The sequence below is a fragment of the Niabella aquatica genome (genome assembly GCF_054779315.1).
This window is the reverse complement of the sequence record NZ_BAAGYM010000038.1, coordinates 488,669-535,562: the sequence shown is the minus strand read 5'-3', so window position 1 is coordinate 535,562 and position 46,894 is coordinate 488,669. Positions and strand designations below refer to the sequence as shown.

Sequence of the window (46,894 nt, the reverse complement as noted above, 5' to 3'; positions counted from 1 at the left end):
AAAAACGCTGCTCTAATAAGCACGGATAATCGAAAAGAAGTACTTTTGACATAGAATATAAGAATAAGAATGCCTCACTTAAAGCAATTTTTGCTCCAAATGAGACATTTTTTATATTCTTTTGCTAATAAAATACAAGCCTACACTGCATTACATATTTTCAGGAAGACCCTCAGTACCTTTCAGAAAACCGAAAACAAAACCCTGGCAGGGAAAAGCAGGAAGAACATGATTATATATATTTTCTCTTAGTTTATCCCTATCCGGTCCAGGATAATATTGCCCGCAGGTTGTTTATCAAAAATAAACCTGATCTGCTGTATTTGCTTCGGATCGAAACGAGAATCCGCCTTTTTGAAAACCTCAAAAGGCAGCTGTACAAACTGTAAAACCCTTTCAACAGGCATGTCTTTTTTTAATTCGGGAAGGTAGTTCCATTTCGCCAGTTGTGTTTTTAGTAAGGGAGCCATTGTATAAAAATCGTTGAAACTTTTCGTAACCACACAGGATCGCGTTTTTATCTGTACGGAAAAACTGACCGCATCTATATTATCGCTGTTGTTTGCGATAAAGAAAAACAGTTTTCCGGTAGCATCCGGAGAAAGATGATGCAACGCAGTATCTGAAACATTGATAGCATAATAGGGAGCAGGCTGTTTTGCTGCTGTATGTTCCCATTCAAGAAAAGCACCGGTATTCTCCTGTCCCCACTCCTCCCCGTTTCTAAGCGGCAAAGTTTTTTCCATCCAGTTTTTTAAACCCGATGTTTCTATAGAGCAGCCAGCCAAGGTAGCAGTTGAAAGATCCTGGTCTTCTTCGAAATCTGCAATGTATTTAAAAGAGCGATCATCGTACTGATTGATATAATAATCTTCTGGCAGGAAGCCAAAACCATTGCGGCAGTCTTTTAATAACGGCAGATATTGCTTTTGTCCTTGCAGCGTGGCATGCAAAAAAGCAGCAATATAACTTTTTGCAATTTTCCTTTGTTCATCCCCGTTCAAAAGTGTTCCGGTGCTTACAAAAAACTGGTTCGGATACCGATTATCGTTCAGCCCCCATGCCGTATTAAATTGCCCGTGATTGGCCTTGTATATGTATAACATCGCTTTCAGATAATTTTGTGCCGAATCAAATGTTATCCGGTTATACATCTTAATGCCTCCAAAGGAATAAATATCCTGATCATGACTTCCGTGAAGCAATAAGTAATTAACATTTTTTATGTTTAGGGGAAAGTTTATTTCGTTTTCCGGCTTTCCTACAGGTGCAATCTGTACCATACTTTTTATGGCAAAACCAAAATTAAACCGTACATTTCCTTCAAAGGGATAACGATCGAGCTTATTCAAAGCAAAAGCCACGGCCACTGCATCTGCTCCCCTGGAGTGCCCTACCAGGCAAATATTATCCATATCTATTTTGCCAAAGAACGGGTTCCCTTCTGTACTATTCCATTTACGCCAGTATTCAAGATGTTTCAAAATAAGCCAGGCGCGGGCGTTTGTTTCACTAAACCAATAATCATCATACCAGCTTTCATTTAAGAAGTTCTCGTCGATAGATACTACAATAAACCCCCTGGCGGCCAACAGTGCTCCCATATATTCATACCCCTCTTCAGAGTAGTCGGTCATTAAATGATTGCCATGCACAAATACCACCAAAGGGAAATTGCCCTCCTGCTTCGGATACCAAACCCTGGCATTCAACGGTAACGCATTTATATCAAATCCCCAATACGATTTACGCAGATACGATTTAATTGAGGATAACGGTTGTAGAAAAGGAGTGCCGTCCACCGGATTTGTTTTCAGAGAAATTTTTTTACTGTATTCGGCACGCCGCTTATCAGTGCCGCTTCCATAAAACAGGCTTCCTACGCTGTACGCCTTTGTTTGTGTAGGATCTTCTACGGCTTCGGGAACCGGTACATTTTGTTTCCAGTATTGCTCCGATACAGGAACTACATGATTATTTCCTTTGCTGAACAGCCACGCGCACACGGCAATATTAATAACAACGGCCAGAAGAATAAGCACCGTTCTTTTCTTCCTGTTACTGTTTTTATTTAAGGCAATACCCACTAAAATTCCTAAAAACAGCTCCAGGAAAATAAAAGGACGATTAAATGCAGCATCAGGCAGAAAGGCCGTCAGCAAAACAGCCCCTATTATCGCAACAATGATAAACCGGTTAACTTTACGGATAAACTCGTACAGGTAAAACGAAAATCCAAAAACCAGCAATAGTAATAATAGTGAAACTACTACTACTAAAATCATATCTATTACCACCGGTAAGCCGGTACGTACAATGCTGCCCGGGTAAAGCACACAAATCAGCCCTGCAATCATACTGCCCGCCAAAGCTCCTACAGATGATTTATTTAAAATCTTTACAAAGTTATCGGCACACACCTTTAACCTCAATTTGGCTTTATGTAGCATAAGCGCTGTTTTGGGTTATATTAATTCCTGAATATGATTGTATATGAACTGTAAAATTAATTGCTCCGGCTGATTTCTAAAGCATTTACGATCAATATATTTAAAAAGTCTGGTTCCCGGGAGACTTTCCTTTTTTCTGCCGGCGCCTTTATTATCCTGGATTTTTCCCTGGCTTTCAGGCAACAGTCCCTGTAAAACTCAGCTTTCTTTTGTTTCTTTGCCGCCATGACCTTTTACAAAAAATCAGTGCTCTTCGCTGCCCTCTTAACGGGTTCGGTTGTTCATGCCCAGGATACAACAAAAGACAGCCTTGTTAAAGAAGCAACGACTGTATCATTCAATGATAAAGGCCTGCAATTCAGGAATGGAGATAAATTTCTGATGACCTTTCGTTTCAGAACCCAGCTAAGAGCGGCTTATTTAAGCCGGTTAGACGACGAGGACGCCGCAGGCTTTGAAGCGCAGGTACGGCGGATGAGGCTGCGTTTTGAAGGCTATTTAATTTCTCCTAAGCTTGAATATAAGCTGCAGCTGGGCTTTGCCAACAGGGATATGGACCTGGAAAGTGGTGCTCCGCAAATTGTAAGAGATGCCGTTTTTTATTACAAGCCAGGCAAACAGTGGTCTTTTGGCTTCGGGCAAACCAAGCTTCCGGGCAACAGGGAGCGCGTTAACTCCTCCGGCGAACTGCAAATGCCTGATCGCTCCATTGCCAATAACCGTTTTACGGTAGATCGTGATTTTGGTGTTTTTATAGATAAAGACTTTGAAATCAAAGATCATATTATACAATTAAGGACGGCAGTATCATCGGGCGATGGACGCGGGCAGCTGGCCACCATTAAAGGGCTGGCCTATACAGGCCGTATAGAATATATGCCTTTGGGATATTTCAAAAACAAAGGCGATTATTTTGAAGGAGATCTTGACTTTGAAGAAACACCAAAACTATCTTTTGGATTTACCTATACCAAGAATTTTAAAGCCAATCGTACCGGGGGACAATTAGGCAAACCTATGGTAAGCGCTTATAATAAAAAGGAAGAGCTGCTGGCGAACATCCGGACCATTATGGCAGATGCCGTTCTGAAATACCGGGGATGGGCCTTTTTGAGCGAGTATTACGACCGTAAGGTAGATGCATTTTCGGTTGCCGATTTCAGTACACGGCCCGATGACCGGATGATCTTCCTGAAAATGCCGGCCGGCGTGGCCGTTAACCTGCAGGGCAGTAAGCTGCTTACCAGGAAAGATGAAATCAGCGTCAGGTACACGCATATTACTCCTCACGCAGGCCTTTTGCCTTACCAGTACAAATTCAGGACAAAAGCCATTGGCTACTCGCATTATTTTAATAAACATAAATTTAAACTGCAGGGATATATAGGCCTGGACGACCGTACCGGGGATTCGGAAGAGCTGGACGACCCGTATGAAAATCGTTTAACGGGCATGTTCCAGGTTGAAATCGGGATTTAAACAGAAGTAAGCGGGTAGAAGCATATCATATTATAATAGGGGAACGCTTTTTTCTCGTACACCGTTACAATAGTACCGCGATATTCTATGTCCATCAAACTTTTAAGCGTGTAAATTGTTAATTCCACATATGAAACTCGACATACTTGCAATAGGCGTTCACCCCGATGATGTAGAACTGGGCTGCGCCGGCACTTTACTGAAGGAGATACGGAATGGTAAAAAAGCCGGGATCATTGATTTGACCCAGGGAGAACTTGGCACCCGCGGCACCGTAGCAACCCGGTATGCCGAAGCCGCCGACGCCGCACGGATTCTGGGCGTATCCGTACGTGAAAACCTGAAAATGAGGGACGGGTTCTTTAAAAATGATGAAGCGCATCAGTTGTTGCTTATCAGAACTATACGCAAATACCGGCCCGATATTATCCTGGGAAACGTGCTTATAGACCGCCATCCTGATCACGGGCGGGCCGGGAATCTTATTAATGACGCCTGTTTTCTTTCGGGGCTGGCCAAAATAGAAACAAAGGACGAGCAGGGCAACCCCCAGGAAAAATGGCGCCCGCGTTATTTTTTGCAATACCTGCAGGATTGGTACCACGAACCACAGCTATTGATCGATGTAAGCGATGTGGTTGATATTAAATTAAAAGCGGTTAATGCTTATAGCACCCAGTTCCATACCAGCGAAAGTGAAGCCGGGGGGCCTCAAACCTATATTTCTACCCCCGAATTTAAGGAAAGTCTTTTGGCAAGAATGAGAATGATGGGCAAACGTATAGGTGTAAAATATGCAGAGGCTTATCTTACGCAGAAACATATCGGGCTCAATAATCTTGACGCGCTTATTTTACAGGAAACCTGAGTATGTGCAATTTTGCATTTTTTTACCTTATACACAGCTATAAAACAATTACCTTTGCACACTTTATATCACTAAGAAACAATTTTTTCATTAATGTCAATTCCTAAGTTTGCCACACCACCACCTCCCTCTTTTCACACGGTTTTAAAAACACGTGTTAATGATTATTTCAAAAAACAGGGCAGGCCAAGCACTGGCAATATAAGACTTTATTCAAAAGCGCTGTTTCTGGCAGTGGGCTTTACAGCATTATATATACATCTCGTTTTCTTTACGCCTCCTGCGGGCTGGGCTATTTTGGAATGCCTGATCCTGAGCCTGTTTACATCGGCCATAGGCTTTAATATCATGCACGATGGCGCTCATGGAAGCTTTAGCAGCAAGCCCTGGGTAAACAGCATAGCTGCCTCCTCTCTCAACTTTTTAGGAGCTAATACCTTTATGTGGAAAATGAAGCATAATGTAATACATCATGCTTATACCAATATTGATGGCGTTGATGACGACCTGGATGCCAAACCTTTTTTAAGACTGTGCGAAACACAGAAATATTATAAATTTCACAGATATCAGCATTTTTACTTCTGGATTACCTATTCGCTCCTGTATCTTTTCTGGATATTCTATTCTGATTACAGGAAATACTTTACCGGTAAAGTGGGGGATATTCCTTTAAAGAAAATGACCGTTAAGGACCATTTGGTGTTCTGGGGATTTAAAATTCTGCATATTGTACTGTTTGTGGTGATTCCTATCATAACTGTTGGTGTTGGCCCATGGGCCATCGGTTTTTTGGTATATGCACTGTTTGCAGGTTTTGTGCTGAGCATTGTATTTCAGCTAGCGCACACAGTTGAGGATACTCATTTTCCTGTTCCTAATGAGCAAACCAATAAAATTGACGATGAGTGGGCTATTCATCAGCTAAAGACCACCGCCAATTTTGCTACCAGAAGCCGGCTGGCCTGCTGGTTCATGGGTGGCCTGAACTTCCAGGTAGAGCATCATCTCTTTCCTAAAATCTCCCATATTCATTATCCCCGCATCAACAAAATTATCAAATCTACGTGTCAGGAATTTGGAGTAGGGTATATAGAGTATAGGAGGGTGAAAGATGCGGTAGCGTCGCATGTTTCGCATCTGAAACAACTGAGCCACCCTGCTTACAGCCACTAATACGGGGCAGGTTAAAGCCAGGCAGTTTCTCGAAAGCCCAACTAAAAAGTATTAAGCCGTCAGAGCGTAATAAATGAATGTATTGTTGGGTTCTTTTATTGTATGAATTGAATGCAGTTACGTAACAAGCGGTTATACCAAGATAGGTTACCCGATTATGACGGGCAGTAGGATTGTAACCTGGTGGGCTGAGAAATCTTGCCACCTACGTTTGAAACAGCCATTCCTGTTGCAGCAGGCACAGACCATTACCTAGGGTCTTCCTGAAAATTCGAGGGCGTTGAGAATTGCATATTTCAAAACACATCGAACCGATATTGGGAATTTTTAATTCTCCAGCCACTTAAAAAACACTTTTCGTTGTTTTTTAAGGTCTAACCATCAATTAGTTGAAAATCAATGTTGCCTCAAAATAGCCGTTTTTACGGGAAAAGGCTCATTTTACGACCATCAAAACCTCTTGAAACTTAATGCTGGCGCGCGTTTCCCATTTTCAGGTAAACCGTACCTAGCCAAGCACAGAAACAGCCGCAGCGCCGGTAATGAGGGAGTTAAACAGGATGCCAGCTACCACGCTAAACAAAACCATATAGATTACCCAGCTCACCAGCACATACACTATAATATAAATCACTTTCTGGTCATCGGGCGTCTTTTTCAAAGGGCCTACCCCCAGGTAAAACAGGTAAATACTATATACAGCGCCGGCTAATGATAACAGGCCGCCTAATACGGGAATAAAAGAAAAGATACCTGCCACATATCCTGCCGTACCGGAGTATGCCACCAGTTGTGCCGATCTGCTGATATCTTTCTCTGATTTAAAACTGGTTGCCAGGGCATCAATTACATAAACGGCAATAACAAATACCAGCACTGTAACAACAACTGCAAATACGGTATACGCCAGGGCATAAACGATTCCGAAAACAGGAGAAAATACAAAAAACTTTAAAAAAGTGGCGATGGCTGATAACAGTGAAAGCGGTATAACGTAGGAAGTTAATAACCCCTTTAATGTAGCAGGCTCTTCTTTAATTACCTCCCACTCGGCTTTGGGATTGGTCAGTATATTTTTTACGCGATCTATTAAAGATGTCATAATAAACAGTGTTTAAAGTTGAAGGACTAAATACCGTATAAATTTAACCAGTTTCTGGCATCGGCGCTAATAATCTTTAAAACAGGCTTTTTTGTTATTCATCCGGCAGCTCTGACCAAACAAAGTTGTATGGAAATTCTATACGTACAGGAATTGGCCTGATTTCCTTTTAATCGGGCTTGGCAGAATTAAAATATAATATAGTTGTGCAGGTGCCCGATTGGCCTGCGCTACTTCATCTTTTTAAGGTACCATACATGGTGCGCAAGCACATACTGGCCATTCATAGAATAGCCACTCATTTAACTTATTCCATGAACCTGCCAGGTGAGCTCATCTCCTGCCACATCAAGCGTAACCGTGCTGCCAGGCGCCAATTCCCCGGCTATTATTTTTTTGGAAAGCGGCCTGCGTATTTGCGAGCGGATGGCGCCATGCAACGGGCGTGCACCATACTCCGGCGTAAAGCCTAAAACCGCAATTTTGCTTTTAGCCTCCGGTGTTATAGTAAGCGCGATCTGCTGTTTTTCTAAGGCAGCATACAGGTCTTTCAGGTTGATCTCTAAAATACGTTCTACCATTTGCTGCGTCATCGGGGCAAAAGGAACGATCTCGGTAAGGCGGCCTAAAAACTCGGGGCGGAAATGATTGCCCATTACCTGTAACAGTTGCGAATGATTCGGGATTTCACCTTTATTAAAAGCATCCACCACATATTTACTGCCGATATTTGAAGTGAAAATGATCAGGGAATTGGAGAAGTCGCCCTCTTTACCCAGCTTATCATGCAGCTTACCCTCATCCAGGATCTGGAGAAAAAGGTCAAACACCGACGGGTGCGCTTTTTCGATCTCATCAAACAAAACAACAGCATAAGGTTGCTGCCGGATCTTATTTACCAGCAATCCTCCTTCCTCATAACCTACATAGCCGGGAGGGGCACCATACAAAAGCGCAGCCGAATGCTCTTCTTTAAATTCGCTCATATCAAAACGAATGATATTATTTGCATCCTGGAAAAGAAAATCTGCCAGCGACTTTGCCAGTTCTGTTTTGCCCGTACCCGTAGGTCCCAGGAAAAAGAACGAGCCGATAGGCTGGCCTGCTTTGCCCAGCCCTGAGCGCGATTCCAAAATAGATTCGCTGATCACTTTCACTGCATGATCCTGCCCTACCACACGCTGCGACAAAATATCCCCGATGTTCAGCAACCTTTCTTTTTCCTGCGCCTGTATCTTCCCCAGGGGTATCCCGGTTTTATCGGCAACAATTGACATTACATCGTGCTTATCCAATGCCGTACGTTTTTCTTCTGCCAGAGGTTCCAGTACCTGATATACCTCATCTAAAAAAGCTGTTATCGTTGCGGTCTCCTTCATTTGCAACGGATCGTCCGACACAGGTACAGCACTCCATACAATCGGGCTCATGCCACTCTTTAACTGCTGGTAATGCCACTGGTATTCGGTAATATCTATACCATCACTTTCTTTCAGGCTACTGAATGCTGTTTTCTGAGCTGCCAAAGCAGTAGCGCCGGTGTCTGTAGCAAGCCGCAGGGCAGCCATAGAACGGTCTGCCAGGTCGATAGCCGCATCCGGCAGGCGCCGGTCCTTTATATACCGCTTTGCCAGCCTTATGGATTCGTGCAGGGTTTCATCTGCCACTGCAATCTTATGGTGCTGCTCGTATAAAGGCATTACAGTCTTCATCATACGGAAGGCTACAGCAGGGGAAGGCTCCTCTACATTCAGCACCTCGAACCGGCGGGCAAAAGCTTCATCTCTTTCAATATGTTTCCTGTATTCATCGACAGTTGTAGCGCCAATGATAGTAATAGTACCCCTTGCCAGCTCCGGCTTAAGTAAATTGGCAGCACCCGCAAAGGGGCCGCTTTTATCCAGCAATACATGTATCTCGTCAATGAACAACACCGCCTTATCAAATTCCTTAATCTCTGTAATGACCGATTTTAGCCTTTCTTCCGTTTCCCCTTTGTAAGAAGCCCCGGCGGCCATTGCACCATTGTTCAGTTCAAAAACCTTTGCATTCTTTAAAAACTCAGGTATTTTTCCAGCGGCTATGGCAAGTGCAAAGCCATCCACCAGCGCAGTTTTGCCCACCCCCGGCTCGCCCGTTAATATTACATTGGGCTTGCTCCTGCGACATAAAATCTCTGCCATCATTCTTATTTCCTGCTCACGCCCGATAATAGGGTCCAGCCTGCCGTCCATCGCAAGCTTCGTTTTATCTATACAAAATTTCTGAAGGGATTTTTTGGTTGAAAGATCATTGTTTTTTTTGCCATCCGCATTACTGTTGTTAATATCGCTGAGCAATTGCGCTCCCGCATTTCCCACACCGGCAAGCTTTATTATATCTTCTCTTTTTACAGGAAAAGTTTTGAGCTGGTCGAAAGAAAAAACAATACCGGGTGTACTTATAGATGCCAGTACATGCAAAGGCAGCACTTCTTCTCCGTTTGTTTTAAGGCGGATATTATCTGCATCTTCCAAAATAGTCTCAATGGCATCACCGGCAGGGATTTCGGCTTTAGGTGATCCGCTTTTAGGCAGTGACTCTATCCTCACATCGGCCCAGTCTGCCAGGTAATACATGTCAATATCGGCCTTCATCAATAACGGGTCGAGCTCCACATCATGATGCAGCAATGCTTTTAATAAATGAGGCGCGGCATAGGTGCCGTTCATATTTTCTTTGGCATACGCTTTGGCAATGTTGATTGCCTTTTTAAGATTCTCTGATAATTGCATGGTTAAAAGCAGGAACGCTGTTAAAAGATTTTTTATTGTCCGGCCATATTTTACTCGATGTTGTCATCAAAAAAGCGCATTTTATGATAAGGCACCAATAACCGCAAGTCTATTTTTTGATGGCAAGTATCATAATAGATTGTAAATGGTATTGTTCATTATCGTCATTTCGACTAAAGGATTGTAAAGTCAAGAGACGATGACATGTTTTATCGTCATCTCTCCCGAAATTCGAGTGACCTCTCCCTGCGGTCGAGGTGACGACTGATAATCAAATGTTGTAAACATGCCATTGACACTTCAGAAGTTCCTCTTCCCTCCTGCCTGGGCAGGATCTAATCGGAATGACGATACTTATTTGTCATTTTAAAGAACTTGATTTTTCTATTATTTGTAACTCGGCAAAACAGCTTATATAGTTGTTGCTTTCCAATAATGTGATATATCATTGGCACGAAAAACGAATATGCCTGATGCTTAAACTATACGGCCCACTCGTTCACATGGCTGGCGTTACCCATGGTGATTTCCTTGGCACTGATGGTAAAAATTTCTGTGATCGGGTTTTCTCCCGCAGCATTGAAGTTTTCTTTATAAGATACCAGGTAACCTTCTTTAAAGCTCAGCTCTTTCATAGTGGCATCAGAATCTCTTTTTGTAAAAGTGATCTTACCGTCCTTTCTTTCAAAATTGTTGCACATCCATTCAAAGAACTTGGTATCGCCTGTTGATTCTACGGTAATGGTAATCTGGCCACCGCGCGTAACTGATGATGGGCGCCCGGTAGCATCTGTTTCCTGCTTTAAAGTGTAAGTAAGGTCGAGAATATTATTTTTGGCACCTGCCACATCTAATTGAGCTTTAAAAGACATAATTGTACATTTTGATGTTAATAAATAAGTATAAAAAATTAATAAGGGCTATTATCCATCGTTGGCTCCTGCCTGAAACCACAGGCGCTCCTCACAGATCAGGCATACGGCGGTCCGGGATAGAAGTGAGCATCAATACAAGCGACAGTTATCGTGTTAATCCTGCTCGTATTTCGACATCCATTCTATTCCATCTGCATCATCGCCTTTTTGCCCGTCAAGCTTAATCATAAAAGTTTTGGCCGGGAAATAGGGTTTTAAATGAATATCAAGAAATACCCTGTCTTTCTGGTGCGGGTCCTGCTCAAATCTTTTAATGGTAAAATTTTCAATCAGCTTGTTGGGACCGGTAATACTATCCAGGAACTTAACGATTTGCCCGTTAAGTTCTTTTCTTGTGTTAGCGTTGAAATTTTCAAAAGCCCTCCTGTTCAAAAAGTCCATCATTACCTTGGCAACATAATCAAACACCCGAACTACGGAGTAGGTTTGTAAACCGATGTTATCGCCATTAAATAATGTTTTGGCTGAAAACGCCATTACTTTACCATACTCTTTAGCCATAGGAACAAGACCCAGCTTTTCAAGGCTGGCTATTTCACTCTTTTTCAGATCGAACCGCACTCCATCTACCTCGTTCATGCTGCCATGTTTTTTTCCGGCCGTAACCTGAGACATTAAGGTATAGTAAATCTTACCGGCGAGGGAAGAAGAGGGCGGCACAAACAAATGGTCTTCCTCTCCTACCTCATCATCTTTGTCGCGCCCTACCAGCCAGTTACAGGCCATTACTACGTTAGAACGATAGGCATCGCCCCCTGTGAGGTTGGCGGCTTCAAAAAGCTCCATAACATCGTCCGGTGTGTCAAGATTCTCAAAATCAGTAACCAGCATCACCTTATTATCATATGCAATTTTTGCCCACTTTTCTACTACTTTATTCGATCCCAGATATCCTGGCAGCACCAGGATGCCGTAATTATTACGCAGGTCGAGCCTGTCGTAATTATTGACCAGTTCGGCCTGTATATAATCTATGAACCTGGTATTATCCAAATCCTTAAGCTGGTCTGGCTCGGCATTAAGAAAAGAAACATTTTTAACTTTCTGGCTCTCGGTATTCTTAAAGAATAATGCCACAGAGCGATAAGAACGTTCCAGCTCCTGCGTCCTTTCCAATGCCTTTCGTACATTGTTTTTTAACGTTCTGTCGGCAGTTTCTGCAAGCTTATTACTGTTTTCCACCATTTCCGCAATATCCTCGGTTGACTCCAGGATGTCGATCCAGCAGCTTAATACATTTTTAAGGTCTTCGCGCTCTTTTTTCTTACTGGACTCTTCTAAAAAAATTTTTTTACGGGCTTTTCTTTCAGGATTGAGATTCTGAATATTATCAATAGCAGACTCCAGCAAATCGAAGCCACCCAGCTTTACCAAAGGCTGAAGATGAGATTCGAGTGAGCCCAGTTCTGTCTTTTCGGGCTGTTTGAACTCTTTAGATATACTTTGTTCTTCCGGAGAAAGTTGATTTTGAGATGTAGACATACTTTTAAATAGGATTAAGATGAGTTATTTTGTTTTACCACCAAGTTCCTGTACGAGCACTTTTAGCGCCGCTACTAAATTTTCTTTTGTAGTGCTGTCAGATAGCGCCTGCTTCAGCAGCTTATTGGTTTTTAGCTGCTTCACTATTTTCTGGTATTGTGCTCGCTTCATGTCTAAATCGCTCAGATACTGGCTTTGCCGGGTAATTCCTTTAGGACCAAAATCTTCGAGTCCCCTGAAATTCAGCTCTTCACTCCTGGTTGACCCGTCTTCAGTTTCAAATTCCATATCAACCGATGGGGCAAAATGATTAAAGACAGCACTAATGTCGGTTAAGCCATGTACTACTTCCGGCCTTACAGGAGGCAGGTCAGTAAGCTTTTCTGCTAACAAAGCACGGTTTTGAGGAATATCAGCAAAAGCTTCGAAGGCATCATTTTTTACTTCGGTTCCGCCGATTCCATAAGGTTCTAAAGGCATAAAATTATTTTTGTAGTTTTAAATATAATCGTTCGGTTCTATGATGTAACTGAATGGGACATCGTAAAGGTAAAAACGTTTTCCAATTGCAGGCATAGCTAAATATAGTGATGCGGAATGTAGTCCCGAAGTCGGAGGTCCGGATGCTATGTTAGCGGTTAGTCAGAAAGTCCGTGTAAGTCCGGAAGCCGGGAAGATTATATTAGCAGTTACTGGTTGCTGGTTAGTGTGGCACATCAGCAAAGAGTGTAGAAATTTTTATCCTACACAGTTGATCGTCCATCATCGCCCGTGTTGCAAACCTTACATATGTTCATGGTAAGTTACTGGTTACTGGTTACTGGCCGTACATCTTGCCGGATACTGGCTGCTGGTTGCAGTTACGGTATAACGTATAAGTACTATTGTCTAAATAATAAGTACTGAAATCAGACTTCTGTCATCCGTCAACTAAACAATATATACTTCATCTTTATCGCTGTTCTCTTCCCAGCGTACCAGCACTTTCTGGTTTTCAAAGCTATCTATAGCACGGCCGGCATAATCGGCCTGTATAGGAAATTCACGGCTAAAGCGGCGGTCGATCAGCACACACAATTCTACCCTGGCAGGGCGACCAAAATCAAGCAATGCATCCAATGCCGCACGAATGGTACGCCCGGTGTATAATACATCATCAATCAATATCACGTTCTTATCCTGGATGCTGAACGGGATGTCTGTTTCATTGGCTTTATGAAGCGTATTGCGTACATCATCCCTGTAAAAAGTTATATCCAGCTTACCATACCGGGTACCTGCATCATTCACCAATTGTTTTACTTCTTTATAAATCCTGTCAGATAAATAAATACCGCGGGGCTGTAAACCAATAAGTATGATATCGGCCCCGTTAACCTGGTTTTCTACAATTTGTTGTGCCAGCCTCTTAATAGTAATGGCTATATCGCGGGCATTGAGTATAGATTTCAAGCGATAAAAATTAAAAGTTTGATATTTTGCCACACACACATATCCGTCTCAAAGATAAATGCAATGCAAGATATCAAACCGTGAAATTCAGATTAATTCTTTTCCTGATCCTGCTGCAGGAACGGGTACCGGTAATCTACAGGCGGGTTAAAAGTTTCTTTAATGGTTCTTGCGCTCAGCCAGCGATACAAATTAAGCATAGAGCCTGCTTTGTCATTGGTACCGCTGGCACGGGCACCGCCAAATGGCTGCTGACCTACCACTGCGCCGGTAGGCTTGTCATTGATATAAAAATTACCGGCAGCATTCACCAGCTTGCGGGTAGCCAGCTCCACCGCGCTGCGATCTGTTGCAATAACAGCTCCCGTTAATGCATAAGGCGAGGTGTTGTCAACCAGCTCCAGGGTTTTCTCAAACTGGCCGGCAGGATATACGTAAAGGGTAAGCACCGGCCCAAAGATCTCTTCGCACATGGTCACATACTGGGGGTTGGTAGTTTCAATAACAGTAGGCTGGATAAAATATCCTTCTTTCTTGTTACACTCACCTCCAGCTATAATTGTTGCATCTTTGTTTTTTTTAGCTTTGTCTATATAACTTTTGATCTTATCAAAGCTCTTTTCATCAATTACAGCATTTATAAAATTGGTAAAATCTTCTACAGTGCCCATTTTAAGTGTTGCCAGGTCTTCTGTTAATTTTTTCCTGACAGCTTTGGCTATATTGGAAGGGATATAGGCGCGGGAAGCTGCTGAACATTTTTGTCCCTGGTATTCAAAAGCACCGCGCAGCAGCGCCGTTGCCACCACGGCCGGATCAGCACTTTTGTGAGCGATTACAAAATCCTTACCACCGGTTTCACCCACTATGCGCGGGTAAGACCTGTATTTACCCATATTGCGGCCAATGATTTCCCACATACTGTTAAACACGCCGGTAGAGCCTGTAAAATGAACGCCGGCAAAATCCCTGTGATTAAAACAAACATCACCTAATACAGGCCCGTCAACATATATGAGGTTGATCACACCATCAGGCAGGCCTGCCTCTTTAAGAATGCGCATGAACATTTGTGCAGCATATACCTGTGTATGGGCAGGCTTCCATACCACAACGTTGCCGCACATGGCGGCTGAGGCCGGAAGATTACCGCCAATAGCCGTAAAATTGAAAGGAGTTACGGCCAGTACAAACCCTTCCAGGGGCCTCCACTCCAGCCGGTTATGGGTACCTGGGGCGCTTACAGGCTGCTGGCTGTATATCTCATTCAGGTAGTGCACATTGAACCTCAGAAAATCTATTATTTCACAGGCACTGTCTATCTCGGCCTGGTACACATTTTTGCTTTGCCCCAGCATGGTGGTGCCGTTCATATAGCTGCGATATTTGGTAGCTATAAGATCTGCAGCTTTTAAAAAAATGCCGGCCCGGTTTTCCCAGCTAAGAGCAGCCCAGCTTTCTCTGGCTTTTAATGCAGCATCAATGGCTTGCTGCACATGCGTTTTATTCCCTTCATGAAAATAACCTAACACATGTTTGTGCTCATGGGGAGGACGTATCGCTGTTTTTTTACCGGTTGTTACTTCTTCCCCGCCAATGTACATAGGCACATCGATCACCTCAGATTTCAGATCAGCAAGGGTGTTTTGTAATATACGCCTTTCGGGGCTGCCGGGTGCATAATTCAGCACAGGCTCGTTAGGTGGCAATGGATAAGAAAAATTTCCTGTAGTCATAACCTGGAATATGTTTTTAAATCTTTCTGATTTTTTGTACAGTGAAAGGATTTACTGCTATATTCACAAAAGTATACGAACCCGCAAATAAAACAGTAAAAAATATTAAACCGTTGCTTTTTACATTTGAACGCGTCTGGCTAAGAAATTATTAAATAATCCGCTTCAGCAATGAGAATATACTACAGGGTGATATCACTGCTTTATCTGTTCAGCATCAGCTTTAATATACAGGCCCAGAAAAAGCTGCTTCACAGCGGCTGGCAGTTCAGAAAAGTGCAAACCGGTAAATGGTATGCGGCTACTGTTCCGGGAACGGTTCATACAGATCTGCTGGCCAACAGGCTTATTGCAGATCCTTATTACCGCGATAATGAAAAAAAGCTGCAATGGATCGGAACTACGGATTGGGAATATAAAACCAGCTTTGCCGCAGGTATGCAAATGATGAAAAAGAAACATGTAGCGCTGATATTTGACGGGCTGGACACTTATGCCGATGTGTATCTGAATAGCCAGCTCATTCTGTCTGCAAACAATATGTTCCGCCAATGGAGCGTGGATGTAAAAGCACTGTTAAAGCCTGTTAATACTTTGCATATTGTATTTCATTCAGCAAAAAACAAAGCCGATTCAATGGCAAAAGCGGCGCTGCCACTGGTTTTACCAGACAATCCCAGGGCATACGTACGCAAGGCCCAGTATCATTTTGGGTGGGACTGGGGACCTGTATTCATTACCAGCGGGATATGGAAGGATGTTTATATAAAAAGCTACGACACAAAGCCTGCGGAAAAGATCTACACACCACCACATAAAGTAGAATTAGTACAGGAAGCAGACAGCATCGGCCGTTCTTTTTATTTTAAAATTGATGGTAAGCCCGTGTATATGAAAGGGGCCAATTATATACCTTCAGAAGTTTTTTTACCGAGGCTGAAAAAAGAAGATTACAGGAAAATTATACTGGCCGCAAAAAATGCCAATATGAATATGCTGCGTATATGGGGCGGCGGTATTTATGAAGATGATGCGTTTTATGATCTATGTGATGAATATGGCATTTATGTATGGCAGGATTTTATGTTTGCGGGGGCGATGGTTCCCGGCGACGAAGATTTCATCAACAATGTACATGAGGAAGTAAAATACCAGATTGGCAGGCTACGCCACCATCCATGTATTGTAGCCTGGTGCGGCAATAACGAGATTGATGAGGCCTGGCACAACTGGGGCTGGCAAAAGCAGTTCCATTTATACGGGAAAGATTCAGCAAAAGTATGGCAGGATTACACGAGGCTGTTCCGGGATAGTATTGCAACCTGGGTAAGCCGTTATGATGGAGCAAGGCCTTATATCAGCACATCGCCGCTTAATGGCTGGGGACGTGCCCAAAGCTTTACTGAAGGCGATAGTCATTACTGGGGCGTATGGTGGGGATTGCAGGATATAGAAGTATTTGAAACCAAAACCGGGCGTTTCGTAAGCGAATATGGGATGCAGGCTATGCCCAATTACAGCACCCTGCAAAAGGTTACCAAACCTGAAGACCGCTTTTTATTCTCTGATATTATTAATGCCCACCAAAAAGCTAACGGCGGTTTTATGAAACTTAATACATATATACACAATTATTTTATGGACTCTACAAAAGCTAAAAAGCTTTCTGTAGCAGATTATACTTACATCAGCCAGTGTATGCAGTATTATGCTTTTAAAAATGCGATTGCCATACACAGAAGCAAAGCCCCGGTAAACATGGGCACCTTATTATGGCAGCTTAACGACTGCTGGCCTGTAAGCAGCTGGAGCATTACCGATTATAGCCGCAAGCCCAAAGCAGCCTGGTATGCAGTAAAGCAGGCATACCGCGATGATATGCTTCCAGAAAGAGATACGGTAAGGCCCATTCACCTGGAGCTGAAGCAACCTAAGCTTCTGCTTAAGTTTTTAGATAACAAACGTATCCGCATTACCAGCAATACAGACGCCTATTATGTGTACCTCTATTCGGAGGGCAAAGATTACTATTGGGATGATAATTATTTTAACCTGAAGGCAGGAGAAGAAAAGATCGTCACTTTACAGGAAGGCAGCTTTACCTCTAAAGAAAGAACAACCCTGAAGGTAAAATCGCTCGCGGATGTAAATTGAGAAGTCCGAAAGTCATAAAGTCCGGAAGTCCAAAGGTATAAGCTCCTATAAGCTTTTCAACCTTTAAACTCTCAAACTTATCAACTTTTAAACTTGTCCCTCCTTATCCGCCATCAGGTAGGCTTTGATAAAACCATCCAGCTCTCCGTCCATAACCGGCTGCACATTGCCTACTTCATAATCGGTACGGTGATCTTTGATCATTTTATACGGATGGAAAACGTAGCTACGTATCTGGCTTCCCCATTCTATCTTTTTCTTGTTTGCATTGGTAGCGTTCTTCAGCTCTTCGCGCTTGCGCAGCTCTTCTTCGTATAAACGGCTTTTCAGCATCTGCATGGCCTTTTCCCGGTTACCAAGCTGTGTGCGTTCGGTCTGGCAAATTACCACAATGCCTGTCGGTATATGTGTAAGCATTACTTTGGTTTCCACCTTATTTACGTTCTGTCCGCCGGCACCGCCGCTACGCGCTGTTTCCATTTTTACTTCGCTATCTTTTATTTCTATTTCGATAGTGTCGTCTATTAACGGGTATACAAATACCGACGCAAAAGAGGTATGTCTGCGGGCATTGCTGTCAAAAGGAGAAATACGCACCAGGCGGTGTACCCCGCTTTCAGCCTTTAAAAAGCCGTATGCAAAAGCCCCGTCAAACTGAAGGGTGGCTGTTTTAATACCGGCGCCATCTCCCCATTGCCAATCGAGCTCTGTAACTTTCCAGCCCTGCCTTTCACCATACATGCGGTACATGCGCGCTATCATTTCGGCCCAGTCCTGGCTTTCGGTGCCTCCTGCTCCTGAATTAATTTGCAGTACGGCAGGCAGCTCATCTTCCGGCTCATTCAATGTGCTTTTGAACTCTGCCTCATCCAACACCTGCAAAGCCTTATCATACGCTTCCTGCGTTTCCGCTTCAGTAGCATCCCCCTCTTTCCAAAACTCGAATAAAACAGCAAAATCCTCCACCGTAGTTACTGCCTCCTGGTACAGATGTACCCAGTACTCATTCACTTTTAATGTTTTAAGAATTTCAGTGGCACGCTTATTATCGTCCCAGAAACCGGGGCTTAAAGACAGCTGCTTATCCTGTTGTATTTTTTGCGTTCGGTTCTCAACGTCAAAGAAACCTCCTTATCCCGAGAACGCGGGACCGCATATCCTGTAATTTTTCCTGTGTCATAGGTGCAAATATAGAAGGATTATGATAAGATTTGGATAATGCGCCTATATTTGTTGCCGTATCAGCTGTCTGTACATTTATGAGATTCAATAGTCTATTATTTTTGGTATGTGTTGTTAAGTATCCTATTGTTATTATTGTATGAGCGCTACAGTACCCGATCATCAAAATATTTTAAGTAAATCTCCATTACTTATTAGCATTTTGGCTGCCATAGCCTTTTTTGTTACGTCCGTACTAATCATTGAACAGCGCAGGAACATCATCATCACCCACACCCGGCTGAAACTTTCTGCTGAAATGAAAAAGGTGAATGAGGAACTGAACCTGTTCTTTGGTGATATGTACAGCGGGCTCGCTGCCATTGGACGAATTATTGATAATAACGGGGAGGTGCGTGATTTTGAAGAAACAGCAAAAGAGGTGCTGAAGAATAATCCCAGGCTCTACAGCATATCGCTTATCCCCGGGGGCGTTATAAAATACACTTACCCTGAACATAATGAGGCTGCTTTAAATAAAAGTATTCTTCATACACGAGGTAAGGAAGAAATTTCCGGCGCGCTTGCAGCTTACCGTTCAAAAAAAATAAAAATTGCCGGGCCTTTTAAAAACTTCGCGAATGTGGAATGTATTGCAGCCAGGCTGCCCGTTTTTATAAATGGTAAATTCTGGGGGTTTTCTAGCGCAGTGATCAAACTTGAGGACCTGCTAAAAGCCACTGGCATTTCAGATTCGGTACCACTGAAATACCATTATAGCTTATCCTATATCAGCCACTTTAATCAAAAAGAGGTCTTTTTCCTGGGTAAAAAACCGGGCAAAAGGAACATAACTGTCGACGAAGACGTGCCCTACATTAACTGGCGGTTTTATGTTTTCATGAAAGAATCAGGGATATGGGTCATTCTGTTACCTGTCATTCTTTCCCTGCTGGGGTCGGTTATTACAGCCATTATACTCAAGAAAAAATTAGAAAAAACGCTGAGGCTGAAAATTCTTGTTTCCCAGAAAGACCGGCAGATTGCTGATGCTGAAAAAGAGTTTAAAGCCATTTTTGACAATGCCCCTGTTGGCTTTGCCATCATCGACGGTGAGACCCAAATTTTATCCAGTGCCAACAGTAAGTTCTTCAGCTTCTTTGGTTTGGAAGCCAATGCTTCGCAGGCGCCCGAAATGAATGAGCCCGTGAAAAATATGCTGGATACCATCATGCATCACGGACCGCACACTTCCGGCGGAGCTGTTGTTCCCCTGTCAGGCCAATATAAGTACACCAATAAAAAAGGAAAAGAGCTGTGGATATATTATAACCTTTTCACCCTCCCCTCAACTGCTGAAGAAAAAGAAAAATATGTTGTGATAGCAGAAGATGTTACAGAAAAACTGACGGCAGAACAAAAGCTAAAGGAATCCGAAAAAAAATACAGGTATTTATTTAATGAATCGCCCGTTGGTTTATGGGAAGAGGATTTCTCTGAAGTAGTAAAACTGCTTTCAGAAAACGGTATGATGGGTAAAACAGAGGAAGAAGTTGTTGAACATTTTACCAGGTTCCCCCACCTGATTCCCCGGTATGCCGGGTTAATAAAAATAAGATCCATCAATGATGAGTGCTTCAAGCAGTATAAATTAAATAACAAAGAAGAGTTATTACAGAATTTTGCCCGGTATATATTTCAGAAGAGATCGCTTCATGTGCTTAAGCATATTCTAGCGGCAATTTGCACCGGCAAGCATCAGTTCAGGTCTGAAACCAGATTTTACAATGCCGAAGGAACACTACAGGACTCTTACATTTCCTGGCAGGTGATTCCCGGCCATGAAAAGCATTACGATCAGGTTATTTTAACTACCGTAGATGTTACAGATCTGAAAAAATCGAAGGAAGATCTGAAAAAGTCTATGGAGATACTTGACTTCCAGAATAAAAGGCTTCTTGATTTTTCTTATATGGTATCACATAACTTAAGATCTCATACCAGCAACATCCAATCGTTAAGCGATCTTATATTATCTGCTCAATCGGAAGAAGAGAAAACCGAACTTCTATCACACCTGCATAAAGTTGTAAATATTTTGAGCAGTACCATTGAAGGATTGAATGACGTGGTAAATATCCATTCGGGCCTGAACCTGACACGGCAGGATATTATCTTAAAAGCGGTTGCAGACAGAATAATCAATATACTCAATGATAAAATAAAACAGAAAGATGCTATTATACTCAATAACATACCGAAAAACGTAACTATTTCTTATAATAAGGTATATATAGAAAGTATTTTACTAAATTTGATATCCAATAGCCTTAAATATTCTAAACCCGGCGTTTGCCCTTTAATAAGTATCACTTACAGCGAAAATGAATCTCGAAAACTACTTGCCATCAGTGATAATGGAATTGGTATTGATCTCGAAAAAAATGGTCATAAATTATTTGGGCTTTTTAAAACTTTTACACATGATCCCGACGCTAAAGGGGTTGGTCTTTATATCACAAAAAGGCAGATAGAGGCTATGGGAGGAAAAATCACAGTGGAAAGCACTGTGAATATAGGAACCACTTTTAAAATTTATTTTAATGATAAATAAGAAAAATGTGCTAGTAGTAGATGACGATCCTGTTTTTAAACTGATAGCGAGAAAATTGTTTGAAAGAAGTGGGGACGTATTTAATGTAAAGTTTGCAGATAACGGCCTGGACGCCCTTCAGCAGCTCAAAAACAGAATAGATAATAATGAAGCACCGATGCCTGATATCATTCTTTTAGATATTGAAATGCCAATAATGAACGGCTGGGGCTTTATGGATGAATTTATACAATTGCCTGCTGAAAAAACAAAAGACATTGTAGTGTACACGGTAAGCTCTTCCATAGCACAGGAAGACAAGAACAAAACCGCATCCTACCCCCAGATCAAAGCATATATTACAAAGCCCCTCACTCTTGATATTATCAAAAATATTGCAGAAGCATCATAATTGCGCTTTTTCAGTCCGCCTTAATAAGGCGGCAAACATAGTATCTGCTTTCTTGTGGTATCCCTTTAAAGCTTTCTGCAGCACCAGCAGCATACCCATTGCCTGTAGTGCTTCTACCTGCAGTTCATTTTCTTTTTTAAATACAGAACAGGTAATGTAAAGCAGATAACCTCCCGGTTTTAAATACCGGATGGCATTAGTTGTAATCGCTGTCTGCAGCGCGGCGTATTCATCTATACGGGTTTCTTTAAAAAAAGAAAGCTGCTCCGGAGTACGGGCCCACGTACCGCTGCCGCTGCATGGCACATCGGCAATAATCAGATCAAAACAGCCGTTGGGCGAAGCTGTTGCCGTATCTGCAACAAAAGCATTATAATTTTTTATGCCGGCCTCTGCAAAACGCTTTTTTAAATTAAAAATGATGGAAGGCCGGACATCGGATACCGTTAGTAAGATATGCGGGTAAATATCTTTAACCAGTATAGATTTTCCGCCACTTGCTGCACAACAATCCCAAACAGCCATTGCTGAGGGGAAATCAGGGGCGCCGGTCCCGCCCTTTTCTAAAAACATTCCCGTTTCCTGTGAACTCAGGTCCTGTACCACCGCCTCTTTATTCAGTGTTATGATATGGTTTATCCTGGTGCTGTTAGGCATACGAACCGTTTTACCGGTTATTTCAACATCAATATTTGCCGATAAAAGCTTAACTTTTACCACTTGCTCATAGCCGGGCCTTATACGCAAAAAAAGATCAGGCTGAATAAGATGGGAGCGTTCAAATGCGGCCCTGTCAATACCTGTACTTACATCACTTTTGAAAGGGAATATGGCTTCGGGCTCTTCTACCGGTAAATCACAGGCAGTAAAAAAGTCTGCCCACTCCTCCGGCCATGATTCTTTTGAAAGCTGGTAACCTTTAATCACTTTTTGTTCTGTAGAAAGCCGGGGGTATGATTTTCCCAGCCGGAAGAAACAATAGCACAATGCTGTTATTTCCCGGCGGTCTTTACTCCCGAACTTTTTGTGAGCAGAAAAATATTTTTTAATAAAATGAGCAAACGGAGGTTCTCCTTTATACAGCTCAATAATTGAAAGAGCCGTATTAAGATGAGATCGGAAACGGTTGATATAAGGTATTGAAAAGCGAAGATGCTGCATCCTGATATTGTTATAAAAAATGGCCCGTGCAAAACACGAACCAATATAAAAAATCTGATGATACTTATATTGCAGTACAAAAACCCCGCAATGCCTGCAAAGTTGTTGATCGCCGCACTAAAGCAGTTTACAAATTATAGCTCCAGTAGTGTTTTTACAGGATCCTTTTGAACCAGCAGGAGCGCAGGATTTTCCAGCAATTCCTTTACACGTACCAGGAAGCTAACCGATTCGCGGCCATCAACAATGCGGTGATCATAGCTTAAAGCCACGTACATCATAGGGCGAATAACCACCTGGCCGTTGACAGCCACAGGACGCTGGATAATATTGTGCATACCCAATATAGCACTTTGAGGTATATTGATGATGGGTGTGCTTAACATGGAGCCAAATATACCCCCGTTTGTAATGGTGAATGTTCCCCCGGTAAGATCATCAGCTGTAAGCTTACTATTCTTGGCTTTAGTAGCCAGCTCCACCACTGCTTTTTCGATTTCAGCCATACCAAGGCTTTCTACATTGCGGATCACGGGTACGGTAAGGCCGCGCGGAGTACTCACAGCGATACTTATATCCGCATAATCATGATACAGTATCTGATCTCCGTCGATATAGGCATTTACACTCGGCCATTCGCTTAATGCAATGGCGCAGGCTTTAGCAAAGAAACTCATAAAGCCCAGCCCCACACCATGCACTTCCTTAAACTTATCTTTATATTTAGCCCTTATATCCATTACAGGCTGCATATCTACTTCGTTAAAAGTAGTAAGCATCGCCGTTGTATTTTTAGCTTCTACCAGCCTGCGGCTGATGGTTTTGCGCAGGTTGGTCATTTTTTCCGGACGCTGGTTGCGGGTAAACAGCTCACCGCCATCAAACGCTTTTTTACCAGGGCTGGCCAAAGCCGCCAGTACATCGTCTTTTATAATCTTTCCAGAAAAGCCCGACGGTGTAACAGTTTTAGGGTCTACTTTTTTATCGGCGATTATTGCGGAAGCAACCGGGGTGGCTTTAACATCGGCAGTTGCGGGTTTTGAAGTCACTATTTTCTCTGCGGGTGCTTCGGGAGCTGCTGTTTCAGCCACAGGTTTGGAAGGCTTACCCGTAGTTTCTTTTATAACAGCAATAGTATCACCTATTTTCAGGGTATCGCCTTCGGCAACAGCCGTTTCTAATATACCCGCTACTTCTGCATTTACTTCAAAAGTAGCTTTTTCGCTCTCCAGCTCTGCTACTACTTCATCACGCTCCACGTATTCTCCTGATTTTTTCCCCCATTTCAGCAAGGTAACCTCGCCAATAGATTCTCCTACGGCAGGTATGGTTACCAGCACTTCTTTACCCGTAGGCTTTAAGGGTTCCTTATCCGGTGCAGGAGCGCTGACCGTTACAGGTGCCGCGGCTTCTTTTATATCATTTGTACCTGAGCCAGTGGCGCTTGCCGGCCTGGTGGCAGTATCGTCTATTTGGGCTATTACATCTCCTATATTTATAGAATCACCTTCATTTACACTTGTAGAAAGCACGCCTGCTTTTTCTGCATTTACTTCAAAAGTAGCTTTTTCGCTTTCCAGCTCTGCAATCACTTCATCCCGCTCAACGTAATCTCCTGTTTTCTTCACCCATTTCAATAAGGTTACTTCACTTATCGATTCTCCAACTGCAGGCACTTTGATATCAACAGACATAAATAATATGATTTTGTAGTATAGACGGCAAATTACGTAAAAAATGACAAAACAGAGATAACAGAATATCAAACTTACTTCCTGCTTTTAATCTCTTCAAGCAATGCAACCAGCTCTTTGGCGTTGGCAGGATAGCGCGCCGCAAGATTGTTTTCCCTGAAGGGTCTTTCAAGATCATACAGCTATGCATGGGAATATTTAAACCGTATACCATTTGCTGCCAGGGGCGTTTGATTTTTGATATCATGTACCAGTTAAGGCCACCATATCCCCGCCTCGGCCTTAGTAAGGCAGCCTCTTTGATTTTATGACACGAGGCAGGAAAAAACCTCCGAACAGGAGTAATGTAACTATTGAAATTCTTTTCATCAGCTACGTAAAATAGTAATAATTTTGGTAAATAGTTTATGAGATGTTTTTGCCGGTTCAGCACGTTGACGATGCCTGTATCAATACTATACCACAAATTAGGGATTAGTTACTACTTATCCTTCAATTACCTTTGGTTACAAGATGAGTAGTCTGCCAATTAAAATTATTGTTTTTGATGATAATGCCTACCGTAGAGAAAGCCTCTGTATGCTTATCAATTCCTCCCCTAAAATGACTTGTGCAGGGACTTTTTTTGATTGCAGCAATGTAATTGCCGATGTCAGGAAAACAGCACCCGATGTGGTATTGATGGATATTGATATGCCCAATGTAAATGGTATTGAAGGAGTAAAACTGATACGCCTGAATTTTCCGAAAGTGCAGGTATTGATGCAAACTGTTTTTGAAGATGATGATAAAATATTTGCCTCCATCTGCGCCGGAGCCTCGGGCTATATTTTAAAAAAATCAACACCGGCACAACTGCTGCAGGCGGTAGAAGATGTTTACAACGGGGATGCTGCAATGACAGCCTCTATTGCGCGGAAAGTACTGACGGCTTTTCAGAAAAACGTGTTTTACGAAAACAACCAGGAGATATCTTTAACGCCCCGCGAAAAAGAAGTTTTAGGTTTCCTGGTAAAAGGATATAGCCATAAAATGGTAGCATCGGCCTGCAGCCTCAGCATTCATACCATTAATACACATATCAAAAAGATATACGAAAAATTACAGGTAAACTCGGTGGCAGAAGCAGTGGTAAAAGCATTGAATCAAAAGCTGATATAAATATCTCATGTTTAGTTTTGAATATAAGAGGGCGGAATTTCTATTCCGCCCGATTGTTAAGCTTCCATATACTGTATGTAATATCTGTATTAAATCGTGAATGCTGTATTTACAATTTCTTCCTGTTCTGCTTTATGCACTTTCATAAATCCGGATGCCGTAGAGGCGCTGGGCCTGCGGCTGATGATGCCATAATTGATATGCTTCAGGTTCATTTGCAGGAACGAAGCGGCTCCCATATTCAGCGGTTCTTCCTGCACCCAGTACCAGACTGCATTTTTATATTTGCTGTACAGCGCCTCAAGCTGTTTGCCGGGCAGCGGGTATATTTGCTCTAATCTAACAACAGCCACATCTTTACGGCTTTCCTTTTGCTGCCTTTCTAACAGGTCGTAGTATACTTTTCCGCTGCAGAACAATACCTTTTTAACATCTGCTGCACTAACATAAGCATCATCAATCACTTCTTTAAATGAACCTGTTAAAAACTCACTTTTTGCAGAATAAGTACCCGGATGACGCAAATTAGCCTTAGGAGCAAAGTTAACCAGCGGCTTTCTGAAGGGCCATGCAAGCTGCCTTCTTAACGCATGAAAATAGTTGGAAGCTGTAGTGATATTGGTTACCACAATATTCAGCTCGGCACAGGCAACCAGGAATCTTTCCATGCGGGCACTGCTGTGCTCCGGCCCCTGCCCTTCATAACCATGCGGCAGCAGCATTACCAACCCATTCATCCTGTTCCATTTTTGCTCGGCCCCGGTTATAAACTGGTCAATGATCGTTTGGGCACCATTAACAAAGTCTCCAAACTGCGCTTCCCACAGCACCAAAGCATTAGGGGTAGCCAAGGCGTACCCGTATTCAAAACCCAACACAGCGTTTTCGCTGAGCAAAGAATTGAACATCCTTATCTTACCCTCAGCCCCGGGTACATTCGCTAAACGATTATGGGGCGTATCGTTTATCTCATCTCTGAGAATACAATGGCGGGAGCTGAAAGTACCCCGGCCAACATCCTGACCACTCATTCTTACATCAGCGCCATCCAGCATAACGGACCCAAATGCCATTAATTCGGCAGTGGCCCAATCTATTTTACCTTCTTCATTAAATAATTTCACCTTATCCTTTAAAAGCTTATCCACTTTTTTCAGGGGAGTAAATCCTTCGGGGATGGCCATTATGGCGTTGAAAACAGTATTAAAGCTTTCTTCTGTAACTGCTGTAACGGGACTTTTATCAAAATCTTCGGGGATCGCTTTTCTTAATTTCTTCCATAAAAGCTCGGGAGCCTGGTATTTGTAGGGGAGTGGTTTCTGCTTTACTTCGTCCAGCCTGTCCTGTAAGTCTGCCCAAAACTTCGTTTCCATTTCTTTAGCCAGTTCCTTGGCATCTTCTTCTCCATTATCCAGCAAATATTTTACATAAACCTCGCGTGGATTAGGATGCTTATCTATCAGTGCGTACATAGCCGGCTGGGTAAACTTGGGATCGTCACCTTCGTTATGGCCATGCCTGCGGTAACATACCATATCTATAAATACGTCATCGTGAAAAGTACTCCTGTAACGTGCCGCTATTTCAGCGCATTTCACTACTGCTTCCGGATCATCACCATTTACGTGAAATACCGGGCTTTGAGTCATTGCTGCAAGCGAGGTGCAATAGTTGGCACTGCGCGCGTCAGAAAAGTCAGTAGTGAACCCGATCTGGTTATTAATAATGAAATGAATAGTTCCGCCTACCATATATCCCGGTAGCTTCGACATCTGCAACAGCTCATATACAATACCCTGCCCGGCTATAGCCGCATCGCCATGTATTAATACAGGCAATACTTTATCATACCGCTCATCATGGATATTATTAGCGCTGCTCCTTGCAAAACCTAGCACAACGGGATCTACTGCTTCCAGGTGCGACGGGTTGGGCATTAATTTTAAATGCACGGCGTTGCCACCAGCTGTTTCTACTTCGCTGCCAAAACCCAGGTGATACTTTACATCACCGCTGCCCATTGTCTGGTTAATTTCACCGGTGCCCTCAAATTCGCTAAAGATCTGCTCATATGTTTTGCCAAGGATATTGGCCAGGATATTCAACCGCCCCCGGTGTGCCATGCCAATCACTACTTCCTTTACATCCAGCTCGGCAGATTTATTTATTATGGCATCCAGCGCTGCAATAGTGGTTTCCCCACCTTCCAGTGAGAACCTTTTCTGCCCTACATATTTTGTATGCAGGAACTTTTCAAATATTACGCCCTGGTTCAGTTTCTCCAGTATCCGTTTTTGTTGCGCCAAAGGCAGCGGACCGGAAAAATTTTTCTCAATCTCGTTGGTGATCCAGTCGACCCTTTTCTGATCGCTGATATATTTAAACTCAACACCGATATGACCGGCGTACCATTTTTGGAGGTGTGTGAAAATATTTCTAAGCGTTGTAGTTCCTAACCCTATAAGGCTGCCCGCTTCAAATTCAGTATCCAGGTCTGCTTCGCTAAGCCCATAAAAAGAAAGCTCTACATTGGCGCCCCGGTCTTTACGTTTTTTGATCGGGTTGGTATTGGCCAGCAAATGCCCTTTATTTCTGTAACCCAAAATAAGCCGGTATACTGCAAGCTCTTTTTTCCAGTTATTGACCTTACCTGCAGATGCCTGTGCCATAACCCCATTCGCGGGTGCTGCGGTTCCGTTTTTTGCGCCCAGCCCGCTTCCGACAGCAAAATCAAAACCCTCAAAAAATTTTCGGAATTCCTGGTCTACGTTTTCGGGGTTGGTTACAAACTCGTGATACATACTTTCAATAAATTCAGGAGACGAGCTTGTGATATAGGAAAAATCTTTCATTATAAATGAATCGTTAATATATAAAAAATATCTTTAATCTTAAAGGCAGAAAGGTAACAAAGAGATAAGTTTTCATTACAACCTGCGAAATTAAGATATAATTTGAATCAGGCACAATAAAGATGCCATATAAAGCGTTAAAACACAAAGAATTTAAACACTGCCCGGTTGGTGCTCACAAAAAAATAAAAAAGTTCTGTATTATAGAACGAAATTCAAAAAAAACACTTACCTTTGCCGTCCTAAAATCAGAAACAGATGGCCAATCATAAAGCTACAAAGAAAGATGCACGTCAGGCTGCAAAACGTCGTGACAGGAACAGGTATTATGGTAAAACTACACGTAATGCAATCAGGGACCTGAGGGCTGCCAGTAGTACGGAAGCATCTGAAAAATTATCTTCTGTTGAAAGCATGATTGATAAATTAGCCAAACGTGGTGTTATTCATCGTAATAAAGCCGCTAACTTAAAAAGCAAGCTCGCTAAAAAGATCAACGCGGAGACTGCTAAATAATCAATTCAACTACAATATTCTTTTACAAAGGAAGGCTTTTGCCTTCCTTTGTGCGTTATGCAGTATCAGTATTTATACAGAAGCTGCTTCAATAGCTAATTTTACACTACCTTTTTCCAGTAACAGCTGTCTGGCTTTATCGTAATCGGTTATACCGGTACGTTCCATTATCATCCTGGTGCCCCGGTCTATTAATTTATCGTTCGTAAGCTGCATATTGACCATACGGTTGCCTTCTACCCTGCCCAGCTGTATCATCACAGTGGTGGAGATCATGTTCAGCACCAGCTTTTGAGCAGTACCGCTTTTCATTCGGGTGCTGCCTGTAACAAATTCCGGCCCAACAATTACTTCTACCGGATGCTCCGACACGCTGCTGATGTCAGCATGAGGGTTACAGGAGATACTGCCGGTTGTGATACCGTTTTCGCTGCAATGCTTTAGTGCGCCAATTACATAAGGAGTAGTGCCGCTGGCCGCTACGCCTACCACTACATCTTTTTCATTAATATCATGTTGCTTTAAGTCGAGCCACCCCTGCTCTTCATCATCTTCGGCATTTTCGACAGGCGTGGTAATAGCTTTGTTTCCCCCGGCGATGACTCCAATCACAACACCGGCGGGCATCCCGTACGTTGGCGGAATTTCGCTGGCATCTAAAATACCTAAACGCCCGCTCGTACCGGCACCTATATAAAACAACCGCCCGCCCGAAAGCATTCTTTCTACTATCGCATCCACCAGGTTTTCGATCTGAGGCAGTACGGCGGCCACTGCAACAGGCACTGTTTGATCTTCTTTATTTATAGAGACCAGGAGCTCTTTTATGCTCATTTTATCCAGATCGTTGTACCGGCTGGGTTGTTCAGTTACTTTTTCAATCATACTAAGAATGGTTTTTTAGACTTATTTAGCAGCAATGCTGTTATCTGTTTCGCTTTTATGAAACTCAATCAGGCCTTTCATTGGTTTTTGTAAAATTCTCCCCAACTCAAAATTGTACACAGCACAAAGCTCTTTTATAACATCTTTAAAAGCAAAAGCTACACCACCTACAAAGTTGACAGGATATTTCCAGGTTTCATTATATTTTATAAGGTGGGTGAAAAAGAAGTCGTTCAAACCATCCTCAATAATATTCTCGATCATGTAATGACCGCGGTTCTCTGCCAGGAACCTGGCAAAAGATGCCAGGTACCTGTTAGGTAAAGGCTTTTTATACACATTCTCAAGTATCTCTGCGGCATTGGTAACATATACGGCATCAAAGCGCGCCCGAAGGTCTTCATCAAATGTATTGTATAAATAATATTGAAGCACTTTTTTACCCAGGTAAGCGCCACTGCCTTCATCACCTAATGCGTAGCCCAAACCGGGACTGCTCTTTTTCAATTTTTTACCGTCAAAAAAACAGCTGCTCGACCCGGTTCCTAAAATACAGGCAATTCCTTTAGTTCTTCCGCACAGCCCTATGGCCGCTCCTTCCACATCATCGGTAACAGCTACCTTCGCTGCAGAAAAAACCTTTTTTAAGGCATTTCGCACCAGCCTTTTATTGGCGGGGTTTAAACAGCCGGTTCCATAAAAATAGATTTCATCTACGTGTGTGTTTTTTAAAGCAGGTAATAAATCTTCTGCCAGTAGTCCGGCGATTTGCTCACCATTTAAAAAATACGGGCTGATACCCGGTGTATACACTGATTTGGCTTTACCGTTATACAAGAGACTCCATTCGGTTTTAGTAGATCCGGCATCAGCAACTAATATTGTTTTCGGCATTAGTGTCGGGAATTTAGAAAATAATATGCTAATATAAGTATCAATACCATTGGAACCATAACTGAGTGCCTAACATTTTTGAGGATGTATACTTACCAAAGAGGAGGGCGGAGCATACACAGCGTATTCTAAGATCCGCATCCAACAAAAAAAATTCGGTGTATGTCTGTGGTTGCTGAACAAAAATCGGGGGCAATCCGAATACCTGTATCGCTCACAGTATACAGAAGATCACAGAAGTATTTGGTGTATTCTCAGTGAATAACGCTGTGAACCCCTTTGATCTTTAAAAATGTTATCTCTTCCCCAATATAGGTTCAGACAATTTTATCTATTTTGCAGCCTTATTCTACACAATGATGAACAGGAAATTTGAGGTTTGGCTTCCGCTGATATTTGCTATTATAATGATTATAGGTATGTACGTTGGCTATCGTTTTGCAACAGGGCAACCTAATAAAAAAATATTCAAGAAAGATCAGTCTACCGCTTTACAGGAAGCACTGGATATTATAAAAACGCGTTATGTTGATTCTGTACAGATCGACACACTTGAAGAGAATGCCATCCGTGAAATGATGAGCGAACTGGACCCTCACTCGGTATATATTCCCGCGGCTGAGCTGCAACTGGAAAACGACAGGCTTTCCGGCAGCTTTGGCGGCATTGGCATTGAATTTAACCAGATCCGGGATACCGTAAATGTGACTTATGTATTTAGCGGAGGACCCGGCGAAAAAGCAGGCCTCTTTATAGGAGACCAGATCATAAAAGCAGATGGCCGGAACCTGACAGGAAACGACTGTACCACCTCTAAAATAATGAATGCGATCCGGGGAGAGAAAGGCGCTGTAGTAAAACTGGATATTATCAGAAACGGTAAGGATATCGTATTGAACGTAAAGAGAGACAATATCCCCACCCCTTCTGTTTCCGCAGCATATATGATCGACAGCATTACAGGATTCATAAGGCTGGGCACTTTTACCAATACCACTTACCGCGAGTTTATGGAAACAATGGAAAACCTGAAAGAGAAAGGTATGAGGCAGCTGATATTTGACCTGCGAAGCAATGGCGGCGGATATATGGACCAGGCCATTGAAATCGCAGATGAATTCTTAAGTGGCGACAAGCTGATTGTATATACGCAGGGGATCAACAGCCCTAAAACGGAATACAGGTGCAAAAGGCCGGGAATATTTGAAAACGGCAAACTTACAGTACTGGTAGATGAGCTGAGTGCAAGCGCAAGCGAAATTGTGGCAGGCGCATTGCAGGACTGGGACAGGGCCACTATTATCGGGCGCCGTACTTTTGGTAAAGGATTGGTGCAGGAACCGTTCTTATTAAGTGATGGCTCGGCTATGAGACTTACTATAGCCCGATACTATACGCCTATCGGCAGAAGCATTCAAAAACCCTATACAGGTGATAAAAAAGTGTATATGGACGAAGTATGGAACCGCTATTCAACAGGACAGCTTTATTATGCAGACAGCAACAAGATCAGCAACGGTAAAACCTTCAAAACAAAAGGAGGAAGAACGGTGTATGGCGGTGGAGGTATTATGCCGGATGTTTTTGTAGGGCTTGACACCTCTAATTATTCAAGAGAGATCAACAAAATCTTCTTGAACGGCTCTTTCAATGACTTTATATTTCATTACTACCTCGATAACAAAAAAATTTTAGACCCTTATCCCAATCCACAGGTATATACCCATGAGTTTGACCCATCCAAAGAAATGTGGAACAGGTTCACCCACTGGGTAGAGAAAGACTCCATTAACCTTTCGGGTCTTCCGGCGTTCGAAAAACAAAGAGTTGAAGATCGTATGGAAGCCCAGCTGGCACGGTTTAAATGGCGCGACTCGGGCTTTTACCAGGTAATGAACACCAAAGATCCGGTGGTAATCGCTGCTTTAAAGGAGTTGAAAAAATAGGAAGAGGTTTGGAATAGAACATTATAACTTTATAATGTTTAAATTCTTTTCCTATCACGTGCAGGTATACCAGCCTGTAAAATCAATGCTCATAACAGGTGAAGCATCTTCTTATGCAGGCTTTTAAACCGGTAGCCTACAGTAAGCAGGATATTTGATTTAGGCTGTTTCAGGTTACGGCTATCTACATGAGCTATCAGTTCTTCCCAGCTGGAATTAATGTACGCATAAGCATTATTCCCGTTGTAACCGCCTATAACCCTGGCGTCTATATTAAGAGCGCTTCTCAAACGTTTATTTCTGCCAGTTCCAACCTCCTTAACTCCTCCTCCTCCCAGGGCCAGGGACGGAGAGAGGCACCAACTTTTTCTAAAAACAAAAGTATAGTTATAGCCCAGGCTGCCGGTCAAAGAAATCCATTCTTTATCGGGCAGCAATAATTTAGCTTTTGTAGTATCCGCAACAGGCAAAGGATGATCGAGTATATTGATTTTCTGCCATTGCGGATTCAGTTTATAAAAGACTGCCCCGGCGTTTTTGGCTTGCTTTTCAGAAAAGAAAAAAGCAGTCCGGCTTGAGAAGCGCTCCCGGTTGGTATACCAATAAATATCACAGCCCAGCCTTGAGAACCGTGCATTTTGAAAAGGCTGATATCCCCTATGGGACTGTTGCGGGATTAAAAGGCCGTTATACGAATCATAATATGGATGCACTATCATTGTTTTCACCCTGAAGGTAAACTCAAGCGATGTGTATTTGAATTTTGTTTTATCATCCAGATAGGTATGAGGCAGCGCCCATGAGTAAACGGCCGAAAGCCAGTTGTAGCTTAAGAAAACGCCATTATAAAAATTACTGTTGGCCACAAGATTAAAGCTTTGGCGGTATTTACCTCTTGAGCTGAAGCTAAGTGCCGATGTGTACTTCCCTGCAAATATTTCAACTGTATTTGGCTTTTCGAATTGCTGGATATAGGCCGTATCCACAGCATCCTGTCCTGCTAAAGGCAGCCATGTAAAAAGGCATATTATAATCGGGCCATATTTTATAGCTGTATTCAATTTACAGGTATCGAAACGATTATTTAGACAGCCTATAGGTGAGCCCAAGGCTCATCGCCATGCCGTGCGGGTTTATATCAAGATCATCAAAAGAAAGTTTATAACTTTTCAAGCCAGCCTCAACCTTACCGGAAATTCTATTTTTAATATTTATAAGCACACCAACCCCGGCATAACCGTAAAACCCACCCTCTCTTATATGGTAAAAAGGCTGACCAGGTACATCTGACTTATTATAATTTAATATAGTGAGCCCCTGAGATAAGTGTACAAAAAAATGTACCGGCCGCTGCCTGGTAAGCCTTATATACTGGCTCAGGTAAGTGGGAATTAACAACAGGTTATTGATTTCCCAGCCATTATCCGGATGAGTGGGCGTATAGGCAAAACCAGTTGCAATACTCACATCAATTCTATCAGACAATGGCCTGCTTATTTCAATGGTTGCACCGGGAAAATGATCACCGTGTGTACTATATAAATCATCCAGATTAAATGTAAGAGAATGCTTACCTGTGGTTTGAGCCCAAAGTAAAGGATTAATACAAAAAAACAGGATCGTTGTAAAAATAGCTGCAAAGCAGTGGCTGCTGCAAAAAATTTTCATTGCAAAATATTTAAACGGCGAAACAGTGGCTACTCGCTCAGGTTATCCTTTCTCAAAAAACTCCTTTAGTTCTTTTGCATCACCCGGCTGCATTTTACCTCCCAGAATCAGCCTTACCTGCCTGCGGCGCAATGCACCATTATACAGTACATCATCTTCCGCTGTTTCCGGCTCTAAAGGCGGAGCGGGAGTTGGCCGGCCATTTTCATCTAATGCTACAAATGTGTAATAAGCAGTATTGCTCTGATATTTATGCTGCTTCACCAGATCTTCTCCCCATACCTTTAAAAAAACCTCCATTGATGAATTAAAAGCCCTGGTTACGCGTGCTTCAATATGTACCGCGTTTCCCAGTTTTATAGCGTTTTCAAAAGAAAGGTTATCTACAGAAGCTGTAACCACTGCAGCATGAGCATGTTTTTGTGCAGAAAGCGCCGCAGCAATATCCATCCAGTACATTAACCGCCCTCCCATCAGGTTACCATATACATTAGTATCGTTGGGTAATACAAGCTCTGTCATTACGATCAAACTATCTGCAGGTTTCTTCACCATATGTATCTTTTTTTGCAAATGTAGCCGCAAATTGCAGATTTTGATAACCTATCAATAATAACAGCACATTTAGGCAGGGAGCCCTGAGGACGGGATAATGCCGGTTGAATATAATTAATACGAGTTTAAACAGCTATCACACCCGCCTGCCCGCATGCGGATCAGGCATTCTGGCCCGTATACTGGTATACAGTATTAACAGGATTATTTTCTGGTGCCTCAGGTAATTGGCAGGTTACTTTTGTACAGTAAGCCGGTTTTCGATCAGCCGGTTATTATATTGCTGTACAAATGCTTTCAGCCTCCGGTGCAGCGCTTTTGCCGTATCTGCTCCCGGCCCGCCGGAAATATTATTTTTAAACAAGGGATCGGCCTTATAATTATACAGTTCCTTGATTTTATCATTGTCAGCAAACAGTGCATAATCGCCCTGGAACCACCGGTAACCACCCGAATACTGAAAGGCAAATGCTTGCGCTGCCTGCGTTGTATCGAGCACATTATTTCCATAGGCAAAAAAAGGCTTGTTATATTTCAGGTACCCTAACACAGTTGGCATAATATCTATTTGCTGAATAATACCCTGGCTGATGCCCTGCATCGTACTATCGCCCGGCGCATAAAGAATAATAGGTATCGCTATATCTCCCCAAGGCGTCTGATACTCCTTATGATAGGTAACCGTTGCATGATCGGCGCTGATAACAAATAAGGTATTATTAAACCATGGCGCTGTTTTAGCTTTATCGAAGAACTTTCTCAGAGCCATATCTGTATATCCGATGCACTCATATACCGGTAATGGTCCTTTCCTGAAACTGTTTTTATACTGCTCCGGCACTTTGAACGGATGGTGCGATGAAACTGAAAAAATAGTGCTGAAGAACGGCTGGGAAAAAGTGGTAAGCTTTTGTTCAAAAAAACGGAAAAACGGCTCATCCCATATTCCCCATATACCGTCATACTCGTTATCATTATTAAACTCCGTTTTCCCGTAATAATGCTCTATTCCCAGCAGCCTGGTAATGGCAGTGAAGCCCATAGAACCATTAGGGGCACCATGAAAGAAAGACGTATGATATCCTTCATCCCTCAAAACATGGGCCAGGCCGCTAATACTGTCAGATACATAGGGAGTAAGCACAAAAGGGTTAACGCCACTTGGAATACTGGCGATGCAGGAAGGTATGGCATCAATTGACTTGCGGCCATTAGCAAAAGAGTTCCAGTAAATCTTACTATGTCCGGCGAGCGAATCGATAAAAGGCGTAAATCCTGTATAAGTACCCCCGTCAAGGGCCTTATTATAAAAGCCCACGGCTTCCTTCCCGAAGCTCTCCAGTAAAATCAGCACTACATTCTTTTTTTGAAAAATATTATCCGGGGCTGGATAATGTACGGGACTGTAAATCTGCTCCAGCTCATTTTCGGTATAGTAAGATACTTTTTTCAGCACCTGCACGCTCATAGTTCTGAGAAACGTAAACGGTGTATTCAGCACCAGGTAGATTTCGTTAGGATTATCTACGTAATCGCCGGCATTGCTGATGGTGATAGGCCGGGTACTATGTTTATAGTCTCCACGTATACCACCCACAGCCAAAAAAACAGCCAGTAATAAAACCACAATAGCCGTTACATAATACCGGGCTTTGGAATAACCCTGTACCGCCACGGCAATAACACGGTTGTATAGAAGTACCATCAGCCCCGTTAATGCCAGAAATATCAATGCTACATACCAGTAATCTACGAGAAAATGACGGGCAAGCTGACCGCCGTTTTCTTCGTTCCCGAATTCTTTAAATACCATAAACGTAGTTCGGCGAAGCGTAAACCGGTAATAAATAAAATCAATACATGCCAGCAGCAGCGCTATAATATTACATACAAAAAACGTGATCTTAACCGTCAGCCTGTAACCTTTACTATTGCGCCACAAAACGGGGAACGGGAGCAACATCATAACAAGGGGCAACGCATTGTAATAAAACAGGGCAGCAATATCAAAGCGAAGCCCCCCTTTCAATATCCTCGCCCATGCCCCTGCGCCTATCCGGGGAAATAAAGAATGGTTTAATCCCCAAAAAATAAACCGGCAGGCAAAAAACAAAAGCAACACTATCAGCAGCCTGTACACAATGGCCAGGTAATAATTTATTTTTAGCTTCATAAAGGGAAAATGGTGCGAAAATAATTATTTCTTAATAAAAGAGATAACATAGTGCATTGCATGCAGTTATCGCGGCGTACAAAACCAGGGCAGTTAGACCGGCATACCTCTCGTTGTGGTACTTGTAAAAAGTAAAATCTTATATATTCTATACGATAAGGTTGCATTAATTTTCGCCTGCGGCTCCTGTCCAAACACATCATAAGAGCTGTGGCAGGAACACTATTTTGGAACTTAGTCCGGGACACAGACGTTTATACTGCCGTGCTTTTCTTATATTTGCGACCCCTGTCAAATTGTCGGCTATTTAAGATAGCACTGTTTTTGAAGACAGGAACTTCATAAAAGCAGATTTTAATTTTAATACAATATCATGTTCGGTTTTTTATCAAAAATTTTTGGCGGAAGCAAATCTGAAAAAGATACCCGGAAGCTTCAGCCGGTTGTTGAAAAAGTAAATAGTTATTTCGCTCAATATCAATCATTAACCAATGACGAACTGCGTAATAAAACGCAGGAATTCAGGCAACGTATCAAAGAGCATCTTACTAAAATTGATGAAGAAATCAATGCGCTGAATGAGAAAGCAGAAACCTTATCTCATGATGCGCTGATAGAAAAAGACAATATTTACAAGCAGGTAGATGAACTGAAAAAAGACAGGGATCAGGAAATTGAAAAAGTGCTGGAAGAAATAATGCCCGAAGCTTTTGCTGTTATAAAAGAAACAGCAAAGAGGTTTAAGGAAAATGAAAACATCGCCTCGAAAGCTACCGACCTCGACAGGGAACTGAGCGTAAAAGCCGAATATATTACTATTGACGGGGATAACGCCATTTATAATAATACATGGACTGCCGCGGGCGGTAAAGTAACGTGGAACATGGTGCACTACGATGTACAGTTAATTGGGGGCGCCGTATTGCACAGTGGCAAAATTGCCGAAATGGCAACGGGTGAAGGTAAAACCCTGGTATCTACCCTACCCGCTTATCTTAATGCGCTGGCTGGCGAAGGGGTGCATATTGTAACGGTGAACGATTACCTGGCCCGTCGTGACCAGGAATGGAACGGCCCTATATTTGAATGGCTGGGCCTGCGCGTGGACTGTATAGACAAGCATCAGCCTAACACTGCAGCAAGAAGAAATGCCTATATGGCGGATATTACTTACGGTACCAACAATGAGTTTGGTTTCGACTACCTGCGTGATAACATGGTTCATACTGCCGATGAAATGGTACAGCGCAAACACCATTTTGCCATGGTAGATGAGGTAGATAGTGTATTGATAGACGATGCGCGTACACCGCTTATCATCAGCGGGCCGGTAGATAAGGCAGATGACCAGCAATACCATATACACCAACCACGTGTGCAGCAGCTGTTCCAGGAACAGGAAAGAATAGTAAGGCGTGAGCTGAACGAAGCTAAAAGACTGATCGAAAAAGGCGAAGACGACCCCAAAACAGGGGGCCTTCATTTATTCCGCGCTTTCCGCGGCTTACCCAAATATAACCCGCTTATTAAATTTTTAAGTGAGCCGGGCATAAAAGTAAAACTTCAGAAAGCAGAGAATTATTACCTGCAGGACCAGGAGCGTAACATGCACATCATCGATGCCGAGCTGCTGTTCAGGATCGATGAAAAAAACAAGTCGGTAGACCTTACAGAAAAAGGCCTGGCCACCATTACAAAGTCGGGTGAAGATCCGGAGTTCTTTGTGCTGCCCGACATCAGCGTGAGCCTTACAGAAATTGAAAAGAGCGATGCACCGGCAGAAGAAAAGTTAAAACAGAAAGAGCAAATCCTCAACGATTACTCCCAGAAAGCAGATCGCATACACTCTGTTCAGCAGTTACTGAAAGCCTATACATTATTTGAGAAAGACGTAGAATATGTAGTGATTGACGGTGCTATTAAAATTGTAGATGAGCAAACGGGACGTATTATGGAAGGGCGCCGCTATAGCGATGGGCTGCACCAGGCGCTGGAAGCAAAGGAAAATGTGAAGATCGAGGCCGCCACCCAAACCTATGCTACTATTACACTGCAAAACTTTTTCCGTATGTACCACAAGTTAGGTGGTATGACGGGTACTGCCGAAACTGAAGCAGGAGAGTTATGGAGCATTTATAAGCTGGACGTGGTTACTATACCAACCAATGTGCAGGTTATAAGAGATGACAAACAGGATTTGGTTTACAAAACCAAACGAGAAAAATATAAAGCGGTTATTGATGAAATTGAGGTATTGAGGAATGCAGGCCGGCCGGTACTGGTGGGTACCACCTCAGTTGAGATCAGCGAACTGCTGAGCCGTATGCTGCAGCAAAAGAAAATTCCGCATAATGTATTAAATGCCAAACAACATGCCCGTGAGGCCAGTGTAGTGGCAGAAGCCGGGTTAGCAGGAGCCGTTACCATCGCTACCAACATGGCAGGCCGGGGTACCGATATCAAGCTCGGGCCGGGCGTTAAAGAAGCTGGTGGACTGGCTATTATTGGTACAGAAAGGCACGAAAGCCGCCGGGTAGACCGGCAGTTAAGGGGTCGTGCCGGTCGCCAGGGTGATCCTGGCAGCTCGCAGTTCTACGTGTCGCTGGAAGATGATCTCATGCGCATGTTTGGTAGTGAGCGTATTGCAGGCATGATGGATAAGCTGGGTTATAAAGAAGGCGATGTGATCCAGCACAGCATGATCAGCAACTCCATTCAACGCGCCCAAAAGAAAGTAGAAGAGAACAACTTTGGCATCCGTAAAAGATTGCTCGAGTACGATGATGTAATGAACAAACAGCGTAATGCAGTTTACGAAAAACGCAACCATGCCTTATTTGGCGAAAGATTGTCGCTTGATATTGACAGCGCTTTCTCCATAGTTGCAGAAAGCCTGGTAAGCTCTTTTAAAGAGCAGGAAGATTTTGAAGGCTTCAAACTGGCATGTATCGTGAACTTTGGTATGGATACCTCTATATCTGCAGAGGAATTCAATTCCACTTCAGAAAATAAGCTGGCTGATAAATTATACGCAGAAGCCACCCAGCGCTATAACGAGCATATTGCCGGAATTGGAGAGCAGGCGGTCCCTGTATTTAAAAATATAAGAGTTACACAAGGAGCTCATATTGAGAACGTGGTAGTTCCGTTCACTGATGGCCGTAAAGGTATCAGCGTGCTGGCCCCCCTGGATAAAACCATTGAAACCAATGGTAAGGCGCTTACATCTGCCATGGAAAAGTCAATTACCCTTGCAGTAATCGATGATGCGTGGAAAGAACATCTGCGCGCCATGGACGATTTAAAACAAAGTGTGCAAACAGCCTACCTGGAGCAGAAAGATCCTTTGGTAATTTATAAGGTAGAAGCATTCCAGTTGTTCAATAATATGACCACCAACCTGAACAAGGATATTATTTCTTTCCTTACACAGGCCAATTTGCCCGATCAGCAGCAAAACAATGCCCAGATCAAAGAAGGCAAACAGGTAAAAACAGACCTCAGTAAATTAAGCGCCAATAAAGATGCAATAGATGCGGCCGGTGAGGATTACGCGGCCAACGAAAATGACTATTTTGATCCTTCTGCCCCGCCTGTAAAACAGGAGCCGATACGTGTAGGCCCTAAAATAGGCCGTAACGATCCTTGTCCCTGCGGCAGCGGTAAAAAATACAAACAGTGCCATGGTAAAAATGCTGAGTAAAACAATTGGATCCCTCCCATTCCCGGAGGGATTTTTTTATGGAAGTTTCTGAAATATAACGCAGTATAACAGGATACTGCTTCGCTGCCGGGACTCATTTCGGCCATGTAAAAGGCCCTGCAGGAAAAAGTAAGCGCAGTGCTGCCGTCTTTTATAGGATGCCGGTTAGCTCCTCCTCAAAAATTATATGTGTTAGCGGCAATGCTATACTACTTCGCTAATGATCTTTTCCTGCTCTTAGCGGTGTTTTCATATGGCAGGCCTCATTGCAGTGAGCAGGCTTAAAGACCTGTATAAATCTGTGGTTTCGGAGAGGGCCTCCTTCAGTTTTTTTCACTAATTTACCTGACTTAAGTGTGTACACGCAATGCAAAAACCAGTTAAAATATTACAGGCTTCAGCAGGCTCCGGTAAAACCTTTAGCCTGGCGGCCCAGTATCTTATTTTGCTTTTCAGCGGTGAAAATAAATACCGTGAGATACTGGCTGTAACTTTTACCAATAAGGCTACAGAAGAAATGAAAACCCGTATTCTTGAAGTGCTGGCAGGGCTCGCTAAAGGAAGTGAGCAGGCAAAAAGCTATCGGCAGATCATTCTTAAAGAATACCCGCAGTTGAATAACGAAAGCTTACAACAGCAGGCCGATGCGATCTACCGGAAGATCCTGCACGATTACAGCCGTTTTTCAGTAAGCACCATCGACGGGTTCGTTCAGAAAGTAATACGGGGCTTCGCTTTTGAATTAGGCCTGAGTGCCGATTATGCGCTGGAGCTCAATATCGAAAAAGTAAAAGACGATCTGCTGGAAAGACTGGACGAATCATTATCGCACAACAGGTATATTTTAGACTGGATAATACAGTTAGCCCTCGAAAAGATAAAAGAAAACAAAAGCTGGAACTATAAGAACGAACTCCGGAATATCATTAGCGAAATTTTTAAAGAGAGCTTCCAGCTATTTGAGGACAGTCTTGCCCAATTAACACCGGACGAGCTGAATGAGCTGTTTAAGGCATATGCAAAAAACACCAGGCAGCAAATCAAACATTACGAAGATGCTATAGAAAGCCAGGTAGCAAAAGCTGCAGCAATATTCGACCGCTATCAATTAGACAAATCCCATTTTGTGAATGGTTCCAGGAACTGGCTCTGGAAATTACAGACCCTTAATGATCATGATGACACCAAAACCGATAAAATATTTGCCCTGATCGATACACCTGATCTTTGGTTTAAAGAAGGAAAAGGAGCTGTTTCTTTATATAACGAGCTAAACCCTATACTTAAAAAAATAAAAAGCTTCAGGGAAGAGCATATAGGTGGCTATAAACTGGCACTAGCGTTTAACCAGAACCTGTATTACCTGCGGCTGATGCAGGAAGTAGCTGTACTGCTCGCTCAATACAGAAATGAAAACGGCAACCTGCTCATTAGTGATGCACAAAAATTAGTAACAGGCATTACAGATGATGCCGGCGATAACCCTTCTTTTATCTGGGAAAAGGTGGGCAATAAATACCGCCATTTTTTATTCGATGAGTTCCAGGACACTTCTACACAGCAGTGGAAAAGCTTCCGGTCGATTTTAGTAAATGCCCTGGCTTCGGCTACCGGCAGGCAAACCGATCATTTAATTGTAGGCGATGTAAAGCAAAGCATTTACAGGTGGCGCTCCGGCGACTGGAATATCCTCCACCGCCAGGTGAAGCAGGATGTGCAGGAAGAGCAGGTGGCAGAAGAAAGCCTGGAAGAAAATTACCGCAGCACAAAGAACATTATAGCATTCAATAATCTTTTATACAGGGAAATTCCCACATTGCTGCAAACCGAAATAAATAATGCCCTGAATGCCCAACCGGCAGCAACGCAGCAATGGTGGAAAGAAAAAAAACTGGATACCATTATCAGCGATGTCTATTCTGGCTCTTTTCAAAAAAATGCTGCTTCCACCCGCGACGGGGGGAAGATAAAAGTGCAAAGGCTGGGTGGCGATGGCCAGCGATATACAGAAAAGCAGTTTAAAGAAGACGCACTGCATGGAGCAACGGCAGCAATAACCGATCTTTTAGAACATTATCATTACCAGTATAAAGATATAGCGGTATTGGTAAGGTCTAACTATGAAGCAGGATTATGCGTAAACAGGCTGATGCAGCAAAATATACCGGTACTAAGCGGTGATGCTTTACTGATAGCTAATAATCCGGCAATAGACCTTATCATCAATACTCTTAAAGTTTTTACAGGCCTTAATGAGCAAACAGCTTTATACAAAGCCAATTGCATTGCTTTGTATCATACCATTCATAAGAAAGGGGGGCACGGACAAGACCTAATAGAGCCTGGATTATATTTTGAGCTGAATAATAAATCTCTTTCCCGGCTCAGTGATGCGCTGCCGCCCGCTTTATGCGCCAACTGGCAAAGCTGGCTACAATTGCCGCTCGCAGAATTGGTTGAAACTTTATTTGAATGCTACCGGCTTACAGCATTAACACAGCACATACCCTATCTGATGGCTTTCAGGGACCTCGTAAATAAGGCTACCAAAGCAGGTGAAAAAGGTATTATTGCCTTTTTAGAGTGGTGGGAAGAAGAAGGCACGGTTCAAACCCTGCCATCACCCGAGGGCGCTAACGCCGTACAGATCATCACCATACATAAATCAAAAGGTTTAGCTTTCAGGGCAGTGCTGGTGCCCTTCTGCAATTGGGATATAAAAACCAAAGCCAATACGATCTTCTGGGTTCCGGCTACCGGCTCTCCTTACCATCAGGTGGGCACTATACCTTTAAAATTTAACGAATCGCTGGCCAGGAGTACCGCCGCCAAAGCCTATTTCGAAGAACTACTGTATGGCAACATGGATAGCCTCAATATGCTGTATGTGGCTACCACCCGCGCCAAAGACTTCCTGTATCTGGCAACAATGGGTAAAAAAGATGAAGGGAAAATAGCTACTATAGGCGACACTTTAAACGCAGTGATAAAAGAGCATGATGCAACATTCGCTGAATCAGGTATATACGAATCCGGGGAAATCGTCTGCTTAAAAGAGCCGGGAGTTGACAGAACTACTTTCAGACTGAACCGTTATCCCACGTCAGGAAGGCTTTCAAAGCTATACGAAACATCAGAAGAAAAGCATATTATCCACCTGCTGAATATGGAAAAATCAGGCAGAAAAGGCTCTCTGGCTCACGAAATACTGGCTAATGCCTCCGGTGAAAAAGAAGCAGACAGGTACCTGGATAAACTACTGCTGGACGGCACGATCAAAAAAGAAGAATTACCCGGCTTAAAGCAGGCAGTGATGGATGTGCTGAATGATCCGCAGATCATCAGCTTATTTACAGAAGCGCAGCAGCATATTGTTGAAAAAAACATTATAGATATACATGGGAAAATACAAAGGCCCGACCGGATCATTATTGCCCGGCACAGAGTGGTATTGCTCGACTACAAGTTTACCTTAGAGCAACATATTTCGCACCGCGAACAGATCCTCAGGTATAAAGACCTGCTGGAGCAAATGGGCCTCAAAAACATAAACGCTTATCTTTTTTATGCTACCGGCAAAGAGCTTAAAATGGTTGGCTGATTTTTTCATCTCTTTATAAGGCACTTTATAAAACATGATCCCTTTTTTAAAAGAAGTAGCACAAGATCTATACAATAAATTCGGAACGGATATTGAACATTGTGCTATTGTGTTCAATAACAAACGGCCTGCCGCCTATATGCAAAAATATCTGGCCGATATTTTTGGCAAGCCCTTTTTCGGACCATCTTTTTTCACCATACAAGAGTTTTTTAGCGATGCAGTAGAAGAAAAAATTGCAGACAGCTACTTACAGTTCTTTACACTGCATGAAATTTATAACGCTTTATTAATGGATGAAGGCCTGCTTCCGTTAAAAAGCAGCCATTTCTACCCGTTGGCGAAGATCATTTTAAGCGATTTCAGTCAGATCGATAATGACCTGGTAAACGCAGACAGGCTGTATAAAGAGCTGGAGGATATTTCTGTAATCAACCTGGAGTTTGATTATTTAACGCCGGAACAGTATGAGTTCCTTTCCCAGTTCTGGGCCTCCTACTCCGAAGGAAAACATAAAAAACAGCAGGAATATTTTATACAGATGTGGCGAAGGATGCCTAAGCTGTACCATGGTTTTCATGCGGCGCTGCAGGAAAAGAACATGACCACCTATGGCGGTGCTTACAGGAAACTGGCCGGCCTGGATATTGCAGAAACAGGCTTTATAAAAAAGTTTGAAAAAGGCAGGATCTTATTTGTGGGTTTTAATGCGCTTACCCGGGCAGAAGCTCAGCTTTTTACCAGCCTTCAAAAAGCCGGTAAAGCCCTGTTCTATTTTGACACAGATGATTATTACTTTAAAGATCCCTTACAGGAAGCCGGTTTGTTCCTCAGAAAAAACATCCACCAGTTACAGTTAAAAAATGAGCTGGAAGCGCCCTCCCATCCAATGACGGCTTATCCCCATGCTGTAAATGTATATAAAGTACAGGGACAAAGCGCACAAGCCAAGATCCTCAACGAAATCTGCCAGCAGGATTACACTGCCGGCACGAACCCGGGTGCTACTGCTGTTGTGCTGGCAGATGAAAACCAGCTGATACCTGCATTACAAACCATTCCTGCTTTTATGGACGGCAAAGCCATCAGCCTGAATGTAACAATGGGCTTCCCTTTTGCCGCTTCTTCTGTGTTCGGATTAGCCAATCTCTGGCTCAGCTGTCAGCAGGAGATACATCTGGCCCAAGGTATGCATAAACAAAAAAAAGGGTATATTTCCTGGCAGCACCTGGAAAGCTTTCTCACGCATCCGCTTATTTATTTAACGCAGTCCAGAAAAGATAAGATAAGAGCAGCCATCCTGAAAGAAAATGTAGTGCACATAGAACAGAGCCGCATTGCCAGGCAGGGAGGCGTACTGGAACAGTTTTTTACAATTGCAGAGCCGGGGCAGATAGTGCTATCGCTAACGGAGCTTTTACAATACGTACTTAAAGATCTCTCTTTTAATAAAATACTGAAGGATATAGATGCCCGGCTTTTTGTAAGTGTAATAAAGGAGCTGAACAGGTTTCATGATACCGTAGGCGATTCTCTTGAAGAAGAAGAACTGCCCTTTATTATTTCCCTGGTGCAAAAAGTATTGCTGGGCATCAGCGTTCCGCTAAGCGGCGATCCGCTGGACGGCATACAGCTAATGGGACTGCTGGAAACGCGCAATCTTAATTTTGATCATATTGTTTTTTTAGGCTTTAACGAAGGCATTATCCCTAAAACTTCCATGGGGGGCAGCTTTATACCAGACAGTTTAAGAAGGGTACATGGGCTTCCTGTATTAGAAAACCTCGATGCGATATCTGCATACATCACGTACCGGCTTTTCAAGAGGGCTGAAAAAATAAGTATCGTGTACAACGGCCTTACTGATGAGACGTCGGGTGGTGAAGCCAGCCGGTTCTTAAAGCAGCTGGAATATGAAAGTAACTTCCGGTTCAGCTATTATGAGCTGGAATCAACAGTAAAATCTGAAAGCCGGCAGCCCGTAAGCATTGATAAAAGGCAGCCCGCAGTAAAAGCCCATCTGCAGCAATTTTTAAATAAAGAGAGAGCCCTTTCCCCAACAGCTATCACTACGTATATAGCGAACCCTGTAGACTTTTTCTTTTCTTATATAGCGGGTATAAAAGAGCCCAAAGAGGTTAGCGCTTCCGTTGAGGCCAATGAAATAGGCAGCATACTCCATGATGCGATGGATACATTTTACAGCAGCATGAAAGGGAAAGTCGTTACCAGAGAATGGATTACCTTAAGCAGAAGCAGTAATGAAACATTAATAAAAAAGTCTTTCTGCAAGATTCGTGAATTAAAAAAT

The 46,894-nt window shown here is 43.0% G+C and carries 30 protein-coding genes (1 of these 30 only partly in view); 12 read left to right on the top strand and 18 right to left on the bottom strand.

What is annotated here, in order from left to right; genetic code table 11:
- Positions 1-248: 248 nt before the first annotated feature.
- A complete protein-coding gene (locus ACYVBM_RS21955) occupies positions 249-2,450 on the bottom strand; it encodes an alpha/beta hydrolase family protein (RefSeq protein WP_460687848.1) in 2,202 nt (733 codons plus the stop codon).
- A gap of 225 nt (positions 2,451-2,675) precedes the next feature.
- Between ACYVBM_RS21955 and ACYVBM_RS21950 the strand changes: the two genes are divergently transcribed.
- The 3 genes from ACYVBM_RS21950 (at position 2,676) to ACYVBM_RS21940 (ending at position 5,973) form a co-directional block, all read left to right on the top strand.
- Positions 2,676-3,929: a porin gene (locus ACYVBM_RS21950; protein WP_460687847.1), complete on the top strand. Its 1,254-nt coding sequence runs from the start codon at positions 2,676-2,678 to the stop codon at positions 3,927-3,929.
- Positions 3,930-4,059: 130 nt separating this feature from the next.
- Entirely contained in the window at positions 4,060-4,797 is a 738-nt protein-coding gene (gene bshB1, locus ACYVBM_RS21945) for a bacillithiol biosynthesis deacetylase BshB1 (protein ID WP_460687846.1), read from the top strand.
- 93 nt (positions 4,798-4,890) lie between these two features.
- Positions 4,891-5,973, top strand: a complete 1,083-nt coding sequence (locus tag ACYVBM_RS21940) for a fatty acid desaturase family protein (protein WP_460687845.1) — start codon at positions 4,891-4,893, stop codon at positions 5,971-5,973.
- 508 nt (positions 5,974-6,481) lie between these two features.
- On the opposite strand, the gene ACYVBM_RS21935 is transcribed toward ACYVBM_RS21940, so the two are convergent.
- The 7 genes from ACYVBM_RS21935 to pruA form a co-directional block, all read right to left on the bottom strand.
- Positions 6,482-7,075 carry a Yip1 family protein gene (locus ACYVBM_RS21935; RefSeq protein WP_460687844.1) on the bottom strand — a complete coding sequence of 198 codons (594 nt, stop codon included), beginning with the start codon at positions 7,073-7,075 and terminating at the stop codon, positions 6,482-6,484.
- A gap of 302 nt (positions 7,076-7,377) precedes the next feature.
- Positions 7,378-9,849, bottom strand: a complete 2,472-nt coding sequence (locus tag ACYVBM_RS21930) for an ATP-dependent Clp protease ATP-binding subunit (protein ID WP_460687843.1) — start codon at positions 9,847-9,849, stop codon at positions 7,378-7,380.
- A 482-nt stretch (positions 9,850-10,331) separates the two neighbouring features.
- Positions 10,332-10,721, bottom strand: coding sequence for a type VI secretion system tube protein TssD (gene tssD / locus ACYVBM_RS21925; protein WP_460687842.1), 390 nt, complete (start codon positions 10,719-10,721; stop codon positions 10,332-10,334).
- 156 nt (positions 10,722-10,877) lie between these two features.
- A complete protein-coding gene (locus ACYVBM_RS21920) occupies positions 10,878-12,266 on the bottom strand; it encodes a DUF5458 family protein (RefSeq protein WP_460687841.1) in 1,389 nt (462 codons plus the stop codon).
- Between the two features lie 24 nt (positions 12,267-12,290).
- Positions 12,291-12,746, bottom strand: a complete 456-nt coding sequence (locus ACYVBM_RS21915; protein WP_460687840.1) for a type VI secretion system contractile sheath small subunit — start codon at positions 12,744-12,746, stop codon at positions 12,291-12,293.
- A 450-nt stretch (positions 12,747-13,196) separates the two neighbouring features.
- Positions 13,197-13,718, bottom strand: coding sequence for a bifunctional pyr operon transcriptional regulator/uracil phosphoribosyltransferase PyrR (gene pyrR, locus ACYVBM_RS21910; protein ID WP_460687839.1), 522 nt, complete (start codon positions 13,716-13,718; stop codon positions 13,197-13,199).
- A gap of 92 nt (positions 13,719-13,810) precedes the next feature.
- Positions 13,811-15,454: an L-glutamate gamma-semialdehyde dehydrogenase gene (pruA, locus tag ACYVBM_RS21905; RefSeq protein WP_460687838.1), complete on the bottom strand. Its 1,644-nt coding sequence runs from the start codon at positions 15,452-15,454 to the stop codon at positions 13,811-13,813.
- 171 nt (positions 15,455-15,625) lie between these two features.
- Between pruA and ACYVBM_RS21900 the strand changes: the two genes are divergently transcribed.
- Positions 15,626-17,608, top strand: a complete 1,983-nt coding sequence (locus tag ACYVBM_RS21900; RefSeq protein WP_460687837.1) for a beta-mannosidase — start codon at positions 15,626-15,628, stop codon at positions 17,606-17,608.
- Positions 17,609-17,695: 87 nt separating this feature from the next.
- On the opposite strand, the gene prfB is transcribed toward ACYVBM_RS21900, so the two are convergent.
- A protein-coding gene (gene prfB / locus ACYVBM_RS21895; protein ID WP_460687852.1) for a peptide chain release factor 2 occupies positions 17,696-18,788 on the bottom strand; the annotation gives its coding sequence in 2 pieces (ribosomal slippage) (positions 17,696-18,727 and positions 18,729-18,788; 1,092 coding nt in all).
- A gap of 141 nt (positions 18,789-18,929) precedes the next feature.
- Between prfB and ACYVBM_RS21890 the strand changes: the two genes are divergently transcribed.
- On the top strand, positions 18,930-21,383 hold the full coding sequence (locus ACYVBM_RS21890; RefSeq protein WP_460687836.1) for an ATP-binding protein: 2,454 nt from the start codon (positions 18,930-18,932) through the stop codon (positions 21,381-21,383).
- A complete protein-coding gene (locus ACYVBM_RS21885; protein WP_460687835.1) occupies positions 21,373-21,774 on the top strand; it encodes a response regulator in 402 nt (133 codons plus the stop codon). The genes ACYVBM_RS21890 and ACYVBM_RS21885 overlap by 11 nt, the downstream gene beginning before the upstream one ends.
- Here ACYVBM_RS21885 and ACYVBM_RS21880 read toward each other — a convergent pair.
- Positions 21,769-22,935, bottom strand: coding sequence for an RsmB/NOP family class I SAM-dependent RNA methyltransferase (locus ACYVBM_RS21880; RefSeq protein WP_460687834.1), 1,167 nt, complete (start codon positions 22,933-22,935; stop codon positions 21,769-21,771). The two genes, ACYVBM_RS21885 and ACYVBM_RS21880, sit on opposite strands and share 6 nt — an antisense overlap.
- Before the next feature lie 134 nt (positions 22,936-23,069).
- Complete coding sequence (gene odhB / locus ACYVBM_RS21875; RefSeq protein ID WP_460687833.1) at positions 23,070-24,629, bottom strand: 2-oxoglutarate dehydrogenase complex dihydrolipoyllysine-residue succinyltransferase; 1,560 nt, start codon at positions 24,627-24,629, stop codon at positions 23,070-23,072.
- A gap of 513 nt (positions 24,630-25,142) precedes the next feature.
- Between odhB and ACYVBM_RS21870 the strand changes: the two genes are divergently transcribed.
- Positions 25,143-25,790: a response regulator gene (locus ACYVBM_RS21870; RefSeq protein ID WP_460687832.1), complete on the top strand. Its 648-nt coding sequence runs from the start codon at positions 25,143-25,145 to the stop codon at positions 25,788-25,790.
- A gap of 89 nt (positions 25,791-25,879) precedes the next feature.
- Here the strand turns inward: ACYVBM_RS21870 and ACYVBM_RS21865 are convergent, their stop codons facing one another.
- Complete coding sequence (locus ACYVBM_RS21865; protein WP_460687831.1) at positions 25,880-28,642, bottom strand: 2-oxoglutarate dehydrogenase E1 component; 2,763 nt, start codon at positions 28,640-28,642, stop codon at positions 25,880-25,882.
- 258 nt (positions 28,643-28,900) lie between these two features.
- On the opposite strand from ACYVBM_RS21865, the gene rpsT reads away from it, so the two are divergent.
- Entirely contained in the window at positions 28,901-29,158 is a 258-nt protein-coding gene (rpsT, locus tag ACYVBM_RS21860; protein WP_460687830.1) for a 30S ribosomal protein S20, read from the top strand.
- A gap of 72 nt (positions 29,159-29,230) precedes the next feature.
- Here rpsT and murQ read toward each other — a convergent pair whose 3' ends face one another.
- Positions 29,231-30,043 carry an N-acetylmuramic acid 6-phosphate etherase gene (gene murQ, locus ACYVBM_RS21855; RefSeq protein WP_460687829.1) on the bottom strand — a complete coding sequence of 271 codons (813 nt, stop codon included), beginning with the start codon at positions 30,041-30,043 and terminating at the stop codon, positions 29,231-29,233.
- Positions 30,044-30,064: 21 nt separating this feature from the next.
- The gene (locus ACYVBM_RS21850; RefSeq protein WP_460687828.1) at positions 30,065-30,937 is read right to left on the bottom strand and encodes an N-acetylglucosamine kinase; all 873 of its coding nucleotides are present in this window, start codon (positions 30,935-30,937) and stop codon (positions 30,065-30,067) included.
- Positions 30,938-31,293: 356 nt separating this feature from the next.
- Between ACYVBM_RS21850 and ACYVBM_RS21845 the strand changes: the two genes are divergently transcribed.
- Entirely contained in the window at positions 31,294-32,883 is a 1,590-nt protein-coding gene (locus ACYVBM_RS21845; protein ID WP_460687827.1) for a S41 family peptidase, read from the top strand.
- An 89-nt stretch (positions 32,884-32,972) separates the two neighbouring features.
- Here the strand turns inward: ACYVBM_RS21845 and ACYVBM_RS21840 are convergent, their stop codons facing one another.
- The 4 genes from ACYVBM_RS21840 to ACYVBM_RS21825 form a co-directional block, all read right to left on the bottom strand.
- Complete coding sequence (locus ACYVBM_RS21840) at positions 32,973-33,944, bottom strand: DUF4421 family protein (RefSeq protein ID WP_460687826.1); 972 nt, start codon at positions 33,942-33,944, stop codon at positions 32,973-32,975.
- Positions 33,945-33,963: 19 nt separating this feature from the next.
- On the bottom strand, positions 33,964-34,551 hold the full coding sequence (locus ACYVBM_RS21835) for a hypothetical protein (protein ID WP_460687825.1): 588 nt from the start codon (positions 34,549-34,551) through the stop codon (positions 33,964-33,966).
- A 42-nt stretch (positions 34,552-34,593) separates the two neighbouring features.
- Positions 34,594-35,106: an acyl-CoA thioesterase gene (locus ACYVBM_RS21830; protein ID WP_460687824.1), complete on the bottom strand. Its 513-nt coding sequence runs from the start codon at positions 35,104-35,106 to the stop codon at positions 34,594-34,596.
- A 235-nt stretch (positions 35,107-35,341) separates the two neighbouring features.
- A complete protein-coding gene (locus ACYVBM_RS21825; protein ID WP_460687823.1) occupies positions 35,342-37,279 on the bottom strand; it encodes an LTA synthase family protein in 1,938 nt (645 codons plus the stop codon).
- A gap of 373 nt (positions 37,280-37,652) precedes the next feature.
- On the opposite strand from ACYVBM_RS21825, the gene secA reads away from it, so the two are divergent.
- From secA to ACYVBM_RS21810, 3 genes are all read left to right on the top strand, one after another.
- Positions 37,653-40,982, top strand: coding sequence for a preprotein translocase subunit SecA (gene secA, locus ACYVBM_RS21820; RefSeq protein ID WP_460687822.1), 3,330 nt, complete (start codon positions 37,653-37,655; stop codon positions 40,980-40,982).
- A 367-nt stretch (positions 40,983-41,349) separates the two neighbouring features.
- Positions 41,350-44,583, top strand: a complete 3,234-nt coding sequence (locus ACYVBM_RS21815) for a UvrD-helicase domain-containing protein (RefSeq protein ID WP_460687821.1) — start codon at positions 41,350-41,352, stop codon at positions 44,581-44,583.
- A gap of 34 nt (positions 44,584-44,617) precedes the next feature.
- A protein-coding gene (locus tag ACYVBM_RS21810; protein ID WP_460687820.1) for a PD-(D/E)XK nuclease family protein crosses the window boundary here: on the top strand, positions 44,618-46,894 show its 5' portion. The gene runs 603 nt beyond the window's last position; only the first 2,277 of its 2,880 coding nucleotides appear in the window; the start codon lies at positions 44,618-44,620; its stop codon lies off the right edge, out of view.

Excerpts from the sequence above, each read along its gene's own strand:
- ACYVBM_RS21955 (WP_460687848.1), bottom strand. The coding sequence starts at position 2,450 with ATGCTACATAAAGCCAAATTGAGGTTAAAGGTGTGTGCCGATAACTTT.
- ACYVBM_RS21950 (WP_460687847.1), top strand. The coding sequence starts at position 2,676 with ATGACCTTTTACAAAAAATCAGTGCTCTTCGCTGCCCTCTTAACGGGT.
- bshB1 (WP_460687846.1), top strand. The coding sequence starts at position 4,060 with ATGAAACTCGACATACTTGCAATAGGCGTTCACCCCGATGATGTAGAA.
- ACYVBM_RS21940 (WP_460687845.1), top strand. The coding sequence starts at position 4,891 with ATGTCAATTCCTAAGTTTGCCACACCACCACCTCCCTCTTTTCACACG.
- ACYVBM_RS21935 (WP_460687844.1), bottom strand. The coding sequence starts at position 7,075 with ATGACATCTTTAATAGATCGCGTAAAAAATATACTGACCAATCCCAAA.
- ACYVBM_RS21930 (WP_460687843.1), bottom strand. The coding sequence starts at position 9,849 with ATGCAATTATCAGAGAATCTTAAAAAGGCAATCAACATTGCCAAAGCG.
- tssD (WP_460687842.1), bottom strand. The coding sequence starts at position 10,721 with ATGTCTTTTAAAGCTCAATTAGATGTGGCAGGTGCCAAAAATAATATT.
- ACYVBM_RS21920 (WP_460687841.1), bottom strand. The coding sequence starts at position 12,266 with ATGTCTACATCTCAAAATCAACTTTCTCCGGAAGAACAAAGTATATCT.
- ACYVBM_RS21915 (WP_460687840.1), bottom strand. The coding sequence starts at position 12,746 with ATGCCTTTAGAACCTTATGGAATCGGCGGAACCGAAGTAAAAAATGAT.
- pruA (WP_460687838.1), bottom strand. The coding sequence starts at position 15,454 with ATGACTACAGGAAATTTTTCTTATCCATTGCCACCTAACGAGCCTGTG.
- ACYVBM_RS21900 (WP_460687837.1), top strand. The coding sequence starts at position 15,626 with ATGAGAATATACTACAGGGTGATATCACTGCTTTATCTGTTCAGCATC.
- ACYVBM_RS21890 (WP_460687836.1), top strand. The coding sequence starts at position 18,930 with ATGAGCGCTACAGTACCCGATCATCAAAATATTTTAAGTAAATCTCCA.
- ACYVBM_RS21885 (WP_460687835.1), top strand. The coding sequence starts at position 21,373 with ATGATAAATAAGAAAAATGTGCTAGTAGTAGATGACGATCCTGTTTTT.
- ACYVBM_RS21880 (WP_460687834.1), bottom strand. The coding sequence starts at position 22,935 with ATGCAGCATCTTCGCTTTTCAATACCTTATATCAACCGTTTCCGATCT.
- odhB (WP_460687833.1), bottom strand. The coding sequence starts at position 24,629 with ATGTCTGTTGATATCAAAGTGCCTGCAGTTGGAGAATCGATAAGTGAA.
- ACYVBM_RS21870 (WP_460687832.1), top strand. The coding sequence starts at position 25,143 with ATGAGTAGTCTGCCAATTAAAATTATTGTTTTTGATGATAATGCCTAC.
- ACYVBM_RS21865 (WP_460687831.1), bottom strand. The coding sequence starts at position 28,642 with ATGAAAGATTTTTCCTATATCACAAGCTCGTCTCCTGAATTTATTGAA.
- rpsT (WP_460687830.1), top strand. The coding sequence starts at position 28,901 with ATGGCCAATCATAAAGCTACAAAGAAAGATGCACGTCAGGCTGCAAAA.
- murQ (WP_460687829.1), bottom strand. The coding sequence starts at position 30,043 with ATGATTGAAAAAGTAACTGAACAACCCAGCCGGTACAACGATCTGGAT.
- ACYVBM_RS21850 (WP_460687828.1), bottom strand. The coding sequence starts at position 30,937 with ATGCCGAAAACAATATTAGTTGCTGATGCCGGATCTACTAAAACCGAA.
- ACYVBM_RS21845 (WP_460687827.1), top strand. The coding sequence starts at position 31,294 with ATGATGAACAGGAAATTTGAGGTTTGGCTTCCGCTGATATTTGCTATT.
- ACYVBM_RS21835 (WP_460687825.1), bottom strand. The coding sequence starts at position 34,551 with ATGAAAATTTTTTGCAGCAGCCACTGCTTTGCAGCTATTTTTACAACG.
- ACYVBM_RS21830 (WP_460687824.1), bottom strand. The coding sequence starts at position 35,106 with ATGGTGAAGAAACCTGCAGATAGTTTGATCGTAATGACAGAGCTTGTA.
- ACYVBM_RS21825 (WP_460687823.1), bottom strand. The coding sequence starts at position 37,279 with ATGAAGCTAAAAATAAATTATTACCTGGCCATTGTGTACAGGCTGCTG.
- secA (WP_460687822.1), top strand. The coding sequence starts at position 37,653 with ATGTTCGGTTTTTTATCAAAAATTTTTGGCGGAAGCAAATCTGAAAAA.
- ACYVBM_RS21815 (WP_460687821.1), top strand. The coding sequence starts at position 41,350 with ATGCAAAAACCAGTTAAAATATTACAGGCTTCAGCAGGCTCCGGTAAA.